At 60.9% G+C, this 57301-nt stretch carries 52 protein-coding genes (2 of these 52 only partly in view); 18 read left to right on the top strand and 34 right to left on the bottom strand.

All coding sequences use genetic code 11. The features are described 5' to 3' along the window. Window positions 1-323, top strand: partial view of a hypothetical protein gene (locus tag N5D22_RS16685; protein ID WP_003508754.1) — the 3' portion only. The gene continues 115 nt to the left of window position 1, outside the view; only the last 323 of its 438 coding nucleotides appear in the window; its start codon lies beyond the left edge, outside the window; its stop codon occupies window positions 321-323. Window positions 324-504: 181 nt separating this feature from the next. Beyond that, window positions 505-1488, top strand: coding sequence for a UDP-glucose 4-epimerase GalE (gene galE / locus N5D22_RS16680; RefSeq protein ID WP_279656771.1), 984 nt, complete (start codon window positions 505-507; stop codon window positions 1486-1488). Window positions 1489-1591: 103 nt separating this feature from the next. Here the strand turns inward: galE and N5D22_RS16675 are convergent, their stop codons facing one another. Then, complete coding sequence (locus N5D22_RS16675) at window positions 1592-2164, bottom strand: PRC-barrel domain-containing protein (protein ID WP_279656772.1); 573 nt, start codon at window positions 2162-2164, stop codon at window positions 1592-1594. Between the two features lie 237 nt (window positions 2165-2401). On the opposite strand from N5D22_RS16675, the gene N5D22_RS16670 reads away from it, so the two are divergent. Then, a complete protein-coding gene (locus N5D22_RS16670) occupies window positions 2402-4126 on the top strand; it encodes a sensor histidine kinase (protein ID WP_279656773.1) in 1725 nt (574 codons plus the stop codon). 254 nt (window positions 4127-4380) lie between these two features. On the opposite strand, the gene N5D22_RS16665 is transcribed toward N5D22_RS16670, so the two are convergent. Further along, window positions 4381-5364, bottom strand: coding sequence for a sensor histidine kinase (locus N5D22_RS16665; RefSeq protein ID WP_279702742.1), 984 nt, complete (start codon window positions 5362-5364; stop codon window positions 4381-4383). Between the two features lie 101 nt (window positions 5365-5465). Then, on the bottom strand, window positions 5466-6260 hold the full coding sequence (locus tag N5D22_RS16660; RefSeq protein WP_003522529.1) for a response regulator: 795 nt from the start codon (window positions 6258-6260) through the stop codon (window positions 5466-5468). A 138-nt stretch (window positions 6261-6398) separates the two neighbouring features. Between N5D22_RS16660 and N5D22_RS16655 the strand changes: the two genes are divergently transcribed. Together N5D22_RS16655 and N5D22_RS16650 are read left to right on the top strand one after the other, a co-directional pair. Beyond that, window positions 6399-6605, top strand: a complete 207-nt coding sequence (locus N5D22_RS16655; RefSeq protein ID WP_279656776.1) for a NepR family anti-sigma factor — start codon at window positions 6399-6401, stop codon at window positions 6603-6605. Then, window positions 6605-7171: an RNA polymerase sigma factor gene (locus N5D22_RS16650; RefSeq protein WP_003508744.1), complete on the top strand. Its 567-nt coding sequence runs from the start codon at window positions 6605-6607 to the stop codon at window positions 7169-7171. Before N5D22_RS16655 ends, N5D22_RS16650 begins: the two co-directional genes overlap by 1 nt. 66 nt (window positions 7172-7237) lie before the next feature. On the opposite strand, the gene N5D22_RS16645 is transcribed toward N5D22_RS16650, so the two are convergent. After that, the gene (locus tag N5D22_RS16645) at window positions 7238-7708 is read right to left on the bottom strand and encodes an Lrp/AsnC ligand binding domain-containing protein (protein WP_279656777.1); all 471 of its coding nucleotides are present in this window, start codon (window positions 7706-7708) and stop codon (window positions 7238-7240) included. 175 nt (window positions 7709-7883) lie between these two features. On the opposite strand from N5D22_RS16645, the gene putA reads away from it, so the two are divergent. Continuing rightward, window positions 7884-11558 carry a trifunctional transcriptional regulator/proline dehydrogenase/L-glutamate gamma-semialdehyde dehydrogenase gene (gene putA / locus N5D22_RS16640; protein WP_279656778.1) on the top strand — a complete coding sequence of 1225 codons (3675 nt, stop codon included), beginning with the start codon at window positions 7884-7886 and terminating at the stop codon, window positions 11556-11558. A gap of 41 nt (window positions 11559-11599) precedes the next feature. On the opposite strand, the gene N5D22_RS16635 is transcribed toward putA, so the two are convergent. The 4 genes from N5D22_RS16635 to N5D22_RS16620 all read right to left on the bottom strand — a co-directional run bounded on the left by N5D22_RS16635 (window position 11600) and on the right by N5D22_RS16620 (window position 15944). Next, window positions 11600-12421: an ATP-binding cassette domain-containing protein gene (locus tag N5D22_RS16635; protein WP_279656779.1), complete on the bottom strand. Its 822-nt coding sequence runs from the start codon at window positions 12419-12421 to the stop codon at window positions 11600-11602. Between the two features lie 8 nt (window positions 12422-12429). Next, the gene (locus N5D22_RS16630) at window positions 12430-13209 is read right to left on the bottom strand and encodes an ABC transporter permease subunit (protein ID WP_020009953.1); all 780 of its coding nucleotides are present in this window, start codon (window positions 13207-13209) and stop codon (window positions 12430-12432) included. Between the two features lie 21 nt (window positions 13210-13230). Further along, a complete protein-coding gene (locus tag N5D22_RS16625; protein WP_279656780.1) occupies window positions 13231-14184 on the bottom strand; it encodes an aliphatic sulfonate ABC transporter substrate-binding protein in 954 nt (317 codons plus the stop codon). Window positions 14185-14414: 230 nt separating this feature from the next. Beyond that, window positions 14415-15944 carry an aldehyde dehydrogenase family protein gene (locus N5D22_RS16620; protein WP_279656781.1) on the bottom strand — a complete coding sequence of 510 codons (1530 nt, stop codon included), beginning with the start codon at window positions 15942-15944 and terminating at the stop codon, window positions 14415-14417. 201 nt (window positions 15945-16145) lie between these two features. On the opposite strand from N5D22_RS16620, the gene N5D22_RS16615 reads away from it, so the two are divergent. Further along, entirely contained in the window at window positions 16146-17048 is a 903-nt protein-coding gene (locus N5D22_RS16615) for a LysR family transcriptional regulator (protein ID WP_279656782.1), read from the top strand. Window positions 17049-17060: 12 nt separating this feature from the next. On the opposite strand, the gene N5D22_RS16610 is transcribed toward N5D22_RS16615, so the two are convergent. Both N5D22_RS16610 and N5D22_RS16605 read right to left on the bottom strand, forming a co-directional pair. After that, complete coding sequence (locus tag N5D22_RS16610; RefSeq protein ID WP_279656783.1) at window positions 17061-18041, bottom strand: glutathione S-transferase family protein; 981 nt, start codon at window positions 18039-18041, stop codon at window positions 17061-17063. A gap of 104 nt (window positions 18042-18145) precedes the next feature. Continuing rightward, window positions 18146-19033 carry a DMT family transporter gene (locus tag N5D22_RS16605; protein ID WP_279656784.1) on the bottom strand — a complete coding sequence of 296 codons (888 nt, stop codon included), beginning with the start codon at window positions 19031-19033 and terminating at the stop codon, window positions 18146-18148. A gap of 383 nt (window positions 19034-19416) precedes the next feature. Here N5D22_RS16605 and N5D22_RS16600 point away from each other — a divergent pair, with 383 nt between their 5' ends. Further along, a complete protein-coding gene (locus N5D22_RS16600; RefSeq protein WP_279656785.1) occupies window positions 19417-20748 on the top strand; it encodes a UDP-glucose/GDP-mannose dehydrogenase family protein in 1332 nt (443 codons plus the stop codon). Window positions 20749-20832: 84 nt separating this feature from the next. Then, window positions 20833-21855: an NAD-dependent epimerase gene (locus N5D22_RS16595; protein ID WP_279656786.1), complete on the top strand. Its 1023-nt coding sequence runs from the start codon at window positions 20833-20835 to the stop codon at window positions 21853-21855. Window positions 21856-21857: 2 nt separating this feature from the next. Here the strand turns inward: N5D22_RS16595 and N5D22_RS16590 are convergent, their stop codons facing one another. From N5D22_RS16590 to N5D22_RS16580, 3 genes are read right to left on the bottom strand one after another with little or no spacing between them, the layout of a single operon-like run. Next, entirely contained in the window at window positions 21858-22904 is a 1047-nt protein-coding gene (locus tag N5D22_RS16590) for a glutathione synthase (RefSeq protein ID WP_279656787.1), read from the bottom strand. Between the two features lie 10 nt (window positions 22905-22914). Continuing rightward, window positions 22915-24792 (bottom strand): flavohemoglobin expression-modulating QEGLA motif protein, encoded by a 1878-nt coding sequence (locus tag N5D22_RS16585; protein ID WP_279656788.1) that lies wholly within the window; start codon window positions 24790-24792, stop codon window positions 22915-22917. Next, window positions 24789-25619 (bottom strand): N-formylglutamate amidohydrolase, encoded by an 831-nt coding sequence (locus tag N5D22_RS16580; protein ID WP_279656789.1) that lies wholly within the window; start codon window positions 25617-25619, stop codon window positions 24789-24791. The genes N5D22_RS16585 and N5D22_RS16580 overlap by 4 nt, the downstream gene beginning before the upstream one ends. A 186-nt stretch (window positions 25620-25805) precedes the next feature. Between N5D22_RS16580 and N5D22_RS16575 the strand changes: the two genes are divergently transcribed. Further along, on the top strand, window positions 25806-26306 hold the full coding sequence (locus tag N5D22_RS16575; RefSeq protein WP_279656790.1) for a ferritin-like domain-containing protein: 501 nt from the start codon (window positions 25806-25808) through the stop codon (window positions 26304-26306). Window positions 26307-26382: 76 nt separating this feature from the next. On the opposite strand, the gene N5D22_RS16570 is transcribed toward N5D22_RS16575, so the two are convergent. The 11 genes from N5D22_RS16570 to N5D22_RS16520 form a co-directional block, all read right to left on the bottom strand. After that, window positions 26383-28719, bottom strand: coding sequence for a glucose/quinate/shikimate family membrane-bound PQQ-dependent dehydrogenase (locus tag N5D22_RS16570; protein WP_279656791.1), 2337 nt, complete (start codon window positions 28717-28719; stop codon window positions 26383-26385). A gap of 98 nt (window positions 28720-28817) precedes the next feature. Continuing rightward, window positions 28818-29159, bottom strand: a complete 342-nt coding sequence (locus tag N5D22_RS16565; RefSeq protein ID WP_279656792.1) for a hypothetical protein — start codon at window positions 29157-29159, stop codon at window positions 28818-28820. A gap of 178 nt (window positions 29160-29337) precedes the next feature. After that, entirely contained in the window at window positions 29338-30123 is a 786-nt protein-coding gene (locus N5D22_RS16560) for a 3-hydroxybutyrate dehydrogenase (RefSeq protein ID WP_279656793.1), read from the bottom strand. Between the two features lie 4 nt (window positions 30124-30127). Then, window positions 30128-32083 carry an acetoacetate--CoA ligase gene (locus N5D22_RS16555; RefSeq protein ID WP_279656794.1) on the bottom strand — a complete coding sequence of 652 codons (1956 nt, stop codon included), beginning with the start codon at window positions 32081-32083 and terminating at the stop codon, window positions 30128-30130. Continuing rightward, the gene (mmsB, locus tag N5D22_RS16550; RefSeq protein ID WP_279656795.1) at window positions 32080-32964 is read right to left on the bottom strand and encodes a 3-hydroxyisobutyrate dehydrogenase; all 885 of its coding nucleotides are present in this window, start codon (window positions 32962-32964) and stop codon (window positions 32080-32082) included. The genes N5D22_RS16555 and mmsB overlap by 4 nt, the downstream gene beginning before the upstream one ends. 13 nt (window positions 32965-32977) lie before the next feature. Then, on the bottom strand, window positions 32978-34573 hold the full coding sequence (locus N5D22_RS16545) for a GMC family oxidoreductase (protein WP_031233946.1): 1596 nt from the start codon (window positions 34571-34573) through the stop codon (window positions 32978-32980). A gap of 74 nt (window positions 34574-34647) precedes the next feature. Continuing rightward, window positions 34648-35655 carry a branched-chain amino acid ABC transporter permease gene (locus tag N5D22_RS16540; protein ID WP_080839024.1) on the bottom strand — a complete coding sequence of 336 codons (1008 nt, stop codon included), beginning with the start codon at window positions 35653-35655 and terminating at the stop codon, window positions 34648-34650. A 1-nt stretch (window position 35656) separates the two neighbouring features. Next, window positions 35657-36544, bottom strand: coding sequence for a branched-chain amino acid ABC transporter permease (locus N5D22_RS16535; protein ID WP_269347335.1), 888 nt, complete (start codon window positions 36542-36544; stop codon window positions 35657-35659). Window positions 36545-36546: 2 nt separating this feature from the next. Further along, window positions 36547-37248 (bottom strand): ABC transporter ATP-binding protein, encoded by a 702-nt coding sequence (locus N5D22_RS16530; protein ID WP_279656796.1) that lies wholly within the window; start codon window positions 37246-37248, stop codon window positions 36547-36549. A gap of 1 nt (window position 37249) precedes the next feature. After that, window positions 37250-38035: an ABC transporter ATP-binding protein gene (locus N5D22_RS16525; RefSeq protein ID WP_279656797.1), complete on the bottom strand. Its 786-nt coding sequence runs from the start codon at window positions 38033-38035 to the stop codon at window positions 37250-37252. Between the two features lie 29 nt (window positions 38036-38064). Further along, window positions 38065-39273, bottom strand: a complete 1209-nt coding sequence (locus N5D22_RS16520; protein ID WP_279656798.1) for an ABC transporter substrate-binding protein — start codon at window positions 39271-39273, stop codon at window positions 38065-38067. 231 nt (window positions 39274-39504) lie between these two features. On the opposite strand from N5D22_RS16520, the gene N5D22_RS16515 reads away from it, so the two are divergent. After that, the gene (locus tag N5D22_RS16515) at window positions 39505-40422 is read left to right on the top strand and encodes a LysR family transcriptional regulator (protein WP_279656799.1); all 918 of its coding nucleotides are present in this window, start codon (window positions 39505-39507) and stop codon (window positions 40420-40422) included. Window positions 40423-40557: 135 nt separating this feature from the next. Then, complete coding sequence (locus tag N5D22_RS16510) at window positions 40558-41580, top strand: LLM class flavin-dependent oxidoreductase (RefSeq protein WP_003522491.1); 1023 nt, start codon at window positions 40558-40560, stop codon at window positions 41578-41580. A 47-nt stretch (window positions 41581-41627) separates the two neighbouring features. Here N5D22_RS16510 and N5D22_RS16505 read toward each other — a convergent pair whose 3' ends face one another. After that, the gene (locus N5D22_RS16505) at window positions 41628-42746 is read right to left on the bottom strand and encodes a mandelate racemase/muconate lactonizing enzyme family protein (RefSeq protein WP_279656800.1); all 1119 of its coding nucleotides are present in this window, start codon (window positions 42744-42746) and stop codon (window positions 41628-41630) included. 230 nt (window positions 42747-42976) lie between these two features. On the opposite strand from N5D22_RS16505, the gene N5D22_RS16500 reads away from it, so the two are divergent. Together N5D22_RS16500 and N5D22_RS16495 are read left to right on the top strand one after the other, a co-directional pair. Then, the gene (locus tag N5D22_RS16500) at window positions 42977-43651 is read left to right on the top strand and encodes a GntR family transcriptional regulator (protein WP_279656801.1); all 675 of its coding nucleotides are present in this window, start codon (window positions 42977-42979) and stop codon (window positions 43649-43651) included. A 98-nt stretch (window positions 43652-43749) separates the two neighbouring features. Beyond that, window positions 43750-45219: a mannitol dehydrogenase family protein gene (locus N5D22_RS16495; RefSeq protein ID WP_279656802.1), complete on the top strand. Its 1470-nt coding sequence runs from the start codon at window positions 43750-43752 to the stop codon at window positions 45217-45219. Between the two features lie 49 nt (window positions 45220-45268). Here N5D22_RS16495 and N5D22_RS16490 read toward each other — a convergent pair whose 3' ends face one another. From N5D22_RS16490 to N5D22_RS16450, 9 genes are all read right to left on the bottom strand, one after another. Beyond that, window positions 45269-46114, bottom strand: coding sequence for an ATP-binding cassette domain-containing protein (locus tag N5D22_RS16490; protein WP_279656803.1), 846 nt, complete (start codon window positions 46112-46114; stop codon window positions 45269-45271). Continuing rightward, window positions 46111-46950, bottom strand: a complete 840-nt coding sequence (locus N5D22_RS16485; protein ID WP_279656804.1) for an ABC transporter ATP-binding protein — start codon at window positions 46948-46950, stop codon at window positions 46111-46113. Before N5D22_RS16485 ends, N5D22_RS16490 begins: the two co-directional genes overlap by 4 nt. A gap of 3 nt (window positions 46951-46953) precedes the next feature. Then, complete coding sequence (locus N5D22_RS16480; protein ID WP_279656805.1) at window positions 46954-47868, bottom strand: ABC transporter permease subunit; 915 nt, start codon at window positions 47866-47868, stop codon at window positions 46954-46956. Continuing rightward, on the bottom strand, window positions 47865-48872 hold the full coding sequence (locus N5D22_RS16475) for an ABC transporter permease subunit (protein ID WP_279656806.1): 1008 nt from the start codon (window positions 48870-48872) through the stop codon (window positions 47865-47867). Before N5D22_RS16475 ends, N5D22_RS16480 begins: the two co-directional genes overlap by 4 nt. Window positions 48873-48935: 63 nt before the next feature. Continuing rightward, the gene (locus N5D22_RS16470; RefSeq protein WP_279656807.1) at window positions 48936-50540 is read right to left on the bottom strand and encodes an ABC transporter substrate-binding protein; all 1605 of its coding nucleotides are present in this window, start codon (window positions 50538-50540) and stop codon (window positions 48936-48938) included. A 118-nt stretch (window positions 50541-50658) separates the two neighbouring features. Continuing rightward, window positions 50659-51846: a Xaa-Pro peptidase family protein gene (locus tag N5D22_RS16465; RefSeq protein WP_279656808.1), complete on the bottom strand. Its 1188-nt coding sequence runs from the start codon at window positions 51844-51846 to the stop codon at window positions 50659-50661. A 90-nt stretch (window positions 51847-51936) separates the two neighbouring features. Next, on the bottom strand, window positions 51937-52416 hold the full coding sequence (locus N5D22_RS16460) for a hypothetical protein (RefSeq protein WP_279656809.1): 480 nt from the start codon (window positions 52414-52416) through the stop codon (window positions 51937-51939). Then, window positions 52397-53146 carry an SDR family oxidoreductase gene (locus tag N5D22_RS16455; RefSeq protein WP_279656810.1) on the bottom strand — a complete coding sequence of 250 codons (750 nt, stop codon included), beginning with the start codon at window positions 53144-53146 and terminating at the stop codon, window positions 52397-52399. The genes N5D22_RS16460 and N5D22_RS16455 overlap by 20 nt, the downstream gene beginning before the upstream one ends. Continuing rightward, a complete protein-coding gene (locus N5D22_RS16450) occupies window positions 53143-53757 on the bottom strand; it encodes a nucleoside 2-deoxyribosyltransferase (protein ID WP_279656811.1) in 615 nt (204 codons plus the stop codon). The genes N5D22_RS16455 and N5D22_RS16450 overlap by 4 nt, the downstream gene beginning before the upstream one ends. A gap of 177 nt (window positions 53758-53934) precedes the next feature. On the opposite strand from N5D22_RS16450, the gene N5D22_RS16445 reads away from it, so the two are divergent. The 4 genes from N5D22_RS16445 to N5D22_RS16430 form a co-directional block, all read left to right on the top strand. Next, window positions 53935-54561: a ribonuclease D gene (locus N5D22_RS16445; RefSeq protein WP_279656812.1), complete on the top strand. Its 627-nt coding sequence runs from the start codon at window positions 53935-53937 to the stop codon at window positions 54559-54561. Between the two features lie 83 nt (window positions 54562-54644). Next, window positions 54645-55874, top strand: coding sequence for a hypothetical protein (locus N5D22_RS16440; protein WP_279656813.1), 1230 nt, complete (start codon window positions 54645-54647; stop codon window positions 55872-55874). A 48-nt stretch (window positions 55875-55922) separates the two neighbouring features. Beyond that, window positions 55923-56231: a hypothetical protein gene (locus tag N5D22_RS16435; protein WP_279656814.1), complete on the top strand. Its 309-nt coding sequence runs from the start codon at window positions 55923-55925 to the stop codon at window positions 56229-56231. 262 nt (window positions 56232-56493) lie between these two features. After that, window positions 56494-57301, top strand: partial view of a hypothetical protein gene (locus N5D22_RS16430; protein WP_279656815.1) — the 5' portion only. Its footprint extends 752 nt past the window's final position; the window shows 808 of its 1560 coding nt (coding positions 1-808); it begins with the start codon at window positions 56494-56496; its stop codon lies off the right edge, out of view.

Here is a 57301-nt window from a genome sequence, read left to right as displayed (position 1 = left end):
TCGCCTTCATCGCCGCGGTGGTGGCGGGGTCCATCTATCTTGCCCGGCATGTGGGTGCAGGCCCTGCGGCGCTCGTCGTCGCCGGGACCGCGTTCCTGCTCGGCGTCATCATGCTGGTGGCGCTGGCGATCGTCAAACGCCCGAGGGTCTATGCCGCACGTCCTGCTGTCGCACCTTTGACGGCGGCGCCGCTTGCCGCAGCACCGCTCGCCCTGCAATCGCTGCTGACACTGGCGATTCAGGCGCGCCCCTATGCGACGCTCGCCGTGGCAGTCGCCGCCGGTTTCCTGGCCACAAGGGTCAATACAAAAAAGTCCAAGTAACTTCTTGGCGACACGAGAAGGCGAACCGCGCGTCCAGACGATGGATGCGCGGTTTTTTTTATGTTACCCGCGAAGGATAGACTGGTTGATGGCGTTACCCGCCATGCCGCCCTTATTTGAACAAAGTGACATACAGTCTCGGGCAGTCTCGGCGCGTCCGTAATTTTCTGAAAGGCAATTGATGAAAAAGAAAGTCCTTGTCGTCGGCGGTGCCGGCTATATCGGTTCGCACACCTGCCTTCTCCTCTCCGAGCGAGGATATGAACCGGTCGTTTTCGACAATCTCTCCAACGGGCATGAGGAATTCGTCCGCTGGGGGCCCTTCGAACAGGGCGATATTCGCGACCGGGCGCGGCTGGACGAGGTCTTCGCCAAACACCGGCCGGAAGCCGTTCTGCATTTCGCCGCGCTGATCGAAGTCGGCGAGTCAGTCAAGCAGCCCGTGGCTTTCTACGACAACAACGTCATCGGCTCGCTCAACCTGCTCTCCGCCGCCATCGATGCAGGCGTCACGACCTTCGTTTTTTCGTCCACCTGCGCAACTTACGGATTGCCGGAACAGGTGCCGATCGACGAAACGCACCGGCAGGCGCCGATCAACCCCTATGGCCGCACCAAATGGGTGGTGGAGCAGGCGCTGAAGGATTACAGCACCTATAAGGGGCTGCGCTCGGTGATGCTGCGCTATTTCAACGCTGCGGGCGCGGATTTCGAAGGCCGCATCGGCGAATGGCACAAGCCGGAGACCCACGCGATCCCGCTCGCCATCGAGGCCGCACTCGGCCGGCGTCAGGGCTTCAAGGTGTTCGGCACGGATTACGACACACGCGACGGCACCTGCGTGCGCGACTATATCCACATTCTCGATCTCGCCGATGCGCATGTGCGGGCCGTGGATTATCTGCTGGATGGCGGAGAAACCGTCGAACTCAACCTCGGCACCGGCACCGGCACCACGGTGAAGGAATTGCTGGCGGCGATTTCGGAGGTCTCCGGCCGCCCCTTCCCCGTCGAATATACCGGACGCCGCGATGGCGATTCCACCACGCTGGTCGCCAATAACGACAAGGCGAAGGAGGTTCTCGGCTGGGAACCGCGTTATTCCCTGTCTGACATCATCAAATCCGCCTGGGCGTGGCATTCCTCCCGCAATGCCGGGGATTGAATAATCGGCGATCCGATACAAAAAGACACCGGCCTTCTGGCCGGTGTCTTCCGCGAGACGGATAATTGAAGCCGGTCCCGCTCCTGCCTCCCAGGTATGGGAACTAGGGCTTGGTGGCTGAAGTCGTCGTGCTGTCAGGAGCCGCAGGCGTTGCCGCATTCTTTTCGCTGGCCTTCTGTTCCAGCGTCTTGAATTCCGGAGCTGACTTCAGCGTTTCCGCCGTTTCCGTCGTTGTCAGGCGGATGGTGCCGTCCTGCGCGTTGCGCGTCATCGTGACCTTGTCCATCGGAACGGCAACGTCCTTTGCACCGATGCCGAGGAAGCCGCCGACGCCGATCACGGCCGCAACCAGACCGCCATCTTCTTCCATGATGAGGTTAGTGACGTTGCCGATGCTTTCATCGGCTGCGGTATAGACCGCCTTGCCGATATAATCGTTGGCGCTGACCTGCGTTTCGTCCTGTTCGGTCAGATAGGCGCCGCCCGTCGTTACGGCCGCGCTGTCATTGGTCGCAGGAGCCGCAGGCGTCATCGGGGTGGCGGGGGTCGCCGGCTCCGTCTGCGCGCCCGGATTTTCCGGCGCAGGCTGGGTAGTACCCTGAGCGATGGCCAGCGGCGCGAAGGCCGTCGTGCCCATCAGGGCGGCGGTGACAAGGATCGTAAGTTTCTTAGCCATTTTCGTACCTTCCTTTCATCGTTCTCAACTGGCCGGCGGAGATGAATTTCATGTCCGCTTCTCGGCCGGTTCGTCTGGCAAACGGGTCGGTCGTTGAAATAGTTCCGATTTTTTCAATCACGCCGACGCAATTATCGTCTGCCGCAACAACCGAAGGTAAAAAAACAGGCATTGCTAAAGGGGGATGGCGCGGTATTATCCCTGCCGTAACAATGCCGTAACTGCCGGAGTTTTTGTATGCCTCGACCCGGCAACAGACTGAAAGACATGATCTCGGCCTTGCGTCGCCGCAGTGCGAATTTTTTCCCGACCGCCTCCATCGGCACCTATCTGGTGGTGATGGCAACCGTCATCACGCTGCCGCTCATTCTTTTCGGCGGCTACCTGATGCTGCGCCTCGAGGCGGAAAAACGCGACGACCTGCAGCGGGAAACCATCGAGGATGTCCGCGTCGTCAGCCGCAACATCGATCGCCGCCTGCAGGAAATCGCCACGTCGCTCAATCTCCTGTCGCAATTCCCGGAACTCGAGAGCGGCAACCTCGCCGCGTTTCAGGGCCGTGTCGCCGGCAGCCTGAAACGGGAGGGCCTCTACGCCATCCTCGCCACCAGGGACGGCCAGCAGCGCCTCAACACGCGTCTCCCCTATGGCCAGCCCCTCGGCAAGGTGCCGGACGAGGCCAATCTCACAAAGGCGATCGAATCCCGCCGCATCACCGTCTCGGACATGTTCTTCGGCGCGACCAGCAAGGAGTGGGTGTTCAACGTCACCATGCCGCTCAACCCGGAACTGGGCTCGGCCGGGGACGCCCTGATCCTGACGCAGAACGCCAGCGACCTGAGCCGGCTCATTCCCACGGAAAACCTGCCGCGCAACTGGGGCGTCGCCATTATCGACGGCACCAACCGCGTCGTCGTCTCCAGCGCCCCCAGCGAGGCGGAGGTCGGCAAGCCGTTTTTCACCCCCGACATCGTTTCGGAAATGCAGGCCTTCAGCGGCAATTTTTTCGACGGCAAGGGTAATCTTTACGCCTATGCGCAATTGCCGGGCTGGCAATGGAAGAGCGTGATGTGGGGCCCGCTCGCCTCAAACCAGGCGGCGTTGATAGATACATGGCGGCAGATGATGATCGGCAGCCTGATGCTGGTGCTGATCGCCATCGGCGGCGCCTATCTGGTCGGCCGGCAATTGCGTAGCTCCATCCGCGACCTGACCCTGATGGCCGAGCGCATCGGTGAGGGCGAGATCGTCGCACCCGTCGATACCAAAATCAAGGAAGCCAACCAGGTCGCCATCGCGCTCTCCAACGCCTCCTTCGACAGAAGCCAGTCGGAAGAGCGCCTGCAACTGCTGCTGCACGAACTGGTTCACCGCTCCAAGAACATTCTGACGCTGGTTCAGGCAATGATCAGGCAATTGGGACGCGAAAATAAAAGCATCCCGGAATTCCAGAAGGAAGTCGATCACCGCCTGCGCGGTCTTGGCATGTCGATCCGCGCCCTGGCGGAAGTTCAGTGGCAGGGCCTGCCGATCCGCAGGCTGATCGAGACTCATCTCGATGTTTTCGGCACCGTGTCGCAGCGTTTCGTTCTCACCGGAGATGACTTCATGCTTTCTCCGGAAGCGGCGCAGAATTTCGGTCTGGTCATCCATGAGCTGACGACGAATTCCATCAAATACGGCGCATTGTCGGCTGCATCGGGAAAAATCACCCTGCGCTGGCAATCCGTTGAAAAGGACGGGCGACAGATGCTCCATCTGGTCTGGACCGAAACGGGCGGGCCGCCGGCAAGAGAGCCGAGCCGCAAGGGCTTCGGCACCACGGTCATCAAAAGGCACGCGGAAGGCGCCTTTGGCGGACAAGTGGTGACCGACTATCGCGAAACCGGTTTCGAATGGTCCCTGGAAGCGCCGATGCGTTATTTCACGCCCAAACGATCGGAACAGACAGGCACACATTGAGGCAGAAAAACTGTGCAAAACAGCCTGACCTCCCGCCTATGTCAAAAAAATGTATTTTTCGGGAACCGAATCATCTCTGGCATGTTTTTACTGCAGGCCAAGCAATTCCCCCGTCCCCGCCTGAAGCTTGGCTGAAAATAAACAGGTTTCGCCCCTGAAAACCTGTCATAAAAATAGCACGGCTCCCCTGTGGGCCGTGCTTTTTATTGTGCCGCTGACGATGCGGGCGGAGCCTCGCATACATCGGCGTGAATTCAGGACGCCGCACCATCACCGGAAGGAAATTTCAGCCGGTAGACGATCCGCTCCGGCGTCAACTGATATTCGGCGCTTCCTCCCAATGCGGACGGAACCACCTTTTCCAGCACGACGCTTCCGAAACTGCCGCGCCGGGTCTCCGCCGGCTCTTTCGACGGCATCATCGGCTCATTCCATTCAACGATGTAAAAATCACCCTCCTGGCGACATTGCAGGGATATGGGCGGGTGATAGGCGAGATTGCCGCTGTGGCTGACGGTGTTGACGACCAGCTCATGGAAGGCGAGCCCGATATAAAGCGCGCCATTCGGATTGAGCAGCAGGTTTTCGCCTTCCATATGGATGAGGTTCGGATATTCCGGCACGTAAAGGTCGAATTGCTGGCGCAGGAGTTCGAATATCCGCGCGCCCCGCCAGTCTGAATCCGTGATGAGATCCTGACTTTGGGCAAGGGCATGCAGCCGGCCGCGGAACTTTCGCAGGAAATCATCCTTGGTGAGGCTGAAACGGGCCGTCTGGCCGGCAAGGCTCTGGATGATTGCGAGCAGGTTCTTCGAACGGTGGCTGACCTCACGCAGCAGCGAGCGCAGAAGCTGCTCGCGCCGCCTTTCCGCCGTCTCCTCGCGAATGGTGGTTTTCATCACCACCTGGTTCGACTGATTGAAGGTGGAATGCACCTGAAACTGGAAGACGCGGTCATTGCCGGCATGAACTTCCAGCATGCCGCGGCTGCCGGCCGCGTTCATGTCCTTCTTGAGGTCGGCAAGCCGCGCCGACAGATCGTTACCGAACAGATTTTCATCGGTCGGCCGGGAATCGGCCGGCAGTTTCCAGACATCCGGCAGATTGGCCACGAAAATATAGTCGCGATTCCAGTCCTGCAGCATGACTGTCTCACCCGAATCGAGCAAGGCGAGGACCAGCGAATCGTGAAGCTCGCTTTCGTCCCTCTCCGCGTTATGCCATGCCAGCCGATGCAAATTCGTCTCCTTGCAGAAAGCCGCAGGGAAGCCCCACGACCGTAACCGCCAACGCCCGGGCACCGGACTGGTTCCCGGTCAGTCTGCGGTTTCGGCAAAATTCACGCCGCGACGCGTGAGCTTTCGTTGAAAAACAGGGCCTGGCTGATAAGCGCTTTCACCATGTCCGGGTTGAAGGGTTTCGTTACAAGGAAGGTCGGCTCGGGTCGCTCGCCCGTCAGAAGACGCTCGGGGAAAGCCGTGATGAAGATGACCGGGAGGGTGGTCATCTGCAGGATGTCTTTCATCGCGTCGAGACCGGAGCTGCCATCGGCAAGCTGAATATCGGCAAGGATCATCTTGGGCTGGGTGCGATGGAAAAGATCGAGCGCTTCCGTGTGCGTGCGGGCGATGCCCGTGACGCGGTGGCCGAGATCGGTGACCATCTGCTCGATATCCATGGCGATGAGCGGTTCGTCCTCGATGATCATGATATCGGTCGCCACCTGGCGGGCGATTTCGGACGCCGCTTCATCGATGAGCTTACCGACCTGATCCTCGGAGACTTTGAGAACCTCTGCGGTTTCCGAAGGCGTGAATTCTTCGACCGTCGTCAGAAGGAATGCCTGACGGGCCAGCGCCGGCACGGCGGAGAGGTTGGCCGAGGCGCGTTTTTCCCATCCCGACAGGTTTTCGTCGGTCTTAATATTGATCGTGACGGAACTAAAGATCGATACGAACAATTGATAGAGCGAAACCCGATCGCTGCTTGTCTGCGGAAAAATGCTGATATCGGCGATCAGAGCTTCGAGCGTCGCCGCAACATAGGCATCGCCCGTCGATTGTGAGCCGCAAACGGCACGCGCGAACCTGCGCAGATATGGCAGGTGCGGTGCGATGCGTGTAGAAACTGACATGGAATTCTCCCCTTTCATGCGGTCTGCAGCGCAAACCCAAGATAGCAACGTGCGCATCGCAAAAAAAGTTCCGGACCGCCGGAACTATTTTTTTCACCGTGCATTCTTCGCCACGACACAAAAGGAATACCGGACGTTATGAGCATATTTCAATCGGACCAAGACCAGCCGGACAATTCGGCCGCCCCCCAGGTTCCGCACTCCGGGCGGGCGGTGATTTCCCGTAAGCTCAGGGAGCTTTATGATGCCGTTCAGGATGAAGGCATCCCTGACAAATTCCTCGACCTTCTCGAAAAACTCGATGAAGCCGAAAGCAGAGCCAAATTGAAGGCTTCGGAGGAATGATGGCGAAAGAGCCGGAGCAGACAGAATACAACTTCAAACGGGAAATGCTGGCGGCGCTGCCGAACCTGCGTGCCTTCGCGATCTCGCTCATCCGCTCGCGGGACCGTGCAGACGATCTCGTGCAGGATACGATCATGAAGGCCTGGGCGAAACAGGACAGCTACCAGCCGGGCACCAATATGCGGGCATGGCTGGTGACGATCCTGCGCAACGAGTTCTACAGCCAGATTCGCAAATCCGGCCGCGAAGTGCAGGATACGGACGGCGTCTACACGTCGCGCCTTTCAGTCCCGCCGGAACAGCACGGCTCGGTCGATCTTCAGGATTTCCGCGCTGCACTCGCAAAACTTCCCGATGACCAGCGTGAAGCGATCCTGCTGATCGGCGCCTCGGGCTTTGCCTATGAGGAAGCGGCCGAAATCTGCGGTTGCCCGGTCGGCACGATCAAGAGCCGTGTGAGCCGCGCAAGGCTGCGCCTGCAGGAATTGCTCGGCATCGAAAACGAAAACGAGTTCGGTCCCGACGCGCAGATGAGCGCGGTAACCGCCGCCGCCACGGCGCGCTGAAAGAACTGAACCCAAACAGCAACAACCGGGCAGGCAAGCGCCTGCCCGTTTTCATTTGTCCGCTTTTCAGATGCCGGTTTCCTTGACTGATTGCATGACGACGAAGGTGGAAGTGTTGGCGACTGACGGCAGGCTCGAGATTTTCTCGCCGAGTACCCTTCGATACTTGCGGATATCGCTGGTGCGCACCTTCAGAAGATAATCGAAGGCGCCGGCGATCATGTGGCACTCCTCCACTTCCTTGATCTTGCGCACCGCCGTGTTGAACTCCTCCAGCGCCTTTTCCCGCGTATCGGAAAGTTTCACCTCGGCGAAGGCGATGTGATCGACGCCGAGTTTATGCGGATTGAGCACGGCGCGGAAGCCGAGAATATAGCCATCGTCCACCAGCCGTTTCAGCCGCGTCTGGCAGGGCGTCTTGGAAAGGCCCACCCTTTTCGAGAGCTGCAGCACCGACATGCGCCCGTCCTCGCTGAGCGCCTCGAGAATCTTGAGGTCGAAGTGGTCAAGATCGTCTGTTTTTTGACTATTAGCCATGCGATTTCACGCCATATACGAGTAAGAAAAGTTCATACTGCCTGTTTTATCCTGAAAATAAGGCCATAGCAATTTCTGCGGTGATGATATTGTCTGCGACAGGATGACAAGCGGCGGGCGGAGGACACGCTGCCGCCGAAGGTCTGTCTTCAACAGCGTTTTCAGGATTTTCAGAATGGCCGATGGTGCAAGCAACGCCGGTGTAGTGGCAAACGGTATCTTCCAGAATTTTGCGCCGCCGGTGCGCGAGCAGAGCCTGCTGCGCAAGGCGATCACCGCCGCCTATCGCCGCCCCGAAGAAGAGTGCCTGGTGCCGCTGATCGAAGCGGCAACGGTGACGGCTGAAGAGGCAAAAGCTATCAGCGACACCGCCCGCAAGCTGATCGAGGCTCTGCGCACCAAGACCAAGGGCACCGGCGTCGAAGGGCTGGTGCAGGAATATTCGCTTTCCAGCCATGAGGGCGTGGCGCTGATGTGCCTTGCCGAAGCGCTGCTGCGCATTCCCGACACCGCCACCCGCGACGCGCTGATCCGCGACAAGATCGCGCGCGGCGACTGGAAGTCCCATATTGGCGGCGGGCGTTCGCTTTTCGTCAACGCCGCCACCTGGGGCCTCGTCATCACCGGCAAGCTGACCTCGACGGTAAACGATAGCGGCCTTTCGGCGGCGCTTACCAAGCTGATCGCCCGCGCCGGCGAACCCGTCATCCGCCGTGGCGTCGATATGGCCATGCGCATGATGGGCGAGCAATTCGTGACCGGCGAAACCATCGGCGAAGCGATCAAGCGTTCGAAGCCGCTGGAAGAACAGGGCTTCCAATATTCCTATGACATGCTGGGCGAAGCCGCGACCACCGCGAAGGATGCGGAGCGCTACTACAAGGATTACGAAAACGCCATCCACGCCATCGGCAAGGCGTCTGCCGGCCGAGGCATCTATGGCGGGCCGGGCATTTCCATCAAGCTCTCGGCGCTGCATCCGCGCTATGCGCGCGCCCAGGCCGAGCGGGTGATGACGGAGCTTTTGCCGCGTGTCAAGTCGCTGATGCTGCTCAGCAAGAAATACGATATCGGCCTCAACATCGACGCCGAGGAAGCCGACCGGCTGGAACTGTCGCTCGATCTTCTGGAAGAGCTGGCGCTCGACAGGGATCTCGCCGGCTGGAACGGCCTCGGTTTCGTCGTACAGGCCTATGGCCGCCGCTGCCCCTTCGTTCTGGATTACATCATCGATCTCGCCCGCCGTTCGGGCCGCCGCATCATGGTGCGTCTCGTCAAGGGCGCCTATTGGGATGCGGAAATCAAACGTGCGCAGGTGGAGGGGCTCGAGGACTTCCCGGTCTTCACCCGCAAGGTCCACACCGACGTCTCCTACATTGCCTGCGCCCGCAAGCTGCTCGCCGCGCGCGATCTGGTCTTCCCGCAATTTGCGACCCATAACGCGCAGTCCATGGCGACGATCTACCATCTCGCCGGCCCCGGCTTCAAACTCGGCGACTATGAGTTCCAGTGCCTGCATGGCATGGGCGAACCGCTTTACAGCGAAGTCGTCGGCAAGAAGAAGCTTGATCGGCCGTGCCGCTTCTACGCCCCCGTCGGCACGCATGAGACGCTGCTCGCCTATCTCGTCCGCCGCCTGCTGGAAAACGGTGCGAACTCCTCCTTCGTCAACCGCATTGCCGATCCCGCCGTGCCGGTGGACTCCCTGCTGGAAGACCCGGTCGCGGTGGTCAAGGCCTATGCCGTTCCCGGCGCGCGGCATGATCGCATCGCCGCCCCTGAAGGCCTGTTCGGCCCGGAACGCAAAAACTCCGCCGGCCTCGATCTTTCCAGCGAAACGACACTCTCCGCACTCGACAAGACCCTGAAGGCGGGAGCTACAACGGAGTGGAAAGCCACAGCGCCTCAGGCAGGTGGCAACACGCGCCCGGTTCTCAACCCCGGCGACCACAATGATATTGTCGGCCATGTGACGGAGCCGACTGAAGGCGATGTCGAAGCGGCCATGCAGCGGGCGGCGGCCTCGAACTGGCCCTCCACCCCGGTGGAAGAACGCGCCGCCTGCCTGGAGCGCGCCGCCGACGCCATGCAGGCCGAAATGCCCACCCTGCTCGGCCTCATCATGCGCGAGGCGGGAAAATCCATGCCGAACGCCATTGCCGAGGTGCGCGAGGCCATCGACTTCCTGCGTTATTATGCGGCGGAAGCCCGCAGAAACTTCAAATCAGGCGAAACACCGCTCGGCCCGGTCGTCTGCATCAGCCCGTGGAACTTCCCGCTCGCCATTTTCATCGGCCAGGTGACGGCGGCGCTGGTTGCCGGCAATCCGGTGCTGGCGAAGCCCGCCGAAGAAACGCCGCTGATCGCGGCGCAGGGCGTGCGCCTGCTGCATGAGGCCGGCGTTCCGGAAGATGCCGTGCAGCTTTTGCCGGGTGACGGCAAGACCGGGGCGGCACTCGTCGGCTCGCGGCTGACGGCAGGTGTGATGTTCACCGGCTCGACGGAAGTGGCGCGGCTCATTCAGGGCCAGCTTGCCGGCCGGGTTCTGGCCAATGGCCAGCCGGTGCCGCTGATTGCCGAAACCGGCGGCCAGAACGCCATGATCGTCGATTCCTCTGCACTTGCCGAACAGGTCGTCGCCGATGTCATCGCGTCTGCCTTCGACAGCGCCGGCCAGCGCTGCTCGGCTTTGCGCATTCTCTGCCTGCAGGAAGATGTGGCGGACCGCACGCTGACCATGCTGAAAGGCGCGCTGCATGAATTGCGCATCGGCCGCACCGACAAGCTCTCCGTCGATGTCGGCCCCGTCATTACCGCCGAGGCGAAGGGCATCATCGAAACGCACATCGAGGGCATGCGCGGGCTCGGCCATCGCATCGAACAGATCACGCTTGCCGGCGAGACCGGCAAGGGCACCTTCGTGCCGCCGACGATCATCGAAATGAAGTCGCTCGCCGATCTGAAACGCGAAGTCTTCGGGCCGGTGCTGCACGTCATCCGCTTCAAGCGTGACAATCTCGACCGGCTGATCGACGAGATCAACGCCACCGGTTACGGCCTGACCTTCGGCCTGCATACCCGTCTCGACGATACGATCCAGCACGTTCTGTCCCGCGTCGCGGCCGGCAATCTTTATGTGAACCGCAACATCATAGGCGCGGTTGTCGGCGTGCAGCCCTTCGGCGGACGCGGACTTTCCGGCACCGGCCCAAAAGCGGGCGGTCCGCTCTATCTCGGCCGCATGACGCAGGAAGCGCCGAAGATCGACCGCATCGCCAGCCAGCAGGATCAGGCCGCCGTCGATCTCGCCCGCTGGCTGGATGAAAACGGCGAAACCGTTGCGGCCGAAGCTGCGCGGCAGGCGGCGGCACTCTCCGGTCTCGGTTTCGAGACCGAACTGGCAGGGCCCGTCGGCGAGCGCAACGTTTATGCACTGCATCCGCGCGGTAAGATTCTGCTCGTTCCGGCCACTGTACAAGGGCTTTACCGTCAGCTCGCGGCAGCCCTCGCCACCGGCAATACGGTTGTCATCGACAATGCTTCCGGGCTGGAAAAATCGATCTACGGCCTGCCGGCAACCGTCACGTCGCGCATCGTCTGGGCGGATGACTGGGCAAAATCCGGCCCCTTCGCCGGCGCGCTGGTCGAGGGCGATGCGGAGCGTATCGTGGCGGTCAACAAGAAGATCGCCGCCCTGCCCGGCCCGCTCGTTCTCGTTCAGGCCGCGACTACGGAAACGCTTTCCCGGGAAACCCAGCCTTATAATCTCGACTGGCTGGTCGAAGAAGTCTCCGTCAGCGTCAACACCACGGCCGCCGGCGGCAATGCCAGCCTGATGAGCATTGGCTGACAACAGGTTCCGGCGGGGTCTCGGCCCTGCCGGCCCATCCTCTATCCGTTGGTGTCGCCACGGCCGAAGAGCTGGTTCAGAACCTGCTCTTCCAGTCTTGCGAATTCCACCGTGCCATGGCGGCGCGGACGCGGCAGTTTCACATCGAGATCGAGCGCGATGCGCCCCTCATCGATGACGACGATGCGATCCGCAAGCGCGACGGCCTCGGAAACATCATGCGTGACGAGAACGGCGGTGAATTTCTGCTTGCGCCAGATGCGCTCCAGCAGAAGCTGCATTTCAATGCGGGTGAGCGCATCGAGCGCACCGAGCGGCTCATCCAGCGCCAGAATCTGCGGATGGGCCACCAGCGCGCGCGCCAGCGCCACGCGCTGCTTCTGGCCGCCGGAAAGCACATAGGGCCACTCACCCGCCCGGTCCTTCAGCCCCACCTCGCCGAGAATTGCAAGCGCCTGTTTCTGCGCCGCCTCGCCCCTGGCGATGCCGGTCAGTCCCACGGAGACGTTGCTCGCGATACGTTCCCACGGCAGAAGACGCGGCTCCTGAAACATCATGCGGGTGCGGCTCGATGCATCTTTCGAGACGGTTCCGGTCGTCGGCGTGTCGAGGCCGGCCAGAATGCGCAAAAGCGTGCTCTTGCCGCAGCCGCTCTTGCCGATGACGGCCAGAAACTCGCCTTCCCGCACATCGAGATCGATGCCGCGCAGAACCGGTTTATCGCCGAAGCTCTTCGCCACATTGCGGAAGCTGAAGGCGACCTTGCCTTCGTTCTTCTTCTCGCCTTGTTCGATTTTCCCCTGCGACGGGAGGGATGGCGGGGCATCCGGGCGTCTCAGCGTCGTCACATTGCCGGTCGACATGGGTTACCTCAGACTTTCTTGAAGGCTGGATGCCATTGCAGGAAGATGCTTTCGAGGAAGCGGGCGAAACTGTCGGCCAGCTTGCCGAGAAGCGCATAGATGAGGATCGACAGCACGACGACGTCGATCAGCAGGAACTCGCGCGCCTGCATGGCCATATAGCCGAGGCCGGACGAGGAAGAGATGGTTTCGGCGACGATCAACGTCAGCCACATGATGCCGAGCGCATAACGCAGGCCGGTGAAAATGGCGGGCAGCGCGCCGGGCAGAATGACCCGCCGGAACAGCGTGAAGGGCGACATGCCATAGGTGCGGCCCATCTCCACCAGTTGCGGATCGACACCCTGAATGCCGAGCAACGTGTTGATGTAAATCGGGAAAAACACACCGAGCGCAACGAGGAACAGCTTCGCCTCCTCATCGATGCCGAACCAGAGGATGACGAGCGGAATGAGCGCCAGATGCGGAATGTTGCGGATCATCTGCAGCGTCGTATCGGTGAAGCTGCGGGAAAATTTCGAGAGGCCATTGGCTAGGCCGAAGATGAAGCCGATGGAGCCGCCAATGGCGAAACCGGCGAGCGCGCGGGCGGAGCTGACGCCTATATTGGCGACAAGCTCACCCGAAAGCAGAAGCCGCCAGAAGGCTTCCGCGACAGCCGAAGGGGCCGGCAGCACATTGGCGGAAATCAGACCGGCACGCGCCGCCGCCTCCCAGCCCGCAAGAATGAGTGCGGGGAGCAGCCAGCCTGTGATGCCGCCAATCTCGATACGCTTTCCGGTGCTCATGGCATGCCCTCCGGCTCTTGCTCAGTTCGTCGCGCCCGACCAGACGGCATCCTTGATGCTGATCTGTTTCGGGATCAGGCCGAGGCGATAAAAGCGGTCGGCGGTTTCCTGCTGGCTGGCGACGATCTTGTCGTCGATTTTGGTAATGCCGAATTCAGAGCGGTTCGCGGCCAGCGTCTGCGCCTCCAGCGGCACGCCCGTCACCTCATGCAAAGCTGCAGCAACCTTGTCGCGGTTGGCAGCGGACCATTTGGCCGCCTCGCCCAGAGCATCGATGGTGATGTTGATCGTATCCGCATTGGATTTGGCGTAATCGCGATTGGCGAGGAAATAGGTGCTGACATTAAGAACATCGCTGGTGCGGGCCAGAGTGACCGGCTTGTAGCGGGTTTCGGCAATCGCATAGAAGGGATCCCAGACGGCCCAGGCGTCGATCTTGTCGCTGGCGAAAGCGGCCGCGGCATCGGCAGGGCTGAGATAGAGCACCTCGATATCGCTGAATTTCAGGCCATTCTTCTCAATTGCCGCCACCAGCAGATTATGCGCGCTGGTGCCCTTGCCGACGCCGACCTTCTTGCCCTTGAGATCGGCAACCGATTTGATGCCACTCTCAGGCTTGGTGAAGATCGCTTCGCCCTTGCCGTTCGAAGGAAGCGCCGCGACATAAACGATGGCGGAACCGGCCGCCTGACCGAAGATCGGCGGCGCATCCCCCGTCCAGCCGACATTGATGGAGCCGACATTCAGGGCTTCAACAAGCGGCGGGCCAGCGGTAAACTCCACCCAGGAAACCTTCACGCCCTTGGCCTCGAGCGCCTTTTCGATGACGCCCTGCTGGCGGGCGATCACCGGCAGGCCGGTTTTCTGATAACCGATCTTCAGCTCTTCCGCCGCCTGCGCGGAAAAGGGCAGAGCGGAAAGGGCAGCGGCAGCAAGAAGGCTGGCGGAAAGGACGCGTCGGGTAATGGCTGGCATTTCATCTCCTATCACCAGCCCCTCTGGCCGGTCTGCGACATGGAGCAATGCTAGGATTTTCGATAAAAACGATAGAGAGACAATAATTCAATATGGTCGATATGACGGGAATAAAATTCCGCCGCCATCAGGCTTCACCGCAAATATTGGCGGCGGCCTATTTTCGACCCCCAAACGAAAATGCCGGCGCATGGCGCGCCGGCATATGGATCGATCAGAATGCGATGGGCTTATTCGATATCAAAGGAAACGCCCTGCGCCAACGGCAGAGCCTTGGAATAATTGACCGTGTTGGTGGCGCGGCGCATATAGGCCTTCCACGCATCCGAACCGGATTCACGGCCGCCGCCGGTTTCCTTCTCACCGCCAAAAGCGCCGCCGATTTCCGCACCCGAGGTGCCGATATTGACGTTGGCGATGCCGCAATCCGAGCCTTCCGAAGACAGGAAGCGTTCCGATTCCTGAATGTCGCGGGTGAAGATCGATGACGAAAGACCGGCGGAGACGGCGTTATGCGCGTCGATTGCCTGATCGAGATCGCTGTATTTCATGACATAGAGGATCGGCGCGAAAGTCTCTTCCAGCACCGGCCCCGCCTGCTTCGGCATTTCGACAAGCGCCGGCTTGACGTAATAGGCATCCGGCGCACCCGTATCCACGCGGCCGCCGCCATTCACCACGCCATCATGGGCTTTCGCCGCTTCGAGGGCTTTCTGCATGCCATCGAAAGCCGCCTTGTCGACCAGCGGGCCGACGAGCGCCGATGTTTCCAGCGGGTTGCCGACGGAAACGGAGGCATAGGCCTTTTTCAGACGCGGCACGAGCTGGTCATAGACGCTGTCATGCACGAAGAGACGGCGAAGCGTGGTGCAGCGCTGGCCGGCCGTGCCCATGGCGCCGAAGGCGATGGCGCGCAGCGCCATATCGAGATCGGCGGACGGGCAGACGATGCCGGCATTGTTGCCGCCGAGCTCCAGAATGGCGCGGGCAAAGCGTTTCGCCAGACGCGGGCCTACATCGCGGCCCATGCGGGTGGAGCCGGTGGCCGAGACGAGCGGCACCTTGGCATTGTCCACCAATGCTTCACCCACGGCGCGGTCGCCGATCAGCAGCTGCGAGAGGCCTTCCGGTGCATCGCCGAAACGGGCGGCGGCGCGCTCGAAGATGCCCTGCACGGCAAGCGCCGTGAGCGGCGTCTTTTCCGAAGGCTTCCAGACCACCGAATTGCCGCAGACGATGGCGAGCGCCGCATTCCATGACCACACCGCGACCGGGAAGTTGAAGGCGGAGATGACACCGACGACACCGAGCGGATGCCAGGTTTCCATCATGCGGTGGCCGGGGCGTTCGGTGGCAATGGTGAGACCGTAAAGCTGGCGGGACAGACCGACGGCGAAATCGCAGATATCGATCATTTCCTGCACTTCGCCGAGGCCTTCGGACGGGATCTTGCCCGCCTCCAGCGACACGAGACGGCCGAGATCGGCCTTGAAGGCGCGCAGCTCTTCGCCGAGCAGCCGGATCAGTTCGCCACGGCGGGGCGCCGGCACATTGCGCCATGTCTTGAAGGCGGCATCGGCCCGGTCGATCACGGCTGCGACACCCTCGACCGAAACGGTCTTCAGGCTCGCGACCTGTTCACCCGTCACCGGGCTGAAGGAGGCCATATCGCCGCCGGTATAGAGATCGCGGGCAACGCCCATCCTGTCGAGCAGGGCCGCAGCTTCCTGTTTCACGTCGAGCTTCGTGGTCGCATCCATGTCCATCGTCCTTTTGGCTCAAAAAGGGAGGAAAGGCCGTTTTGATACGGCGCTTTCAACTCCCGTCACTCTTCTTTCCCCGAATTTGCCATTCGTTATGTGAAACTGGTGTTTTGCACCGTTCCATTCTTTCCCGTAATCATATATGGCCATAATGACCCTTTCCAATGAGGAAAGCGGGTAAGTTGATGCGAGAATGGAATGGACCCGCGCAGAAGACTGGTTCCTGACATCGTTACCCTGCAGGCGTTCGAATGCGCGGCACGGCATGGTAATTTTACGCGTGCGGCGGAAGAACTCAACCTCACGCAGAGCGCGGTGAGCCGGCAGATCGGCGAACTGGAAGCGCAGACCGGAATGCAGCTTTTCGAACGTATCCGCAGGCGGGTCGTGCTTTCGGAAGCGGGGCGTAAGTTCCTGCCCGATGTGCGGCGCCTGCTGCAGCAATCCGAACAGTTGATGGTGCGCGCGGTTTCAGCCGGAACATCGCACGCATCGCTTTCCGTCGCCACATTGCCGACATTCGGCAGCCGCTGGCTGATGCCGCGCCTCCACCGCTTCATAGACGCCAATCCGGAAATAACGATCACCATCGGCTCGCGCTCGCACCCTTTCGATTTCGACGAAGAAGGGTTCGATCTCGCCATTCACTACGGCCAGCCGGTCTGGGCGCATGGCACCTGCACATTTTTGTGCAACGAAGTGATCGTGCCGGTCGCGAGCCCCGCCCTGCTACGCCGCGCCAGCGTGAACCAGCCGCAGGATCTGACCGGGCAGCCGCTGCTGCATGTGACGACGCGTCCGAAACTATGGACGGAATGGCTGGAGATGAACGGGGTGACGGCTGACAATGCCTATCAGGGCAGCCGTTTCGACCAGTTCTCGATGATCATCGAGGCCGCCGCAAGCGGCATCGGTTTTGCCCTTCTGCCGAAATATCTCATCGAGGCGGAACTTGCGGCCGGCCGCCTAGAAATCGTCTTCGACATGCCCCTGCAGACCGACAAGAGCTATTACGTCGCCCTGCCGGAAGGGCGGCAGGACAATGCGCTGGCCCGCGCCTTTCAGGCCTGGCTGCTCGATCAGGTCGGCAAGCCGGTGTAATCCGTCATACGCTCAGTTCGACGGGCGGAGAGAAACGTCATACAGCCCCGGAAGATCGGGACCGACGGGCACGATCCGGGTCGGATTGAGCGCCTTGATGGAATAATAACCGCGCTTGATATGGTCGATATTGACCGTGTCACGCACACCGGGAATGGCCAGCACCCGCATCATATAGGCCTGAAGGGCGGGATAATCGGCGATGCGGCGAAGATTGCATTTGAACAGGCCATAATAGGCGGCATCGAAACGCACCAGCGTCACGAAAAGCCGGACATCCGTTTCGGTCAAGAGATCGCCGAACAGGAAAGGTCCGCCTGAAGCGAGGCGGCTTTCGAGCTCCTGAAGCGTTGCGAACACATCGGCGAAGGCCTCTTCATAAGCGACCTGCGTGGTGGCGAAACCAGTTCTGTAAACGCCGTTGTTGAGGCGCGGATAGATGCGGTCATTGAGAGCGTCGATCTCGTCCCGCAGACCTTCCGGATAGAGGTCCACGCCATTATCGGCCAGAGCGCCGAAACCGGAATTCAGCATGCGCAGAATATCGGCGGATTCGTTGTTGACGATGGTTTTCGTTTTTTTGTCCCAAAGCACCGGCACGGTGGCGCGGCCGGTATAGTGCGGATCCGCGCTGGTATAGACCTCGTGCATATAGGTGAAGCCGTTGAGTCCATCGCGATCCGCGCCCGGATAGTCGCCGAATTTCCAGCCCTCGTCGGAAAGGGCGGGCTCGACAACGGAAACGGAAATCGCCGCTTCGAGCTTCTTCAGCTTTCGGCCGATCAGCGTGCGCGATGCCCAGGGGCAGATCAGCGCGACGTAAAGATGATAACGGCCGCTTTCGGCCACAAAGCCGCCCTCACCCGTCGGCCCCGCCGAACCGTCAGGTGTCACCCAATTGCGGAAGCCGGAGGTCTGGCGAACGAAGCCGCCTTTCTTGTCGGTTGCCTGCACCGGATGCCATTCGGCGGTCCATTTTCCATCCACGAGCATTTGCGGCTCTCCGTTCATCTAAAGATGAAAACCTTATGGGCCGGGTTGCCGCCGCTTCACAAGCCGCGCTTCGGTTGACGCACTGTTTCCGATCAAGGGTGAATTCAGAGGCGATTGCGGAAAAACGGGTTCCAGCGCACGGTGCCCAACCTCACCTTTTCGCGGATCATCGTCAGCAACCCCGATGCGGCGATGACGGCCAGACCAAGCACGGCGACCGCATCCGGATATTCGTGGAAGAAGGCCATGCCGATCGCCACGGCCCAGAGGATTTGCGAATAATGCGACGGCGCGATCTGGCTTGCCGGCGCGATGCGGGTTGCGACCAGAAGGGTGATCTGCCCCGTCGCCGTGCAAAGGCCGATGAAGGCGAAGGCCAGAAGCTGGTGCAGGTTGGGCATGACGAATTCGGGGATGGAGGCAATGCCATTGAAGGTGAGGCCGTAGATCAGCAGCACGCCCATGATCGAGGTGCGCTTTTCCTTGCCCGCAAGCGAGCGCAGCAAAACGATGGTCATCGCCGCAAGGAACGCAACGCCGATGGCGGCGAAATGCCCGAGTTCCAGCGTCTTGAAGCCCGGCCGCACGACGAGGACTACACCGACGATGCCGGCCAGAACCGCCGCCCAGCGCCATGGGCCGATATTCTCCTTCAGCACGACGGCGGAAAGCACGGTCACGAAGAGCGGCGACAGGAAGATCAGCGCATAGGCTTCCGCCAGCGGAATGGTGGTGAAGGCATAGATGCCGAAAATACCGGCGAAGAGGCCGGAGATGGCGCGCCCGTGCACGGCGAAGGGCCGGCTCATGCGCCAGAATTCACGCCACCTTTCCTCCCGTGGTTTACTGAAGAAAATGAAAATGCCGGAAAACAGAATGCTGAAGAAGCCGATTTCGAAAACGCTGATCTGCGATCCAAGCGACTTGATGGTGGCATCGCCCATGGAAAAGGTCGCATAAGCGAACAGACCGAGCAGAAAACCCTTTTGCATTTGAACGTCCCCAAACACCGACCGCAATGCAAAGCATCCCCCGGCCGCGTGGAAGGCGACCCGGACGCCCCTTTCAAGGGACAGACAGTCTGGCAGATTTGATCCTCATCCTATGGCTAGACCCGGCTACCTATGAGTGCAAGCTGCAAAAGAGGCAAAAATGCGCGATCTCGCCGCATCGGTGCAATCGGTGGCAAGGTGCGGCAAATTTGTCCCGCCACGGCCATCACATCACCGTCATGGAAAGAGGTTAGCCGGTGTTGATCGTGGCGCTTGGCGACGGGCATGAAGGCGGCTAAATATTATTATGTGATTTTCACTCGCCGATTTCCCCGGCTGGTATTGCCGCGTTAACATGGCCTCGCTAACCGAAAGGAAAAAGAATGCGGATTGTGATGATCGGTTCGGGTTATGTCGGCCTCGTGTCCGGCGCGTGTTTTGCGGATTTCGGCCATGACGTGGTCTGCGTCGACAAGATGCCGGAGAAGATAGAGGCCCTGAAAAACGGCCATATTCCGATCTTCGAACCGGGTCTGGAAACTATCGTCGCCAACAATGCCAAGGCTGGCCGGTTGAGCTTCACCACCGATCTTTCCGCAGCCGTCGCCAATGCCGATGTCGTCTTCATCGCGGTCGGCACGCCCTCGCGGCGCGGCGATGGCCATGCGGATCTCGGTTATGTCTATGCGGCGGCAAAAGAGATCGCCCATTCGCTTGACGGTTTCACCGTCATCGTCACCAAATCCACCGTTCCCGTCGGCACAGGCGACGAGGTGGAGCGTATCATCCACGAGGAAAACCCCTCGGCCGATTTCGCCGTGGTCTCCAACCCCGAATTCCTGCGCGAAGGTGCCGCCATCGAGGATTTCAAGCGGCCGGACCGCATCGTCGTTGGCCTCTCGGACGAGCGCGCCCGCCCCGTCATGACCGAGGTTTACCGCCCGCTTTACCTCAACCAGTCGCCGCTGCTCTTCACCACAAGGCGCGCTTCCGAACTGATTAAATATGCCGCCAACGCCTTTCTGGCGATGAAGATCACCTTCATCAACGAGATGGCTGACCTGTGCGAAAAGGTCGGCGCCAATGTGCAGGACGTGTCGCGCGGCATCGGTCTCGATGGCCGCATCGGTTCGAAGTTCCTGCATGCCGGCCCCGGTTATGGCGGCTCCTGTTTCCCGAAGGATACGCTGGCGCTTGCCAAGACCGCGCAGGATTATGACGCGCCGGTGCGGCTGATCGAGACCACCATCGCCATCAACGACAACCGCAAACGCGCCATGGGCCGCAAGGTCATCAATGCGGTGGGCGGCGATGTGCGCGGCAAGAAGATCGCCGTGCTTGGCCTCACCTTCAAGCCGAATACCGACGACATGCGCGACAGCCCGGCAATCGCCATCATCCAGACCCTGCAGGACGGCGGCGCGAAAGTGGTCGGTTACGACCCGGAAGGCATGGCGAATGCCCGCCATCTGATGGAGGATATCGAATACGCGGCCGGCCCCTACGAAGCGGCGGAAGACGCCGACGCCGTGGTGATCGTGACGGAATGGAACCAGTTCCGCGCGCTCGACCTGCCGCGCCTGAAAGCGATCATGAAACATCCGGTGCTGGTGGATCTGCGCAATATCTACCGCACGGATGAGGTCGCCGCGCATGGTTTCATCTATGCCGCGGTCGGTCGTCCGCACGAAGGCGGTTTCGACAAGGGCGCATAGAGGTTTCGTTTTCGCCATTTCATTAAGGTTTTCTGCGCTTCGGTCAGACCGCAAACGCACCAACGGATTCGGGATATAATCATCATGCGTTATCTGGTTACCGGCACAGCTGGCTTCATCGGCTTTTATGTTGCGAAGCGACTGTTGGACGCCGGCCATTTCGTGACCGGTTTCGACGGCATGACGAAATATTACGATGTCAGTCTCAAGGAAAAACGCCACGCCATCCTTTCCCGCTCCAACGGCTTCCGGGCCGAAATCGGCATGCTGGAAGATACGGATGCGCTGAAGCGCGCGGCAGAGGCCGCCGAACCGGAGATCATCATCCACCTCGCCGCACAGGCGGGTGTCCGTTACAGCCTTGAAAATCCGCGCGCCTATGTCGATTCCAATCTCATCGGCTCGTTCAACATGCTGGAGCTCGCGAGAAGCTTGCAGGTCAAGCACCTGATGCTGGCATCGACCTCCTCCATCTACGGCGCCAACGAAAAAATCCCCTTCGCGGAGAGCGACAAGGCCGACGAGCCGATGACGCTTTACGCCGCCACTAAAAAATCGATGGAGCTGATGGCGCATAGCTATGCCCATCTGCACAAGCTGCCCACCACCGCCTTCCGTTTCTTCACGGTCTATGGCCCATGGGGACGGCCGGACATGGCGCCCATCAAATTCGTCGATGCCGTATCCAACGGCCGGCCGATCGATATTTACGGGCAGGGTAATATGAGCCGCGACTTCACCTATATCGACGATCTGGTCGAAGGCATCGTCCGGCTGAGCGCGGTTATCCCGTCCGAGGAAAACCGCGTCACGCAGGAAGGTGTCACCGACACGCTTTCCCATCACGCGCCCTTCCGCGTGGTCAATATCGGCGGCGGCCAGCCGGTGGAACTGATGCATTTCGTCGAGACGGTCGAAAAGGCGGTCGGGAAACCCGCGATCCGCAACATGCTGCCGATGCAGCAGGGCGACGTTCCCCGCACCTTCGCCTCGCCCGATCTTCTGAAGGCATTGACCGGTTACGTGCCGCAAACCCCGGTCGAAGAGGGCATCAAGGCCCTCGTCACCTGGTATCGCGAGATGCACCCGGCCGAATTACGGGAATAAAATCACAACGTCGCCAGCAGGCGGTTGGCGATGGTGCCGCCGGAAGCGCTCTGCATGGTGATCTTGGTTTCCACGGCCTCGATGATCGTGTCGCTGAAATCCATCTCCGTCAGATCGCGGATATTGGAAAGCCCGCCCGGCGAAAACACGTTCACTTCCAGTATCTTGTCGCCAACGATATCGAGCCCGACGAGGAACATGCCGTCCTCCACCAGCTTCGGCCGCACCATTTCGGCGAGCGCCACGATTTCATCGGTCACCGTCGCCGCCTCCGCCGTGCCTTTGGCATGGATGTTGGAGCGCAGATCGCCCTTGGCCGGCACACGGCGAAGGGCGGCATATTTGCCATCCCGCATCAGCGGGCGGCCATTCATCATGAAGAAGCGGATATCACCATCCTTGGCGGCCGGCAGATAGGCCTGCGCGATCAGATAACCTTCGAGGCTCACCGCCTCGAAAATCTGGTTGAGATTGGTCTCCTTGCTGGAGCCGATCTTGAAAACGTTCTTGCCGCCGGAGCCCTGCAGCGGCTTGACGATGACACCCTTGGGGTGCGCATCGGCAAAGGCGCGGATTTCCTCGACATTGCGCGAAATGATCGTGGTCGGGCGGACGATTTCGGGAAAGCTCTGGAAATAGAGCTTGTTCTGCGCCAGCGCCAGACCTTCGGGATCGTTCAGAACCACGACGCCCCGCTGCTCGGCAAGCCGCCCGAACAGGATGCCGGCATGCACCGCCCATGGCCGTGTGGTCTGGTCGAGAGAGGGGTCGTTGCGCAGCATCAGCGCATCGATTTCCTCCACATCCATGGTCCGCCGTTCCAGCGCCTTGTCCTGCAGGGCAGCATGGAACGCATCCGATTTCTTGTATTTCGCCTTCGGCAGCACTGTGGCATGGATGGTCAGGCTGTCGTCCGAGCGTAAGGTGAAATCACCGGGCGTCAGATAAACCACTTCGTGGCCGCGATTGAGCGCCGCCATGGCCAGCAGGCCGGTCGCGTAGTTCGGTCCCTCGGTCTCGATGGAATTAACGAAAAATGCGATACGCATGAGGCCCCTCCTATAATGTCGCCAGTTCGGCAATGGATAATCCCGCCCGTATTTTTTCCAGCCGCTCATTGGCCTTGGCCGGCAGCAGGAATGCGGGCCGGACACCGGGCGGGCGAAGCAGGCCGCGCAGGGCAAGCTCCTGCATGACAGGAAAATGCGCGGCGGCGATCTTGCCCATCCAGAACGGATCGAGCGCCCCGCCCCTGCGCAGATGGTCCAGCACCTCCGCCAGCCCACGCAGATAGATCGCATCCTTGGAAAGACCGCCGCCACGATAGATGCGCAGCACCATGTTGAAGGCGGCTGCCTCGTCGAAACCGTGCCTGCGGGTCATGATGCGGAAAGTCTCAACGAAAGTCGCACCATCAAGCATGGCGGCGCAGCCGACGACGCGGCCGGCGATCAGCCGCAGGCGCTCGCGCGTCATGCCGCCGGCCAGATGTTCCGCCAGCACCGCCAGCCCCTCCTGCACGCCCTCGTAACCGGAAAGGCCGGTGCGGAAGAGCCGCAGCCCCTGAAACGAACCGTTGAAATAGGTAAGAAGATGTACGCCGATCTCATGCGACAGCAGCGCCTCGACACGGCGCTGTTCCATGACCGTGTGGCGGGAGATCAAAAGCTTCTCGCCCGTCACCATCAGCCCGGGCGGCAGATCGTCGCGGATTTCGACACGCGCCTTGAACTCCGGCTCCTCAGCCAGATAGGTCTCGACCATTTCGCGCGACTTCCTGGCGACCGCGTAACAATCCACCATGGCGATGTCGCCGCTCTCCTCCCGGCGCGGGCAATCCTCAAGCACACGGAGCGCCAGCGTCAGAAGAGCGGGTTCGACGGCACCATAAAGCGCACGTGAAAAATCGGTGAAGGTGCGATGGTGCAGGCTTGCCAGCATCGTCAGCTGCAGATCGATCTCCCGCTGTTTCTCCCGGTAGAGATGATAGAGCACGGGGTCTTCCAGATGATCGAAAACGACGGAATAGAGCTTGCGCTTCTGCTCCTCCACATCCACTCCCAGCGGCCGGTACAGCAGGCGCGGCGCGAACTGGAAGCCGCCATCGCGAAACTCCTCGAAGGCACGCCGGGCATTGATGGGCGTGACGGAGAGCAGAAAATCGAAGGAGGAGACGATGTCGTCGATCGACCGGTCGGCGCGTTTGACCGCATCGACAAAGGCCTTGCGGCCGAGCGCCCTGTGGCTGGAGACCTTCAGCGCATCCATGCCGGAAGAAAAGGACGAAAAGGCCTGCAGGCCTGCATCGAAGAGATCGGCGATCATCGTCTCGCGCAGGCCGGGATAATCCGCACCCGATTCCGGCTGGCGATAGATCGGCGCGAAGCGCACGCTGATGCAGGGAAAATCCAGCCCGGCATTCTGAAACCGGAAGATCGGGTCGGCCTCCGGTTCCGGCCGGGTGATGCGCGGCGTGCGAAAACGCACCTCGGCATCGCAGACCGCCTTGATGAAGACACGGCGTGCTTTCTGCGTCTCCGGTTCTGACGTCGCCGAAACCGAAACCTCGTAATGCGGCAGGAAAGGGGAATCGTCGGCGAGCAGGATGTCGTGTTCAAGCTCGCCAATATCTAGAACGACAAAGGCCCCGAAACGCTGCCGCATGGCCGTGCCGACCGCCTCGATGAACGGCGCGGCATCCTGAATGGTCGACGCGATGAGATAGGAGGCATGGGCGGCGGCGATATCGCGGGCGGCGAGATCTTTCGTGCCGCCCGTCAGGTGCAGGCAGAGGAACGGCAGCGGCCGGTCGATATGCAGCCGCCCGTCCTTTCCGACGTCGCGGCGGACGGCCTTGCCGGCCTCCAGGCAGGACACGACGTCATCGACCAGACCGGCAATGGGAGAAGGCGCACTACGGGCGGAAGAAACGGTCATCGCCGCGACCTCAGGCACTCTTCGATAACCGGCTGAGCTGCGGCCATCATCTCCCTGATATCCGCAATCGCCCGCATATCCGGCTCTCCCGTCCATTCATCCATGAAGAATTTCTTGAATTCGACCGCGATAGCGCAGCCGTTTTCGGCAAAACGCTCGTGAATAAAACGGGTCTGCTCACCCTTGCCCTGAAAGGCCACATTCTCGCGCACGTCGAGACGGCGTCCGCCGATGGTCGCGGAGGCGAAATGATGGCCGACCGCGCTCACCACATCGCTCCAGCGGCTGCGATCCATGGAAAACGTACCGATATTGATATCGGGCGCTTCCGCCTGCGCCGTCGGCGGTTCGGCGGCGCCCTGGCGGCGATGATTGTAGCTGTGCACATCCAGCACCACAAAGGCGCCGTGCCGCCGCTCCGCGGTTGAAAGCACGGTCTCAAGCATCGCGTAATAATCGGCATGAAAATCGAGCGATTGGCGGATAGACGCCCCTTCCGGCTCCCGTTTCCAGACATCGAGCCCCCAGGACTGCTCGGGTTTCAGATAAATCGCCTGATCGGCGGCGCGGTTCAGATCGATTTCGAAACGCGAATGATGGACGACGATGCGGTTCGTCAGTCCGGCGATCATCTCGCCGGTGAAGGGGTCCTCCTCCCTCAGCCGCTGCTCAGAAGAAAGAGCCATCAGGCCGGCTATATCCGGGCGGATGAGATGGCCGTCATGAATGGCCGTGCCGATGACCGGAGAATTGCCGAAGTCGATCGACCAGAAGCTTCTGTTGTCTCCGTCACCGTGATTTTCGCCGCCATTCAGTCCGCCTGTCATGCCGCCTCCCCTGCACCGGATGTAAAACCGCGGGACGTGCCTATTTGTTCCCTGTCCGCGCGCCGGCAGCGATGGCCGCAATATAAATATTGCGCGCAATCGAGCCGGAACCATGGGAGCGGCGGAGGGTTTTTCCCCCGTGCGCATGCGCGCACGTCGGACATTTCACATCATGGGAGAAGGACAATGGCTGAGAAGAAACTCGACGACCTGTTTTACGACACGTTGAAGGATATCTACTACGCCGAACGGCAGATCCTCAAAGCCCTGCCTAAAATGGCGCGGGCGGCAACCGATCCGAAGCTGAAACAGGCCTTCGAAAAGCACAAGGAAGAAACGCAGGGCCACATCGAACGCCTTCAGGAAGTGTTCGAGATGATCGGCAAGCGGGCGCATGGCAAGACCTGCGAGGCGATCCAGGGCATTATCGCGGAAGGTGGGGAAATCATCGACGATTTCAAGGGCACGGCCGCCCTCGACGCCGGCCTCATCTCGTCGGCCCAGGCGGTCGAGCACTATGAGATCGCCCGTTACGGCACCCTGAAGGCATGGGCGGAAAAGCTCGGACACGGCAATGTCGTTTCCCTGCTGGACGCCACGCTTAAGGAAGAAAGCAGGACCGACGACGCGCTCACCTCGCTCGCCAAGACGTCGATCAATGCCGCTGCCCAGAAAAAGGCGGCATGATCCCGCTTCAGCCCCACAAGCAAAAACCGGAATGGTCACCCATTCCGGTTTTTTATTTGCAGAAGGCCGATACGGTCTACGGCAGCGTATAAGCGATCACATAATCGCCCGGCTTGGTTCCGACCGAACCGTGACCGCCCGCAACCATCACCACATATTGCTTGCCGTTATCGAGCGAATAGGTCATGGGCGTCGCCTGGCCGCCGGCCGGAAGACGCGCTTCCCAGAGCTGTCTACCCGTGGTGAGGTCATAAGCGCGCAGGTAATTGTCGACCGCCGCACCGAGGAAGGCGACGCCGCCCTTGGTGATCATCGGCCCGCCAATACCCGGCACGCCCAGCTTGAAGGGCAGCGGCAGCGGCGTCATGTCATGGACCGTGCCGTTCTTGTGCTTGTAGGCGATGTCGCCGGTGCGCAGGTCCGCACCCGCCACATAACCCCATGGCGGCGCCTGGCAGGGAATCTTCAGCGGACCGAGGAACGGACCCATGAACACACCGTAGGGTGCGCCGTCATTGCGGTTGAGGCCCTGTTCGCTGCCTTTCTCGTCCTGGCCCTTCGGCGGAATCTGATCGCGCGGAACGAGCTTCGAGGTGAAGGCGAGATAGGTCGGCATGCCGAACATCACCTGACGTTCAGGATCGACCGCAACGCTGCCCCAGTTGAACGTACCGAAATTGCCGGGATAGATGATGGAACCGGTCAGCGAGGGCGGCGTATAGCGGCCTTCGTAGTTCAGCTGGTGGAAACGGATGCGGCAGGCGAGCTGATCGAACATGGAGACGCCCCACATGTCCTTTTCCTGCAGCGGCTCCGGCTTGAACGACAGCGCCGTGGTCGGCTGTGTCGGCGAGGTAAAGTCCTCGGGGATCGCACCGCCCGGAGCCGGTTCTTCCGTGATCGGCAGCAGCGGCTCGCCGGTGCGCCGGTCCAGCACGTAGATATCGCCCTGCTTGGTGGGACCGACGAGGGCCGGAACGCTCTGCCCATCCTTGGTAATGTCGAGCAGCACCGGCTGGGCCGGAACGTCCATGTCCCAGAGATCGTGATGAACCGTCTGCCGCACCCAGCGGTCCTTGCCCGTATTGATATCGAGCGCCACGATGGAGGAGGAATATTTCTCCACATTCTCGCTGCGGCCCATGCCGAGCTGATCCGGCACCTGATTGCCGAGCGGGACGTAAACGAGGCCGAGGCCTTCGTCATAGCTCAGCACCGACCAGCTGTTCGGTGAGTTGGTCGTATAGGTCTCGCCTGCGGCGATCGGCTCGGTCCTTTGCGGATTGCCCGAATCCCAGTTCCAGATCAAGGCGCCGCTGTTCACATCGAAAGCGCGGATGACGCCGGATTGTTCCTGCGTCGAATAATTGTCGTTCACTGCGCCGCCAATGATGATCTTGCCCGCCGCGATGACCGGCGGCGAGGTCGAATAATAATAACCGGCAGGATTGTATTTCATGCCCTGCTCAAGATGCAGCACACCCTGATCGGCAAAGGAGGTGCAGACCTGACCGGTGGCCGCATCGAGTGCAATCAGCCTTGCATCCGAAGTCGGCAGATAGACGCGCTCGGCGCAGGCCGTACCCTGTGCGGCATTCGGTTCGGCGTAATAGGAGACGCCGCGGCAGGTCTGGTGCTGGCGGTCCGGATTGAGACCGACATTGGGGTCGTATTTCCATTTTTCCTTGCCGCTGGCGGCATCGATGGCAATCGCCCAATTATGCGGCGTGCAGATATAAAGCGTATTGCCGACCTTGAGCGGCGTGACCTGATAGGTGGTTTCGCCCACATCGTCAGGCAGTTTCACGTCGCCGGTCTGATAACGCCAGGCTTCTTTCAGCTGCGAGACATTGTCGACATTGACCTGGGTCAGCGGCGAATAACGCTGGCCATAGGGCGTGCGGCCATATTGATGCCACTCGCCATCCGGCACGTTGCCGCCATAGACCGGTGCGGCAGACGCCGTCTCCACAGGCAGGGAGCCTGCCTGATCGTGCGGGTCCTGCGTCATGGAATATCCGGCGACCACGATGGAGGCGAGAACGCACAGCGCCAGCGGCCAGGCATTCGGGCCGTAGCTCATTCCGGTCGGGCTTGCAAAACCGAGCGGTTTTCTGACCCATGGCACCAGAAGCCAGAGGCCGATGAGAATGATGACGCCGCCGCGCGGGCCGAGCTGCCACCAGTCGAAGCCGACCTCCCAGATTGCCCAGGCAAGCGTCGCGACAATGAAAAGAGCATAGACGTGAAGGGCTGCGCGATTGCGCCTGAACAGCAGAATGGCCGTCAACAGGAAGGCCAATCCGGAAAGCACGTAATAAAAGCTCCCGCCCAGCATGACGAGCTGAGAGCCGAAACCGAACAGCGCAAGGCCGATCAGCGTGAGAATAACCGCAGTGACGGTGACTGCCATGAATGAAACCCCCGATTCCTGTCACTTTGTGTGAAATGAAATCGGGCGCGATCTGGTTCCATACAAATTATCATCATAAGAATTTCACGCCATGGTGGTTATGGATTTTGTGGCGCCCCGGTGGAATCCTGCGGCGTGGGATTGCTCTCGGTCGATGACGGCGGTGCGGTGCGACCATTGGCGGGGTTGTTATCGAAGCTCTCAGATGCCGATGGCTGCTGCGGCGCCGGCGCAGTCTCGGTCTGCGGGTTCTGCGACAGGTTCTCGTCCGGCTCGAAAACGGAATATTCGACGACGCCCCAAACCACCAATGCAAGAACCAGGCTGACGATCAGGATCACAAGGACCGGATGTCCGCGAGACCCTTGCCGCACGCGCGTGGCTGTTTCACTTTTCGCAGCATACCGACCGTCGAGATAGCTGGTATTTTCTCTGGCCATGTCTTTCACTCCCTGTAACCCTCTGAGATTTAATCCCCGGGGTCAGGGTTTTGTTCCAGATAGCGAAAGACGAGCTTAACCGCACCGGGCCGGCAAACGGGATGGGTCGGAACCGTCACGATCCGCCGCATCGAGCGCGCTGCGGGCGTTTGTTTGCTTGCCGGCGGCGACGCGAAATTTATTTCGCGGTCCAGCCGCCATCGATGGAAATGGTGGTGCCGGTGATGGAGCGCGCCATGTCTCCCGCAAGATAAACCGCCATCTCCGCCACTTCTTCCGGCTGCACGAACCGCCTCGTCGGCTGCGGCGCAAGCATCACCTTCTTCACCACATCCCCCTCGCTCATGCCGTGCACCCGCGCCTGATCGGCGACCTGGGCGGCGACAAGCGGGGTCCAGACATAACCGGGGCAGATGGCGTTGCAGGTGATGCCGAGTTCCGCCACTTCCAGCGCCACACTTTTCGTCAGGCCCACCACGGCGTGTTTGGTCGCCACATAGGGCCCTTTGAAAGGCGAGGCGCGCAAACCATGGGCGGAGGCGATGTTGACGATACGGCCCCAGCCCCTTTCCTTCATGCCCGGCAAGGCCGCATGGATGGTGTGAAAGGCGCTGTCCAGCGAGATCGCGACGATACGGGAGAAATCGGCGAAATCGAATTCGTCGATCGGCGCGACTTTCTGGATGCCGGCATTGTTGACGAGGACATCGATATGACCGAATTCGGCGATAACGGTTTCCGGCAGATGCGCACTTTCATCATAATTGGCAAGGTTGGCGGCAAAATAGACCGGCCTGTGCCGCGCCACCTTCGCGACCGCCTCCAGCGCCTGCGTCGCCTCTTCCGTCGTCTCTATGCCATGCACCGCGACCAGATACCCCGCCTCGGCGAAACGTTTGGCGATGGCAAGCCCGATGCCGCTGGTGGAACCCGTGACAAGCACGGTTTTCGGTTGATCCTCCATCGGCCTAGTCCTTCAGCTGCGGCAGGTTGCGGAAAAGTTCGAGCGCTTCGGGATTGGCGAGCGCATCGGCATTTTTTACCGGCCGGCCATGGATGGTGTCGCGCACCGCGATTTCGGAAATCTTGCCCGAACGCGTGCGGGGAATGGCGCTGACGGCAATGATCCTTGCCGGCACATGCCGCGGCGTCGCACCCGAACGGATGCGGCTGCGGATGGTCTTTTCCAGCTCTTCCGTCAAAACCGCGCCGCCCTTCATGCGCAGGAAGAGGATGACCCGCTGGTCGCCGTCGATATCCTGCCCCACGGCAATCGCCTCTTCGACCTCAGGCACGGTTTCCACCTGCCGGTAGATTTCCGCAGTCCCGATGCGAACCCCGCCGGGATTGAGCGTCGTGTCCGAGCGTCCATGAATGACATAGCCACCGGAGGGGCGCATTTCGGCAAAATCGCCATGCGCCCATATTCCGGGGAACCGGTCGAAATAGGCGGCCCGATAGCGCGAGCCATCCTCATCGCCCCAGAATTTCACCGGCATGGACAGATGCGCATTGCGGCAGACGAGTTCGCCGGCAATACCGCGAACGGAACGGCCCTCATCATCCAGCGTATCGATATCCATGCCGAGCATCGCACCCTGCAATTCACCGCGATGCACGGGCTGCAAAGGGTTGCCACCGAGGAAACAGGCGCAAATGTCAGTGCCGCCGGAAATGGAGGCGAGGTGCACATCGGCCTTCCAGTCGCGATAGATATAATCGAAGGATTGCGGGATGAGCGGCGATCCGGTGGAGAGAATTGTCCTGAGCGATGAAAGATCGTGGCTTTCATGCGGCTTCAGCCCGGCCTTCAGGCAGGCGTCGATGAACTTCGCCGACGTGCCGAAAGTGGCGATCCGCTCGGCGTCGATGAGATCGATCAGCCGCGCCGATGTTGGATAACCGGGATTGCCGTCATAGGTGACGAGCGTAGCGCCGAGCGCCAGACCGGAGACCTGCCAGTTCCACATCATCCAGCCGCAGGTGGTGAAATAGAAAAAGCGCTCCCCTTCCTGAATATCGCATTGCAGTTTCAGCTCTTTCATGTGCTGAAGGAGCAAACCGCCGCCGGAATGGGTGATGCATTTCGGCTTGCCGGTGGTGCCCGAGGAGTAAAGGATCGCCAGTGGCGCCTTGACGGGCAGACGGTTGAAGGCAATCTCACCCGCCGCATAAGGCGCGACGAAATCCGTAAGCGTCACGCAGCCGAGATCGGCAAGACTTTCGGGAACGGCGTCGCCGATCAGCACGATCTTCTCAGGCGCCGCACTTTCCGCCACCGCACGAATGGTCGGGCCGACATCGATGCGTTTGCCGGCATAACCATATTCCGGCACGGCGATGAGGATTTTCGGGCCGATCTGCGACAGGCGGTCGGAGGCTCCCGCCGGCCCGAAATCCGGCGAGCAGGAGGACCAGATCGCCCCGATGGCGCTTGACGCCAGATAGCTGACAATCGCCTCGATATCATGGGTGACGATGGCCCCGACGCGGTCGCCTTGCCTCACACCGGCATCGGCAAGCGCCTGCACCGTGCGGGACACTTCGGCGTATAGCTCTCTGCGGGTAATCTCGCGCCTTGTGCCATCGTCTCGATGGGCGATGATGGCCAGCCGCCCGTCGGCATCGCGCAGCAGGTTTTCGGCATAATTGAGCCTTGCGCCCGGATAGAACTCGGCGTCCCTTATCGTCGCACCCGGTTTGAACGCCACGTCGCCGCGCGTGCCGATAATGCCGAGTTCGTCCCACAGCGCATCGTAAAAGGCGTCCGGCGCGTCGATGGACCAGCGCAGCAGGCCGGCATAGTCATCGGCGGCCTGCCCGTGCAGCTTTGCCGTTTTCGTCGCGAAGGTGAAAAGCGCCGAGCGCTCCCGCCTCTTCTCCGGCGGCACCCATAAGATGTCGGATGGCGCGGCGTCCGTCATGCCTCGCTCCCGCGCAGCATTTCGACGATGGCGGAGAAATCGCGCCCGCCGCTTCCTTCGCCGACGAAGTTCTCGTAAAGCGCCGCCGCGGCCGCACCGAGCGGGGTGGAGGCCCCGGCTCCATTCGCCGCCGCCTGCGAAAGCTTCAGATCCTTGAGCATCAATGCCGCCGCAAATCCGGGCTGGTAATCCCTGTTGGCGGGCGATGTCGGCACCGGTCCCGGCACCGGGCAATAGGTGGTGAGCGACCAGCATTGCCCGGAAGAGGTGGAGGCGACATCGAACAGCGCCTGATGCGAAAGCCCGAGTTTTTCGCCCAGCACGAAGGCTTCGGAAACCGCAATCATGGAAATGCCAAGGATCATGTTGTTGCAGATCTTGGCCGCCTGGCCGTTGCCGCCCTTGCCGCAATGCACGATCCTCTTGCCCATCGCCTCCAGCACCGGCTTTGCCGCAGAGAAAGCCGCAGCCTCTCCGCCGCACATGAAGGTCAGGGTGCCCGCCGCGGCCCCGCCCGTTCCGCCCGATACGGGCGCATCGACCGAGGGGCAACCGGCGGAAGCAGCCAGCTCATGCGCCTTAAGCGCGCTTTCCATATCCACCGTCGAGCAATCGATAAGCAGCGTGCCGGCAGAAATCTTTTTAACCAGATCGCCATAGACGGAAACCACATGTTCGCCCTTCGGCAGCATGGTGATGATGACGTCAGCCGCTTCGATGGCCTCGGCAGAATCCGCAGCAACGGGAACGCCCGCCTCTCTCGCCGCCGCGCGGCAGGCTTCGGAAAGATCGTGACCCCTGACGGCATATCCGGCCTTGACGAGATTGGCGGCCATGGGCAGGCCCATATGTCCCAGCCCGATAAAAGCGACGGTCTTCATCGGAGCGCTCCTTTCAGCGATTATCCGCAAGGATCATGTCGGCGGCCTTTTCGGCAATCATGATCGTCGGGGAATTGGTATTTCCGGATGTGATGCGCGGCATCACCGATGCATCGGCGACGCGCAGCCCCGCGAGCCGGCGGAATTTCAGCCGCGCATCGACAACGCTTTCCATATCCGACCCCATGCGCAGCGTGCCGACGGGGTGGAAGATGGTGGTGCCGATATCGCCGGCCGCCTTGGCGAGATCATTGTCGTTTTCGAAGGAGGGACCCGGCTTGTATTCCTGCGGCTTGAAGCGCGCGAAGGCCGGCTGGGCGACGATGCGGCGCGTCAGCCGCATGGCGTCAATGGCCACCTGGCGGTCACCTTCAGTGGAAAGATAGTTCGGGCGGATTTCCGGCTGCATGGCGAAATCCGGTCCTTTCACATGCACTGAGCCCCGACTTTCCGGCCGCAGATTGCAGACACTTGCGGTAATGGCGGGAAAAGTGTGAACCGGATCGCCGAACTTGTCGAGCGAAACCGGCTGGACATGATATTCCAGATCGGCGGTTTCCTTTTCCGGTGAAGAACGGGTGAAGACACCGAGTTGGCTCGGCGCCATCGACATCGGCCCGGAGCGCGTCAGCGCATATTCGAGGCCGATCCTCGCCTTGCCGAACAGGGTGGAGGCCCTTTCATTCAGCGTCAGGACGCCGGAGACCTTGTAGACCATGCGCAGTTGCAGATGGTCCTGCAGGTTCTCGCCCACACCCTGAACCTCCGCTACCGTGTCGATACCGGCCGCCTGCAACACATCGCCACGGCCAACGCCGGAAAGCTCCAGAATATGCGGCGAGCCGATGGCACCGGCAGACAGCACCGTCTCGCGCCGTGCCCGCATCGTTTTCAAGACGCCATCATGGTGAAACTCGACGCCGGTAACACGGCCTTCTTCGATGATCAGACGCTTGACATGGGCCTTGGTCAGAACCGTCAGGTTCTTGCGGCCAAGCGCCGGCTTCAGAAAGGCTTTCGCCGTGTTCCAGCGCCAGCCGGCCCGCTGGTTGACGTCGAAATAACCGGCGCCTTCATTGTCGCCCCGGTTGAAATCATCGGTCGCCGGAATGCCCGCCTCGCCCGCCGCCTTCTGGAAAGCATCCAGCACATCCCAGCGCACGCGCGCCTTTTCCACGCGCCATTCGCCGCCGGCAGAGTGCAGGTCGCTTTTTCCCCGATAAAAGTCTTCCGACTTCAGAAAATAGGGCAGGATATCGTTCCACCCCCATCCCTCGCAGCCGAGCTGCCGCCACATATCGTAATCGCGCGCCTGGCCGCGCATATAGATCATGCCATTGATGGAGGAGCAGCCGCCAAGCACCTTGCCGCGCGGATAGATGAGCGAGCGGCCGTTAAGCCCCGGCTCTTCCGCCGTCTTGAAACACCAATCGGTGCGCGGATTGTTGATGCAATAGAGATAACCGACCGGAATGTGGATCCAATGGTAATTGTCGTTGCCGCCCGCTTCGAGAAGCAGCACGCGGTTGTTCGGATCTTTCGAAAGGCGGTTGGCGAGAACGCATCCGGCACTCCCCGCTCCGATGACGATATAGTCATATTCGCCCATGCTCTTCTCCATACGCCACCCTTGCCGCGTCGTCCCGGACGCGGGGGAGGCCTTGTCTGTGTTTTCAAAAATCTCTAGCCGCGGTGCTGGAAGCCGAGTTTTCTCCCGAGCCGCGATGCGTAAAATTCGCCGATCAGACCGCGTCGGAACACCAGAACGCAGGCCATGAAAACAAGGCCGGTGATGATGGTGACCGGGAAATCCGATGTCGCGAGATAGTTCTGCAGGGTGACGACGAGACCAGCACCGAAGATAGGGCCGATCATGGTGCCGATGCCGCCGAGCAGCGTCATCAGGATCACTTCGCCGGACATCTGCCAGGTCACGTCGGTCAACGTCGCGAACTGGAAGACCAGCGCCTTCAGGCCGCCCGCAAGCCCCGCCAGCGTCGCCGACATGACGAAAGCGCCGAGCTTGTAGCGCTGCACGCTGTAGCCCAGCGAAATGGCGCGCTGCTCGTTTTCACGGATCGATTTCAGGATCATGCCGAAGGGCGAATTGACGAAACGCCAGATGACGAGAAGCGCGAGCACAAAGGCGGCCAGCACCGTGTAATAGATGTTGAGTGGCGCATTGAGGTCGAGAAGGCCGAAGAGATGGCCGCGCGGCACGCCCTGCAAACCATCCTCACCATGGGTAAACGGCGCCTGAAGGCAGAAGAAATAAAACATCTGCGACAGCGCCAGCGTGATCATGGCGAAATAGATACCCTGGCGGCGAATGGCGAAAAAGCCGATGACGAGACCGAGCAGCGCCGCACCCGCCATGCCGATGACAAGGCCGATTTCCGGCGTCACGCCCCATTCCTTCACCGAATAGGCGGTGAAATAGGCGGCACCGCCGAAAAACGCCGCATGGCCGAAGGACAGCAGCCCGGTGTACCCAATCAGCAGATTGAAGGCGCAGGCAAACAGCGCGAAACAAAGCAGCTTCATCAGAAAGATCGGGTAAACGAACATCGGCGCGGCGATGAGCACGGCAAGCCCTGCGAGAATAAGCACGGTCTTGATGGTGCCGGCAGTCGTCGAAACCTCCGTCTGCGGCATTGCTCCGGCGGTGGGGCTATGGGTGGCTTTGGACATATCAGGCGTCCTTTCCGAAAAGTCCGGCGGGGCGGATGAGCAGCACAAAGGCCATGATGACGAAGATGACGATGTTGGAGGCTTCCGGGTAGAACACCTTGGTCAAGCCTTCGGCGACGCCCAGCATGTAACCGGTGACGATGGCGCCCATGATCGACCCCATGCCGCCGACCACGACCACGGCAAACACGACGATGATGAGATTGGTGCCCATCAGCGGCGAGACCTGATAGATAGGCGCTGCAAGAACTCCGGTGAAACCGGCAAGGCCGGCGCCCAGCGCGTAGGTCAGCGTCAGGAGAACAGGCACATTGATGCCGAAAGCCTGCACCAGCGTCGGGTTTTCCGTCGCAGCGCGCAGATAGGAGCCAAGCCGCGTCTTTTCGATCAAGGCCCAGGTGGCGATGCAGACGATGAGCGAAATGACGACGACGAAAGCGCGGTAATTCGGCAGGAACATGAAACCGAGATTGGTGCCGCCGGCAAGCTCGCGCGGTACCGAATAGGGCTGGCCCGCCGCGCCATAAAGCCAGCGGAACGTGCCTTCCACCACCAGCGCCAGACCAAATGTGAACAGCAGCCCGTAAAGCGGATCGAGATCGTAAAGCCGCGACAGCAGGAAGCGTTCGATGATCGCACCGAACAGCGCCACGACGAGCGGCGTGACGATGAGCGCCACCCAGAAATTGATGCCGAAATATTGCAGGCCGAGGAAGGCCACGAATGCACCGAGCATATATTGCGCGCCATGGGCAAAATTAATGACGCGCAGCAGACCGAAAATGACGGCAAGGCCGAGCGACAGCAGCGCATAAAACGACCCGTTGATGAGGCCCACCAGCAATTGTCCGAGGAGCGCCTGAATTGGAACGCCGAAGATCATCGTCATCGTTAAACCCCCAGCACCTTGTTGAGCTCGCCCATGCGGGCGGAAAGCTCGCCGACCGGAAAATCGCCGACCATCTGGCCGTGATCCATCAGGTAGAAGCGGTCGGCGATACGGCTGGCGAAACGGAAATTCTGCTCGACCAGAACCACGGTCATGCCGCGGCTCTTCAGTGTCTTCAGCACCTCGCCGATGCGCTGGACGATAACAGGGGCAAGTCCCTCGGTCGGTTCATCAAGCAGCAGCACCTTCACCCCGGTGCACAGGATGCGCGCCATGGCCAGCATCTGCTGCTCTCCACCGGAGAGTTTCGTGCCGGGGCTCGCCCGACGTTCATAAAGATTGGGAAACAGCTCGTATATCTCATCGAGCGTCATGCCGCCGGACGCGACGACGGGCGGCAGCTTCAGATTTTCCTCGACGCTCAGCGTCGCGAAGATGCCGCGCTCTTCCGGCACGAAACCGATGCCGTATTTCGCAGTTCGATGCAGCGGCACCGGCATCATATCCTTGCCGCCGAGCTTGATGGAACCCTTGCGGTTGCGGATGATGCCCATGATGGTGCGCAGCGTCGTGGTCTTGCCCACACCGTTGCGGCCGAGAATGGTTATGGTTTCACCTTCGCCAACGGTCAGATCGACGCCATGCAGCGCCTGGCTTTCACCGTACCAGGATTGCAGGTTGGAGACTTCGAGCATTGCCGCCATCTCAAGCCTCCTCCGTGCCCATATAGGCCGTGCGCACGCGCGGATCGGCGGAAACAGCGGTATAATCGCCCTCCGCCAGAATTTCACCGCGTTGCAGGACCGTAACGTGGTGGCAGATATCCGCCACGACTTTCAGATTATGTTCGACCATCAGCACCGCGCGGGTTTTGGCCACCTCGCGGATGAGCTCGGCCACATGCGAGACATCTTCCCCGCCCATGCCGGCCATCGGTTCGTCCAGCAGCAGCACCTTCGGATCGAGCGCCAGCGTGGTGGCGATTTCGAGAACCCGCTTGCGGCCGTAAGAAAGATCGGCCGCAAGCGCATGTTTTTCCCTTGTCAGGCCGACCGTTGCGATCAGCTCCTCGGCGCGGGCGTTCAGCCTGTCGAGCGAGGAGAGCGGCAACCAGAACTGCGTTGCGAGGCCATTCGGCCGCTGCAACGCAATCCGCACATTTTCCAGAACCGTCAGATGCGGAAACACTGCCGATATCTGGAAGGACCTGACGAGGCCGAGACGCGCCACCTTGTCCGGCGGCGTCCTTGTTATATCCGTTCCCATGAAGGTGATCGCCCCGCCCGTCGGCTGGAGAAACTTGGTCAACAGGTTGAAGACCGTTGTCTTGCCGGCGCCGTTCGGACCGATCAGCGCATGCACGCGGGCATGATGCACGTCGAGATCGACGTTTTTCACGGCCGCGAATGCGCCGAAGGTTTTTGTAAGACCACGCGCCGAAAGAACGACGCGAGGTTCGGCCTGCCCGGCGGGGGCGGGAGCGATCGTCATGAAACTTTCCCCTTTATTGCGTCAGTCTTTTATTGCGTCACCAGCGGGCAACCGCTTTTTGCGGGGTCCATGAAGGCTTCCTTGCCGGGGATGGTGGCGAGCACCTTGTAATAATCCCACGGCTGCTTGCTCTCGTCCGGCTTCTTCACTTCCATGAGATACATGTCGTGGATCATGCGGCCATTGGCTGCCACATGGCCGTCCTTCGAGAAGACGTCGTTGACGGGCATTTCCTTCATGGCCTTGGCGACGGCGTCGGCATCGTCGGTGCCGGCCTTTTCGATGGCTTTCAGGTAATGCAGCACGGCGGAATAGGTGCCGGCATGCACCATGTTCGGCATGGCGCCGGTGCGTTCCTTGAACCGCTCGCCGAATTTGCGCGATTCATCGTCACGGTCCCAATAAAAACCTTCCGTCAGCGTCAGGCCCTGGGCCGCTTCGAGACCGAGGCCGTGGACTTCGGCAAGCGTGAAGAGAAGCGCCGCAAGCCGCTGGCCGCCGGCGACGATGCCGAATTCGGCCGCCTGCTTGATGGCGTTGGAAGTGTCGAGACCGGCATTGGCAAGGCCGATGACCTTCGCGCCCGAGGACTGCGCCTGCAGCAGGAAGGAGGAATAATCCGTCGTCGCCAGCGGATGGCGCACGGAGCCCAGCACCTTGCCGCCATTGGCCTTGACGAAATTGGCGGTGTTTTCTTCCAGCGAATAACCGAAGGCGTAGTCGGCGGTCAGGAAGAACCAGCTGTCGCCGCCCTGCTTGACGAGCGCGCCGCCGGTGCCGACCGCCAGCGAATAGGTGTCATAGGCCCAGTGGAAACCATAGGGGCTGCACTGCTTGCCGGTCAGCTCGGTGGTTGCCGCACCCGTATTGACGGTGATCTTCTTCTTGTCCTTGGACAGCGCCTGCACGGCAAGGCCGACCGACGATGAGGTCAGTTCCATGATCGAATCGACCTGTTCGGTATCGTACCATTGGCGGGCGATATTGGAGGCGACATCCGCCTTGTTCTGGTGGTCGGCGGTCACCACTTCCACCGGCGCATCGAGCACCTTGCCGCCGAAATCCTCAACCGCCATCTTGGCGGCCTCATAGGAGTATTTGCCGCCGAAATTGGCGTAGACGCCCGACTGGTCGTTCAAAATGCCGATCTTGACCTTGCCGTCCGAAATCTCGGCGGCATAAGCGGCGGTGCCAGCGGCCAGCGCCATGGCCGTGGATAAAACGATACTCTTGCGCATGACTTCTCCTCCCAGAGATGATTGCGAGCCTCAGATTGTCTGTGCAACGGTGAACGAAACCACGTCGGGGCTTCCATGCCATTGCACCTGAACGGTCACACCGCCCTCCTCAAAGCGATGCATCCTGAGCCTAGACTTCTCGAATTCGGCCGTTGACACAAGAGCGGGTCGTCATCAAATTGCGAACAGGAACTGTTCATTTTTGAACAGAACTCTTGATGGGAGACAGATATGGCCACCCCTTTCACCTGGGACGACCTGCAATATTTCCTGGCCGTGGCCCGCACCGGCCAGCTCTCATCCGCAGCCAGAAGCCTGCGCACCAGCCACGCCACCGTCTCACGCCATATCGACCGGCTGGAATTTTCCCTTAAAACCAAGCTGTTCGAGCGAAATCCGCGCGGTTATGAACTGACGACCGTCGGGCGGCGGCTGGTCGACACCGTCGAGCGCATCGAGGCGGAAGCGGAACGGCTGCAATCGGATATTTCCGAAAGCGGCAGCCTGCTGCGCGGTGTGGTGCGGCTCAGCGCACCGGAAGGTTTTTCCAATTTTTTCCTCGTGGAAAGGCTGAAAGACTTCGCCGCCACCCATCCCCACATCATGTTGGAAATGGTGACGATCCAGCAGATCATGGCGCTTTCCCGAAAGGAGGCGGATGTGGCGGTCACGCTCGATCCGCCGAAGGCCGGTCCCTACATCAACGAACAGATCATCGACTACACGCTGCATATCTATGCCTCGCGTTCCTATCTCGCCGGACGACCGAGAATAATGAAGCGCGAGGATCTGCTCGACCACTTCTTCATCGGTTACGTACAGGACCTGATCTTCTCGCCGGGCCTCGATTACATGCGGGACGTGCTGCCGGGTCTGAGACCGAACTTTCAGTCCTCGAGCATTTTTGCGCAGCTGACCGCAACGCTGAGCGGCCGTGGGCTCTGCATATTGCCGAATTTCATCGCCGCGCGGTTCCCGGACCTGCAGATGGTGCTCGCCGGCGAAGTGGAACTGCGGCGCGGTTACTGGCTGACCAGCCATCAGGACCTTGCCCATGTGCCACGTGTGCGCTCGCTGATGGACTTCATTCTCACCACCGCCCGGGCCCACGAAAAACTCTTCATTCTCGACCGCAGGACGATGGTCTGAACAGCCATCGTTCACATTTCGGCGACACCGTGTCTACGCGCGGCCGGTTGGAGGAAACGCAGCCCTGCCTATATGACTGACAACAACGAAGCCGGCTGACAAAGCCGGCATCCTCCGACATCTGGAAGGTTCATCATGAAAAAGATCGGATTCCTATCCTTCGGCCACTGGACGCCCTCGCCCCAGTCGCAGACCCGTTCGGCGGCCGATACCCTGCTGCAATCGATAGACCTCGCCGTCGCCGCGGAAGAACTTGGAGCCGACGGGGCCTATTTCCGCGTGCACCATTTCGCCCGCCAGCTTGCCTCGCCCTTTCCGCTGCTGGCCGCCGTCGGCGCGCGCACGAAAAAGATCGAGATCGGCACCGGCGTCATCGACATGCGTTACGAAAACCCGTTCTACATGGCGGAGGATGCCGGCTCGGCCGACCTCATCGCCGGCGGACGCCTGCAGCTCGGCATCAGCCGCGGCTCGCCGGAACAGGTGATCGATGGCTGGCGTTATTTCGGTTACCGCCCGGCCGAAGGCCAGAGCGAAGAAGACATGGCGCGGCAGCATACCGAAGTCTTCCTGGAGCTTTTGAAGGGCGAAGGTTTCGCTGAGCCGAACCCGCGCCCGATGTTCCCGAACCCGCCCGGCCTTTTGCGGCTGGAACCGCATTCCGAAGGGCTGCGCGAGCGCATCTGGTGGGGTTCGAGTTCCAATGCAACGGCGGTCTGGGCGGCAAAGCTTGGCATGAACCTGCAAAGCTCCACCCTGAAAACGGATGAAACGGGCGAGCCTTTCCATGTGCAGCAGGCGCAGCAGATCCGCACCTTCCGGGAAGCCTGGAAGGAAGCAGGTCACACCCGCGAACCACGTGTATCGGTCAGCCGCAGCATCTTCGCCCTCGTCAACGACCGCGACCGGTCCTATTTCGGCTACGGCAACGAAGGCGACGACAAGATCGGTTATATCGACGACAAGACGCGCGCGATCTTCGGGCGCAGCTATGCCGCCGAGCCGGAAAAACTGATCGAACAGCTGAAAGCCGACGAAGCCATCGCCGAGGCCGACACGCTGCTCCTGACCGTGCCGAACCAGCTGGGCGTCGATTACAACGCCCATGTGATCGAGACGATCCTGAAGCAGGTGGCGCCGGCTCTCGGCTGGCGCTAACGGCAACGCTTGCAAATGAGGGCGGCGCATTTTATGCGCCGCCTTTTTTATTTCACCGCCTTGCCGTAGCGGGCGAAGCTTTCCGCCAGTGGCGTGGTGCTGGCGCCGGGGCGCTCCGGACGTTTGTAGACACCGTCCCGCACATGGATCGGCTCTTCGAAATGATCTTTGATCCACGGAATATATTCAAGAATGGTCGAAGCCGGGTGCCAGTAGCTCAGATGCACATGCACCTGGCTCATTTCGCCGGCATGCGGCACGACGGGCAGGCGATGGGCGAGCGCCAGATCGGCGACCTGGATATATTCGGTGATGCCGCCAAGCCGGGTCACATCCGGCTGGACATAAGCAACCGCCCCGGCATCGATGAAGGAGCGGAACGCATCCACCGTATAAAGCTGCTCCCCGAGCGCAATGGGGATGGAGGTGTTGCGCGCCAGCCGGGCGTGGCTGGTGACAGCGTCATACCAGAGCGGTTCCTCGAACCAGTAGATATCGATATCCTTCACGCCGGCGCAGAAGCGCTGGCATGTCGGCAAATCCCACTTGCCGTTGCCGTCAATGGCGATGCGGATCGTGGAACCGACGCGCTTGCGGACGGCGGCAAGCCGGGCAATATCGATATTCGGATCGTCATGCCCGACCTTGATCTTGAGCCGGGTGAAACCGTCCTCCTCAACCGCTCTGGCGCTGCCCGCCAGCAGATCCTCCAGCGTGAAGGAAAGCCAGCCGATATCGGTATTATAGGCCTCCACCGCCGTGGTGCGGGCACCGCCGAGATAGCGCCAGAGCGGCACGCCCGCCTTTTTCGCCTTGATATCCCACAGCGCCACATCGATCGCGGCCAGCGCCAGATGGGTGATGCCGGCCCGGCCGACCCATTGCAGCGCCGGATAACGGGCAAGTTTCGTCCAGAGCCGTGAATGTTCGGTGGCATCCTCGCCAATCAGCAAGGGCGCATAACAATCGCTGATGCAGGATGTGATCAGCCTGTCGGACGGCAGATGCGCATGGGTGCCGGTAAAACCATAACCCTCGATCCCCTCGCTCGTGGTGATCTTTGCGCCGACGACGCCCCAATGGGTGATGTTGTGGGTGGAATCGGAAATTGATTCCGAGGTCAGCGGCAGATGCAGGATGAAAGGTTCGACAGCCGTAATTTTCATGATCGGTCATTCCTCGATGCTTGGTTGCTTCCGGGGAGGAATAGACGCCACTCCCCGCGACCATGGTCGCGCAGATGGGCTTTCGGCAGATTGCCAGACCGCCCTCCTCCAGCAGCCGGCTTCCGATGGCGGATAGAGCTAAAGGAAAATCCGCTTTTGTAAAATAAAAAATTTTTTATTTTTAATATTCGGCCATTGCCTGTGCTGCGAAGCTGGGCGATGATGCTGCCATGAACACGCTCGTCAAAGTCACACTCGCGGAACAGGCACATCGGGAACTGCGCGCCCGCATCGTCAGCGGCAGATTGCGCGGCGGCGAACGCCTGCTGCCGAACGAGCTTGCCGCCGATCTCGGCATCAGCCCCACGCCGGTCAAGGAAGCCTGCCTGAAACTCGAGGCGGACGGGCTGGTGGTCAATTCCTCAAGGCGCGGCATGGTGGTGCGCGATTTCACCGTTGAGGACGTGGAAGAACTCTACGCCGCCAGAATGCTGCTCGAAAAAGGTGCGGTGGAAGTGGCCTTCGATGCCGGGCAGCTGGACGGGGCGCTGCATGCGCAACTGCTGGAAAGCCTTTCCAAACATCGTGAATTCGCCAGGGGCCCGACGCTGGATGAACTGTCGAAAGCGCTTTTCTACGATCGCAGCTTCCATACGACGCTGGTTTCGGCCGCGCGCATCCCCGTCATTTCCGGCTCCCACGAGCGCATTCTCGACCAGACCCATACGGTCTTCGTCTCGATCCTCGGCGATTATGCCCGCTCGGTCGAGGAGCATCAGAATATCGCCGATGCCATCGCCGCCGGCAGCAAGGCCCAGATTGTCGACGCCCTTTGGCGGCATCTCGAGCGCAGCCGCCAGAACACGCTGCGCCAGGTCCGGCTGCTCAAGGAAGCACGGGGCTGATTCACTCAGAATATAGGGAAGGAATTCGGACAATGCGCGAAACGCCGGATAATGCGGCCACAACTTTCCCTGCCCGCACGGAGGAAGATATTGCGTCGATGGCAGATCGCCTTTCCGCAGCAGCCCTGCCGCAATTGCCGAAATCTGTCGCAATACCCACTTACGACCGCAACAACGTCACGCCGGGCATCGTCCATCTCGGCGTCGGCGCCTTTCACCGGGCGCATCAGGCGGTTTTCATCGACGATTGCCTCAATCGCGGCGAGACCCGATGGGGCGTCGTCGCCGCATCGCTGCGGAGCCCGGATACACGCGACGCGATAGAACCGCAGGATAATCTCTATACCTTCTGCCTGCGCGACGGCCAGAGCGAGCGACTGCGCATCATCGGCTCCATTCTCGAGACCATTGTCGCGCCTGAAAACCCCGAGCGATTGGTGGAACGGCTGTCCGATCCGCGTGTCCTGATCGTCACGCTGACCGTGACGGAGAAAGGTTATCTCACCAATCTCGCCTCCCGCAGCCTGCTGCGCGATCATCCCGACATCGTCCATGATCTCGCAAACCCGGGGCGGCCACGCTCCGTCTTCGGCTTCATTCTTGCCGCCACGCGGCGCAGGCGCAAAGAGGGTTCCAAGCCGCTGACGCTCCTGTCCTGCGACAACCTGCCTGCCAACGGCCATGTGCTGCAAAAGCTGCTATTGGAATTCGCCAGCCTTGCGGATGCGGAACTCGCCGCATTCATCGAAACCAATATTGCCTGCCCCTGCTCCATGGTGGACCGGATCGTTCCCGCCACCACGGATGCCGACCGGAAGGCGATTTCAGCCGCGCTCGGCTTGCAGGATGCGTGGCCGGTTGTTGCCGAACCCTATTTCCGTTTCGTCATCGAAGACCGCTTTCCCCATGGCAGGCCCGCGCTCGAGAAATCGGGCGTGGAATTTGTCGGCAATGTCGAGCCCTACGAACATATGAAGCTCAGGATGCTGAACGGTTCCCACAGCGCCATCGCCGCCATCGGCCAGATTGCCGGCCTTGCGACGGTTGCCGACGCCTGGGGTGAAAGAACCGTTCGCGATTTCATCGACGCCTATTGGCGCGAAGTCGGCCGGACGCTGGATCCGGCCGTCAACGGTGCGGAATTCGCCGCCGGCCTGCGGGAACGTTTCGCCAATCCCTCGCTGCAGCACAAGACCATGCAGATCGCCTCCGACGCTTCGCAGAAAGTGCCGCTGCGCATTCTTGGCCCCTTACGCGAATTGCTGGAGGAAAAGGCCGAAAGCCGCGCCGTCATTCTCGCCGTCGCCCTGTGGATCAGGTCCTGCGCGGACAGGAACGAAAAGGGAGAGCCGATCACCATTCTCGATCCGGCATTCAGGGAGTGGGATGCGCCCGACCAGCTGGAAATGGCCCCGGACGATGTTGTCGACCGCTTCCTCGCCTTCAAACGCACCTTCGGCGACGATCTGCCCGGCAACGAGACCTTCGTCGCGGCCCTGAAGGCCGCCTATCGCGACATCCGGCGGCAGGGCGCGCTCGCCGCCATCGACATGTTTCTGCAGCCCTGAAAAAGAGCAGGCCGGAAACCCGGCCTGTCCTCAACTCGATGCCCTGCGCTTAAGCCGTGGCCGCCTGCCGCGCCGCCTTGCGGCGCTCCACGCGGGCGCGGATGGCGTCGACATCCGTAATCGGCGTCGCGGCAAAAAGCTGGCGCGTATAGGGGTGCTTCGGATCGGCGAAAAGTTCCTCGCGCGTGCCCTGCTCGACCGCCTCACCCTTGGAGATGACGAGCACGTCATCGGCGATGTAGCGCACCACGGAAAGATCGTGGCTGACGAAGACATAGGTCAGCTCGAACTCTTCCTGAAGGTCGGCGAGAAGGTTCAGCACCTGCGCCTGCACCGAAAGATCGAGCGCGGAGACCGGCTCGTCCAGCACCAGCAGCGCCGGGTTCAGCATCAGCGCGCGCGCAATGGCGATACGCTGGCGCTGGCCGCCGGAGAACATGTGCGGATAGCGGTTGAAATGTTCAGGGCCGAGGCCGACCTTCACCAGCATGGCTTCGGCCCGCTCGCGGCGCTCGGAAGCCGGTATTTTCGTGTTGATGACCAACGGTTCCATCAGCACGTCGCCCACCTTCTGGCGCGGATTGAGGCTGCCATAAGGGTTCTGGAACACCATCTGCACCTTGGAGCGCATTGCCGTATCGGGACGGCGCTTGGCGATATCCACCGGCTTGCCTTCGATCTTCAGTTCGCCGCCGGATGCCGGATCGATCAGCGCGATGATGCGGGCAAGCGTCGACTTGCCCGAACCGGATTCGCCGACGATGGCGAGCGTCTTGCCGCGCTCGACGGCAAAATCGATGCCCTTGAGGGCCTGAACCGTCTTGGCGCCGCCAAAAATGCCGCCGGGAACGTGATAATGGCGGGTAATGCCCTTGCCTTCGACAACAATGCTCATTGAACGCCCTCCTTGCCGAAGAAATCGGAAACCGTGGGCAGACGGTCGCCGGTGGCATTTTCCGGCAGGGCCGAAAGCAGTGCCTTGGTATAGGGATGCTGCGGGGCCTCGAACAGGCTTAAGACATCCGCCTCCTCCATCTTGCGGCCCTTATATTGCACCACGACGCGATCAGCGGTTTCCGCCACAACGCCCATGTCATGGGTGATGAGGATCAGCGCCATGCCATATTCTTCCTGCAGATTCATCAGCAGATCGAGGATCTGTTTCTGGATCGTCACGTCGAGCGCGGTGGTCGGCTCGTCGGCGATCAGGAGGCGCGGCTTGGAGGCGATCGCGATGGCGATCATCACACGCTGGCACTGGCCGCCCGACATCTGGTGCGGATAGGCCTTGAGCTTGGTTTCCGGCTCGGGAATGCCGACGGCACGGAACAGTTCCAGAGCGCGGGCGCGGGCGGCGGCACCGCTCATGCCAAGATTGAGGCGCAGAACCTCCTCGATCTGGAAACCGACCGTAAAGGACGGGTTGAGCGAGGCAATCGGCTCCTGGAAGATCATGGTGATCTCGCGGCCGATCAGTTTGCGGCGCTCCTGCGGCGACATGGCCAAAAGGTTCCTGCCGTCGAAGGTCATCTCATCGGCGGTAATCATCGCCGTATCGGGCAGAAGCCCCATGACGGCGAGCATCGAAACCGACTTGCCGGAACCGGACTCGCCGACGATCGCCAGCACTTCGTGCTTGTCCACGGAAACATCGATCCCGTCAACGGCCGTGAAGGCGCCGGTGGCGGTGGCGAATTTGACGGTGAGGTTCTTGATTTTCAGCAGGCTCATCGCTCAGCTCCGCTTCAGTTTGGGATCGAGCGCATCGCGCAGGCCGTCGCCCATCAGGTTGATGGCGAGCACCGAGATCAGGATCGTCAGACCGGGAAGGGTGACAACCCACCAGGCGCGCAGGATGAATTCACGCGCTTCCGCCAGCATCGTGCCCCATTCGGAGGCGGGCGGCTGCGCGCCCATGCCGAGGAAGCCGAGGGCGGCGGCATCGAGAACCGCAGACGAGAAGGACAACGTCGCCTGCACGATCAGCGGCGCAAGGCAGTTCGGCAGGATGGTCTTGAACATCAGCCGGAAATTGCCGGCGCCGGCCACGCGGGCGGCGGTGACATATTCGCGCCTGAGTTCGCTCATGACGGCCGCACGCGTCAGACGCGCGAAATGCGGCTGGTAGACGATGGCGATGGCGATCATGGCATTGGTGAGGCCCGGCCCGAGGATCGCGACCAGCACCAGCGCCAGAAGCAACGATGGAAACGCCAGGATAACGTCCATCACGCGCATGATGACGGTATCCACCCAGCCGCCGAAGAAGCCGGCGACGAGACCGATGACGATACCGCCGACAAGGGCGATGGAAACGACGACGACGCCGATGAACAGCGAATATTGCGCGCCGTAGATCAGCCGGGACAGCATGTCGCGGCCAACCGCGTCGGTGCCGAAGAAGAAGCCGGCGCGGCCGCCTTCCTGCCAGACCGGCGGGACGAGCAGCGCATCGCGATATTGCTGGGTCGGATCATGCGGGGCGATCAGCGGCGCGAAGACCGCCACCAGCACCAGAAGAATGAAGACGGCAAGACCGATGACGGCGCCGCGGTTCTGGCGGAAATAGAACCAGAAATCGGCGATCATCCGGCGGCGGATGGCGGCGTCCGAAAGGCGGACGCCGGGGGTGGTGGTCACATCGGTCATTTGTGACGGATCCTCGGATTGATGAGGCCATAGGTCAGATCGACAAGCAGGTTGACGATCATCACCAGACCCGCGATCAAAAGCAGGCCGCTCTGCACGACCGGATAGTCGCGGCGCGAGATGGAATCGATCATCCACTTGCCGATGCCCGGCCAGGAAAAGATGGTTTCGGTCAGGATGGCGCCTGCCATCAGCACGCCGATCTGCAGGCCGATGGTGGTGATGACCGGGATCATGGCGTTGCGCAGCGCATGGATGCCGACGACGCGGGAGGGCGACATACCCTTTGCCCGTGCCGTGCGCACGTAATCCTCACCCAGAACTTCCAGCATGGCCGAGCGCGTCTGGCGCGCAATGACGGCAAGCGGAATGGTGGCAAGCACCACCGATGGCAGGATGAGATGGGACAGGGCCGAGACGAAAGCGCCCTTCTGTCCCGAAATCAGGCTGTCGATCAGCATGAAACCGGTGACGGAGGGGAAGAAATACATCAGCGAGATACGTCCCGACACCGGCGTCCATTGCAGGATGCCGGAGAACATGATGATGAGCAGCAGACCCCACCAGAAGATCGGCATGGAGAAACCCACCAGCGCCGTCGTCATGGAAATCTGGTCGAACCACGAGCCACGGCGAATGGCGGCGATGACGCCGACCGGCACGCCGATGAGGGTGGCGATGATGATGGCGACAAGACCAAGCTCGACCGTCGCGGGGAAGAGCGACAGGAACTCGGTGAGAACGGGTTTCTTGGTGACCAGCGAATTGCCGAGATCGCCCTGAAGCAGCCGTCCGAGGAAGTGCAGATATTGCTGCCAGACAGGCTGGGCGAAGCCGAGCTGTTCGGCGAGCTGCGCATGCCGCTCAGGCGAAATGCCGCGTTCACCCGCCATCAGCAGCACGGGATCGCCCGGCAGGACGCGCACAAAGGCGAAGGCGACAATGGTGATCCCGAGGAATGTCGGAACGAGATAAAGAAGTTTGCCGAGAATGAACCGGATCATGGTTTTTTCCTGAAAAGACGCGCGGAAGAACAGGGTTCTTCCGCGCGTCCGGTTGTTCGGGGATTACTCCGCGATATCGACGTTTTCGAAGGTGAAGTCACCAAGCGGGCTCATGGTGAAGCCGGAAACCTTGGCGGACATCGGAACGAACTGGGTGGAGTGCGCAAGCGTCGCCCACGGAGCCTGTTCCTTGAAGATCACCTGCGCCTGCTCATAAAGCTTGGTGCGCTCGGCAACATCAGTGGTCTGCTTTGCCTTGGAAAGCAGATCGGAGAACTCCTTGTTGCACCACTGCGCACGGTTTGCACCGCCTTCGCCGGTTGCGGCGCAGGAGAGCAGAACGCCCATGAAGTTGTCAGGGTCGCCGTTATCGCCGGTCCAGCCGAGGATGACGGAACCATCGCGGTTCACTTCAGTCGACTTCTTGAGGTATTCACCCCACTCGAAGGAGACGATCTCGGCCTTGACGCCGACCTTGGCGAAATCCGACTGGATCAGCTCGGCCGTGCGGCGTGCGTTCGGCATGTAGGGACGCTGAACCGGCATCGCCCAGATCTTCATCGACAGATCCTTGACGCCAGCGGCTTCGAGAGCCTTCTTGGCAGCTTCCGGATCGTAGGCATCGTCCTTGATGCTGTCGTTGTAGGACCACATTGTCGGCGGGATCGGGTTCTTGGCAACCTGGCCGGCGCCCTGGAACACGGCGTCGATGATCGCCTGCTTGTTCATCGCCATGTTCAGCGCCTTGCGGACTTCCGGCTTGTCGAAAGGTGCAACGGTCGTGTTGTAGGCGAAGTAGGCGACGTTCAGACCCGGCTGCTCATCGAGCTTGAGGTTCTTGTCGGCGCGAATGGCGGCAAGGTCAGCCGGAGCCGGATAAGGCATCAGGTGGCATTCGCCGGCCTTCAGCTTCTGCAGGCGCACGGCGGCGTCAGGCGTGATCGCGAAGATCAGGTCGTCGATCTTCGGCGCTTCGCCCCAGTAGTCGGCGTTCTTCTGGTAGCGGATGACCGCATCCTTCTGATAGGCGACGAACTTGAACGGACCCGTGCCGATCGGCAGGTTGTTGAAGTCTTCCTTGGTGCCGGCCTTGTCGAGCGTATCGGCATATTCCTTCGATACGATCGAAGCGAAAGGCATGGCGATGTTGGCGAGGAACGGCGCTTCCGGGCGCGTCAGCACGAACTTGACGGTGTAATCGTCAACCTTGACGATTTCCTTGATCAGCGACGGCATTTCCATGGAGTTGTAATATTCGTAGGTGATGCCTGCGATATACTGGTTCCACGGGTTCTTCGCGTCGCCCTGGCGGTTGTAGCTGAAGATCACGTCATCGGCGTTGAAATCGCGGCTCGGCGTAAACTTGTCGTTGGAATGCCACTTCACACCCTTGCGCAGGTGGAAGGTGTATTCGAGGCCATCGCTCGAAACATCCCATTTTTCGGCAAGGCCCGGCTCGACTTCGGTCGTGCCCTTCTTGAACTCGGTCAGACGGTTGTAAACCGGATGCGCGGAAGCGTCGAAGGTGCCGCCGGCGGTGTAGGGCGACGGATCGAAGCCTTCCGGCGATGCCTCGGAGCAATAAACGAAGGTCTTCGCCATGGCGGGCACGGCGGAAGTGATCGCAAGCGCAGAGGCGATAAGCAAACTGCGGGTCAGCGTTTTCATCTGGTGGTCCTTTCCCTCTTTTTCTGAGTTCCTGCGGCCCCGTTCAGGGGCCTACCTCTTCTGGTCAGCAGCGACACGGGTGCCCGTATCGCCGTTCGGTCCTTTGCCTCCCGACCAATTACCCGGCGACCGGCTGAAACAGCCGGTCGAGGTTCTGCTCCGGTGGGCAGAACCAGCGCGGTCCCGCCTCCGTCATATAGACTATATCCTCGAGACGGACGCCGCATTCGCCATAAACGCACAGCATCGGCTCGATGGAAAAACACATGCCCGGTTGAAGAGCCGAGGTATTTCCAGCAACGATATAGGGTTCTTCGTGAATATCCAGCCCAAGACCGTGGCCGGTGCGGTGCGGCAGGCCGGGAACCTGATAGTCCGGGCCAAAACCAGCCGCTTTCAGACTTTCGCGCGCGGCCTTATCGACATCCTGACAGGCAGCACCGAGACGGGCAGCAGCAAAGGCCGCCGCCTGCGCGTCGCGTTCGGCGTTCCAGAGGAAACGCTGACGCTCGGTCGGCGCGCCGAAAACATAGGTGCGGGTGATATCGGAACGATAACCGTGAAGGATGCCGCCGAGATCGACCAGCACCATGTCGCCTTCATTCAACGTCTGCGCATGGGGCACGCCATGCGGATAGGCCGTCGCCTCGCCGAACTGCACCGCCACGAAAAGCGGCTTCAGGCCAAGCGCAATATGGGCGGCGTTAACGAAATCAGCCACTTCAGTGGTGGAAATGCCCGGACGCAGCCCTTCGAACACGGCCTTCTGCACGCCGTAGCTCGCATCCATCGCCGTCTGGATGAGGGCGATTTCGGCGGCGGACTTGACCTGCCGCTGGGCGACGATCAGCGGCTGTGCGGACATGATCCGTCCTTCCAGACGCTGCATCAAAGCCGATGCGAAAACAAAAGGTGTCGCTGGATCGATAGCGACAAGATGGCCGGGGCAGGAAAGCGCGTCGATACGCTTCGTCATCAGGTCGAAGGGATTTTCATCCTCTTCCCAGACGACGACCTCACCGGGGATACGGATCAGGGTCTGAAGCTTCGGCTCCTCGAAGGTCGGGCTGACATAGACCGGCGCGCCTTCCGCCGGCACGAGCGCGCCATGAATGCGCTCGGAAAGGCCAAGCGACAGACCGGTATAGTAGGTCAGCGACGATGATGCATCGAGCCAGACGGCCTTGATATTCTGCTGGATCATCCGCGCCTGAAGGCCGCGCAACCGCAACCTGAGCTCGTCTTCAGCGATCGATGGAACCGCGATCGGCTGAAACCGCTTCAGCGCCTCTTGAAAGTCTGCCATTCTCTCCCCGCCGCTTTCGGGCGCACGGACACTGACGTGCCGGCAACCTCCCAAGCGTTCTTTTGCCCATGCTTAACCACAGGTCGCAGGCTAAGCAATGGGCAGGCAGGGTGCACCATCATAAAACTGTGCATATTCATCTAGACATAACGAAATCGTGATCGACGCACGTCGGATTTCAGCGCTGATTGCCTTGACGCAGAAATCCGAAATCCCCCGGAAATCCAAGGGGAGAAGCAGCCTGCCTTTCACCGTGGCCCAAGCATGGGCAGCCGACGGCAAAACATCCGGAAATAACGGCATCCAGAAAAGGAAAAAGCCTGCCGCGGGAGGAGGTGCGGCAGGCTTCAAACTTGATCGGTGATTGGGAGGAGGAGTACCACCGATCCACATCGAGCGACGCTGGGAGGAGGAGTGCGTCGCTTCGATGATTGGAATATAGCGGTATTCGTGATTTTTAACAGAGCAAGTCTCGCAATGCAGCATTGCATTTCTGCATAGCTCTGAAATTCCTGCCCGGTTTTTCAGCACCCCCGAAATCGCGGAGCAATCAGCTTTCGCGATGGACATGGAAACCGGCAAAGGACTGGTTGACCGGCATGAGCTCGAGGCTGTTGATGTTGATATGTTTGGGCTGCGAGGCGACCCAATAGATCGTGTTGGCGATATCATCGGCCGTGATCGGATTGACGCCCTTGTAGAGATTGTCCGAGGCTTCCTGACTGCCGCCTGTGCGCACCAGCGTGAATTCCGTTTCGCACATACCGGGCTCGATCGAGGTCACCCGCACACCCTTGCCATGCAGGTCGGAGCGCAGGCCGAGCGAGAATTGCCGCAGGAAGGCTTTCGTTCCGGCATAGACGTTACCGCCCGAATAGGGCCAGTGGGCGGCCACGGACGAGAGATTGACGACAATGCCCTTACGCTCGATCAGCGTCGGCAACAGATGGTGGGTGATATTGAGGAGACCGGTGATGTTGGTGTCCACCATCGTCTGCCAGTCTTTCAGCGGCACCTGCGGTGCGGGTGCAGTGCCGAGTGCCAAGCCGGCATTATTGACGAGAATGTCGATGTCCCGGAACCCTTCCGGCAAGCCGGCAAGCGCCTTTTTGGTCGCCTCTTCGTCGGTAATGTCGAAGGCGACGCCATGAAAGGCGGCGCCGAGTTCGGCGGTAAGCGCTTCCAGCCGTTCCGCCCGCCGGCCCGTGCCGATGACCTTCCAGCCCTCCTTGACGAAGCGTCGGGCCGTGGCCTGGCCGAAGCCGGAAGTCGCGCCGGTGATGAGGATGGTGCCGCTCATGATGATGCCTCCACGATATCTGTTCTTTCAGGGTCGATCGGTGTCAGTAATTTTTCGGCCGCCGCTGCGAGACAGCGTCTGTAGGCGTCGAGATCCGTATAAAGCGCCTCCTGCGGGGCGTCGCCGACGATGATGACGCCGCCGCGCCGCAAGATGCCGCCATGCAGCATGAGATTGTCGACCATGTCGAAATTCTCGATCGACAGCCCGTCCGGCCCGCGATACCGGCCCGTTTCATCCAGGGTGGCGACGCCGCCATAATGCGCCTTGATGCGGGTGAAGTGATTGGCCGCGACATTGGTATAGGCGAAAACCGGCTTGCCCAGCGCGCACATGAAGCCCAGCTCGTAGCTTGTTCCCGTATCGGCGGCGATGCCGCGAAACGGCGTGAGGTTGGCGATCACCGCATCCGCTTCCAGCATCATCTGCTCATCGACGGCATTGATGTTGCAGCCGTGGCCAACTCTGGTTTCCGCCGGCGGGATCTGCAGATCGCCCGGCGAAAGCGGTATAAAACCGGCGTCCCGCGCAAGCGACGCCTTGAGATCGAGCATTTCACGCGCGTTCGGGAGGAAGACTTCCGGTCCGGCGAGATAGATTTTCTTTGTCATCGGGAATTCATGCGATCTGTGAGAAAAGGATTTCCCGAACCTAACCCGGGGACTTTCGCAAAGGCAAGTGCCAAGGGCGCGCAGCGTGACGCGCCCGACGGGCCGATAAAACGGTATCGTCCAGCCTTTCTTTCCGTTATAGCCGGAGCGACAAACTGGAAATTTCTGGAGCAAGACATGGCAGCACCCATCCGTTACCACGAAGGCGATATTTCCGCCGAAGATGCCGCGCGTTACACCGGCGCCATCGCCATCGATACGGAAACGCTGGGGCTGGTGCCACGCCGCGACCGTCTCTGCGTTGTCCAGCTCTCCCCCGGCGATGGCACGGCGGATGTCATCCGCATCGCCGCCGGCCAGAAGGAAGCCCCGAACCTGGTCCGGATGCTGGCCGATCCGGCCCGCCAGAAGATTTTTCACTATGGCCGTTTCGATATCGCCGTTCTGTTCCACACCTTCGGTGTGACGACCACGCCGGTCTTCTGCACCAAGATCGCCTCGCGCCTCACCCGCACCTATACCGACCGGCATGGGCTGAAGGACAATCTGAAGGAAATGCTGGAAGTCGATATTTCCAAGGCGCAGCAATCCTCCGACTGGGCGGCCGAGACCCTGTCGCCTGCGCAGCTCGAATATGCCGCCTCCGACGTGCTTTACCTGCACGCGCTGCGCGACAGGCTGACGGACCGCCTCATCCGCGACGGCCGTTTAGACCATGCCGATGCCTGCTTCGCCTTTCTGCCGACCCGCGCGAAGCTCGATCTCCTCGGCTGGGAAGAAACGGACATTTTCGCCCATAGCTGAGCGTTCTCCCGCACGGTTTAAGCACTGATTTACCGAAATTGCCTATTCTCGGCCGCAACTTTGGGCGGCCGGGGACTTTCCAGATGATTACTCCGCTACAGCAGACGGCGGGCATTGCAGTCAGCGATCTCATGCGGTCGATGGTCGAGGCCATCGAGGACCGGCAGCGCGAAGAGCAGGAAAAAGCCAACGGCATCCAAAAGGACGATGCGGTCAAGACCCAGCCGCAGCCGGACGAAAGCCATCGCGTCGCCAATGAAAAGATAAGCGCCTATCTGTTCGGCATCATGAAGCCGGACGCCGATGCTTTTGCCGCACTTGTTTCCCGTTTTTCCTCCGCGCTGGGCATCACGCAGGAGACCGACGAGTCGAGCTTCTCCTTCGCCCGCAGACTTCAGGATGCGCTGACGCTGACCGACAGTTTCGAAAAAACCGATGCGCAGGGAAAAGCCACGAAGATTTCCCTGACATCCTTCGGTGTTTCGGAGGGACAGGTCGTCGAGGTGCTGAACAATGGCGTCAACGCCAAGACCGATCCCATGGCCGCCCTCGCCGCCCGTATCGCAAAAAGCGCCGGCCTGACGGGCGCGGAAGAGAATTTCGGCGATGAGATGTCAAAAGCGATCATGGCGATGCGCGCGACCTTGCCGAAAAATGTCAGCGATCTCGAGGAATCCACCGGGCTCAAGCAACTCGGCATTTCCGCCAGGCAGATGATCGCGGCCATCGCCAACCCCTATGGGGACGAGGCGCGCGCCGTCAAGGGCGCTTTGGACGAACAGGCGCAGGGCACCCGCTTCATGACGCGTGAAACCCTGAAGGTCATTCAGCGTCTCGAAGATGTCGCCGATCCGAAAACCAAGGAAGAGTTGCAGGCCGAGCGCGGCGAAGAGCGCATCGGCAAGATCAACGATGCCGAAGTGAAGGCCGAGCGGGAAGAGGACATCAAGGCCCGTGACACGCAGGGCAAGCTTGAAGACGTACAGGAGCTTCAGGAGGTCGTGAAGGAGCATATGGATGCTTCCGGCGAGGAGAAAACGGAAGACGCCGACCCGCAGGCGCCGGCCGACATATCCTCGGAGACCGCCCTGATCTCCGTCCTTGCGGCTATTCCCGCCGAAGACGCCGCCCCCGCTGCGAACGGAACTGAACCTTCGGAGACGGACGCGGCGGCCACGCCGGCCGATGCGGAAGACGACGCCGAAAAACTGCTCGATGCACAGGCGCTTGTCGATGACGCCCGCACCGCCATTCTGCCGATTTCGATCGACGACAACGGACTTTATGAACTGCTGAAGAAAAAGGCGGCATGATTGCCGCTTGCGACAGTCACTTGAGCGAAACATGATGTGAGTTCAGACATGACAGATATTTCCGGCCTACCCGGCAGCGCCGCTTACGATGCCGAACCCAATGCCGCGCAGGCGCTCATGTCCATGGCCGCCCCGCCGCTCGTTCCGGATGAAGCGGTCTTCGCCGCCTCCGGTGAAGAGGATACGCCGACCGACCCTGCGGCCACGCAGCCGGAGCGAAGCCTTCCCAAGGCGAGCTGGCTCGATGCCATGCCGCCGGAGGCTTTTGAGGCGGCAGCCGCTGATCCTGACCACATCTCCTCTGTTAACTCAGACGATAACGGCCTTTACCGCATGTTCATCGGCGTCTCGCCCTGACTGGCGCCGGCCGGAGAATTCCTTGGTTAGCCAAATCTTAATATCTGCAAGCCAAGATCGAGCCAGATGATTCTGTATGCGCAGGCGCTGGCATTGCGGCCAGAGGCATGTATACGGCGCTCCCGCATGAGCGGGCGAGATGACACCTGTACATCACCGGCGCGGCGATTTTTCAACATTTAAGCCAGATGCGGATCACAGAGCCAATGGGGATTGGCCCTTACGCAGCCAGCGGCGGTCACCGATAGAAACGGAGCGCAGCATGTTACCGCCTGTACCGAAAATTGCGGCAACCGATGCCGCCTATGGGACCATGATCTCGCTGACGCCGCGCAGCCCGGTGAAAGAAACCCTGCCGCCGCAAACGAGCGCCCCTCTGCCTGAAAACAGCGGCAGCCTTTTCGCCCGCGCCGCAATCGCTTCCCTTACCAGCGAATTTCAGCTTTCCCGCAGCACGGCGGTTCTTGCAGAAGCGCTCGGCAAGCTGATGAACCTACCCCGGCGGGATGGCGAGGCCGTGGAAACCTATGTGACGCGGCTGACCGAGGCGCTGCGCGCCCTGCCGGCCTCGCAACGTCTGGCGCTGGAACAGCAGGTCGGCAAGGCCCTGCAGGGCCTGACCCTGTCAATGCTCGCCGAAATCCTGAAGCAGCCGACGGGGCCGGATGCTGCGCGTCTGGCGCTGCTGATCGAGCTTTCGCGATACAGGGGAATGGATCTGGCGGCAAAGGCGGTGGTCTCCTCCTACCAGCAGAACAATTCCGCCGCTCCCGCCCCCGCACAGGCAGCCCAGCCGAAACAGCAGAACGCCCCGAGCCAGAATGCGGACAGTCGCCCCTCTCCGGCCGCGACAGCGCAGACGGCACAGGCGACGAATTCCGCCGTCGCCAGCCGGCTCCTGCCTCTGCTTATCGGCCCGCTCGCGCTCGGTGGCGCAGCCATGAAAGCCACGATGGCGGCGCTGGCGGCGCAGCTGGACCTCCGGCCCACGTTTTCCACCCCAGCTGCCGACACACATGATACGCCGCCCAATGCGGTAAAACCGGATGGAAGAGCCGAAAACACCGCAC

This window comes from Agrobacterium sp. GD03872 (genome assembly GCF_029840625.1).
In the GTDB taxonomy this organism is placed as follows: domain Bacteria; phylum Pseudomonadota; class Alphaproteobacteria; order Rhizobiales; family Rhizobiaceae; genus Agrobacterium; species Agrobacterium fabrum_A.
The sequence above is the reverse complement of the archived record's forward strand: the minus strand, read 5'-3'. Positions and strand labels throughout refer to the sequence as shown.

Coding starts and splice junctions, on each gene's coding strand:
- galE (WP_279656771.1), top strand. CDS start 505: ATGAAAAAGAAAGTCCTTGTCGTCGGCGGTGCCGGCTATATCGGTTCG.
- N5D22_RS16675 (WP_279656772.1), bottom strand. CDS start 2,164: ATGGCTAAGAAACTTACGATCCTTGTCACCGCCGCCCTGATGGGCACG.
- N5D22_RS16670 (WP_279656773.1), top strand. CDS start 2,402: ATGCCTCGACCCGGCAACAGACTGAAAGACATGATCTCGGCCTTGCGT.
- N5D22_RS16660 (WP_003522529.1), bottom strand. CDS start 6,260: ATGTCAGTTTCTACACGCATCGCACCGCACCTGCCATATCTGCGCAGG.
- N5D22_RS16655 (WP_279656776.1), top strand. CDS start 6,399: ATGAGCATATTTCAATCGGACCAAGACCAGCCGGACAATTCGGCCGCC.
- N5D22_RS16650 (WP_003508744.1), top strand. CDS start 6,605: ATGGCGAAAGAGCCGGAGCAGACAGAATACAACTTCAAACGGGAAATG.
- N5D22_RS16645 (WP_279656777.1), bottom strand. CDS start 7,708: ATGGCTAATAGTCAAAAAACAGACGATCTTGACCACTTCGACCTCAAG.
- putA (WP_279656778.1), top strand. CDS start 7,884: ATGGCCGATGGTGCAAGCAACGCCGGTGTAGTGGCAAACGGTATCTTC.
- N5D22_RS16635 (WP_279656779.1), bottom strand. CDS start 12,421: ATGTCGACCGGCAATGTGACGACGCTGAGACGCCCGGATGCCCCGCCA.
- N5D22_RS16630 (WP_020009953.1), bottom strand. CDS start 13,209: ATGAGCACCGGAAAGCGTATCGAGATTGGCGGCATCACAGGCTGGCTG.
- N5D22_RS16625 (WP_279656780.1), bottom strand. CDS start 14,184: ATGCCAGCCATTACCCGACGCGTCCTTTCCGCCAGCCTTCTTGCTGCC.
- N5D22_RS16620 (WP_279656781.1), bottom strand. CDS start 15,944: ATGGATGCGACCACGAAGCTCGACGTGAAACAGGAAGCTGCGGCCCTG.
- N5D22_RS16615 (WP_279656782.1), top strand. CDS start 16,146: ATGGACCCGCGCAGAAGACTGGTTCCTGACATCGTTACCCTGCAGGCG.
- N5D22_RS16610 (WP_279656783.1), bottom strand. CDS start 18,041: ATGCTCGTGGATGGAAAATGGACCGCCGAATGGCATCCGGTGCAGGCA.
- N5D22_RS16605 (WP_279656784.1), bottom strand. CDS start 19,033: ATGCAAAAGGGTTTTCTGCTCGGTCTGTTCGCTTATGCGACCTTTTCC.
- N5D22_RS16600 (WP_279656785.1), top strand. CDS start 19,417: ATGCGGATTGTGATGATCGGTTCGGGTTATGTCGGCCTCGTGTCCGGC.
- N5D22_RS16595 (WP_279656786.1), top strand. CDS start 20,833: ATGCGTTATCTGGTTACCGGCACAGCTGGCTTCATCGGCTTTTATGTT.
- N5D22_RS16590 (WP_279656787.1), bottom strand. CDS start 22,904: ATGCGTATCGCATTTTTCGTTAATTCCATCGAGACCGAGGGACCGAAC.
- N5D22_RS16585 (WP_279656788.1), bottom strand. CDS start 24,792: ATGACCGTTTCTTCCGCCCGTAGTGCGCCTTCTCCCATTGCCGGTCTG.
- N5D22_RS16580 (WP_279656789.1), bottom strand. CDS start 25,619: ATGACAGGCGGACTGAATGGCGGCGAAAATCACGGTGACGGAGACAAC.
- N5D22_RS16575 (WP_279656790.1), top strand. CDS start 25,806: ATGGCTGAGAAGAAACTCGACGACCTGTTTTACGACACGTTGAAGGAT.
- N5D22_RS16570 (WP_279656791.1), bottom strand. CDS start 28,719: ATGGCAGTCACCGTCACTGCGGTTATTCTCACGCTGATCGGCCTTGCG.
- N5D22_RS16565 (WP_279656792.1), bottom strand. CDS start 29,159: ATGGCCAGAGAAAATACCAGCTATCTCGACGGTCGGTATGCTGCGAAA.
- N5D22_RS16560 (WP_279656793.1), bottom strand. CDS start 30,123: ATGGAGGATCAACCGAAAACCGTGCTTGTCACGGGTTCCACCAGCGGC.
- N5D22_RS16555 (WP_279656794.1), bottom strand. CDS start 32,083: ATGACGGACGCCGCGCCATCCGACATCTTATGGGTGCCGCCGGAGAAG.
- mmsB (WP_279656795.1), bottom strand. CDS start 32,964: ATGAAGACCGTCGCTTTTATCGGGCTGGGACATATGGGCCTGCCCATG.
- N5D22_RS16545 (WP_031233946.1), bottom strand. CDS start 34,573: ATGGGCGAATATGACTATATCGTCATCGGAGCGGGGAGTGCCGGATGC.
- N5D22_RS16540 (WP_080839024.1), bottom strand. CDS start 35,655: ATGTCCAAAGCCACCCATAGCCCCACCGCCGGAGCAATGCCGCAGACG.
- N5D22_RS16535 (WP_269347335.1), bottom strand. CDS start 36,544: ATGACGATGATCTTCGGCGTTCCAATTCAGGCGCTCCTCGGACAATTG.
- N5D22_RS16530 (WP_279656796.1), bottom strand. CDS start 37,248: ATGGCGGCAATGCTCGAAGTCTCCAACCTGCAATCCTGGTACGGTGAA.
- N5D22_RS16525 (WP_279656797.1), bottom strand. CDS start 38,035: ATGACGATCGCTCCCGCCCCCGCCGGGCAGGCCGAACCTCGCGTCGTT.
- N5D22_RS16520 (WP_279656798.1), bottom strand. CDS start 39,273: ATGCGCAAGAGTATCGTTTTATCCACGGCCATGGCGCTGGCCGCTGGC.
- N5D22_RS16515 (WP_279656799.1), top strand. CDS start 39,505: ATGGCCACCCCTTTCACCTGGGACGACCTGCAATATTTCCTGGCCGTG.
- N5D22_RS16510 (WP_003522491.1), top strand. CDS start 40,558: ATGAAAAAGATCGGATTCCTATCCTTCGGCCACTGGACGCCCTCGCCC.
- N5D22_RS16505 (WP_279656800.1), bottom strand. CDS start 42,746: ATGAAAATTACGGCTGTCGAACCTTTCATCCTGCATCTGCCGCTGACC.
- N5D22_RS16500 (WP_279656801.1), top strand. CDS start 42,977: ATGAACACGCTCGTCAAAGTCACACTCGCGGAACAGGCACATCGGGAA.
- N5D22_RS16495 (WP_279656802.1), top strand. CDS start 43,750: ATGGCAGATCGCCTTTCCGCAGCAGCCCTGCCGCAATTGCCGAAATCT.
- N5D22_RS16490 (WP_279656803.1), bottom strand. CDS start 46,114: ATGAGCATTGTTGTCGAAGGCAAGGGCATTACCCGCCATTATCACGTT.
- N5D22_RS16485 (WP_279656804.1), bottom strand. CDS start 46,950: ATGAGCCTGCTGAAAATCAAGAACCTCACCGTCAAATTCGCCACCGCC.
- N5D22_RS16480 (WP_279656805.1), bottom strand. CDS start 47,868: ATGACCGATGTGACCACCACCCCCGGCGTCCGCCTTTCGGACGCCGCC.
- N5D22_RS16475 (WP_279656806.1), bottom strand. CDS start 48,872: ATGATCCGGTTCATTCTCGGCAAACTTCTTTATCTCGTTCCGACATTC.
- N5D22_RS16470 (WP_279656807.1), bottom strand. CDS start 50,540: ATGAAAACGCTGACCCGCAGTTTGCTTATCGCCTCTGCGCTTGCGATC.
- N5D22_RS16465 (WP_279656808.1), bottom strand. CDS start 51,846: ATGGCAGACTTTCAAGAGGCGCTGAAGCGGTTTCAGCCGATCGCGGTT.
- N5D22_RS16460 (WP_279656809.1), bottom strand. CDS start 52,416: ATGTCCATCGCGAAAGCTGATTGCTCCGCGATTTCGGGGGTGCTGAAA.
- N5D22_RS16455 (WP_279656810.1), bottom strand. CDS start 53,146: ATGAGCGGCACCATCCTCATCACCGGCGCGACTTCCGGCTTCGGCCAG.
- N5D22_RS16450 (WP_279656811.1), bottom strand. CDS start 53,757: ATGACAAAGAAAATCTATCTCGCCGGACCGGAAGTCTTCCTCCCGAAC.
- N5D22_RS16445 (WP_279656812.1), top strand. CDS start 53,935: ATGGCAGCACCCATCCGTTACCACGAAGGCGATATTTCCGCCGAAGAT.
- N5D22_RS16440 (WP_279656813.1), top strand. CDS start 54,645: ATGATTACTCCGCTACAGCAGACGGCGGGCATTGCAGTCAGCGATCTC.
- N5D22_RS16435 (WP_279656814.1), top strand. CDS start 55,923: ATGACAGATATTTCCGGCCTACCCGGCAGCGCCGCTTACGATGCCGAA.